The sequence below is a fragment of the Eggerthella sp. BIOML-A1 genome (assembly GCF_009875595.1).
GTDB classification, from domain to species: domain Bacteria; phylum Actinomycetota; class Coriobacteriia; order Coriobacteriales; family Eggerthellaceae; genus Eggerthella; species Eggerthella lenta.
Window position 1 is genome coordinate 1 of record NZ_WWRZ01000001.1, and the last position, 57,671, is coordinate 57,671.

The following is a 57,671-nucleotide window of genomic DNA, read 5'->3' on the forward strand; positions in this document are numbered from 1 at the left end:
GAGAGCCCCCCCCCCCCGTCAAGGGGGCGCGAGGAGCCGTACGCCCGTGCGCTGCCGCCAGTGTCTCAGCCATCGCCGCGCCTCCTTCCGCATCTCGTCAAATGATACTGTGGCGGTCAATTATGAGGGACGCACGCATAGCCGTCAACCCCCGGATCGCGGAGCGCGGGGTTTCCCCTTGGGAGGGGGGCAGGGGTGCCGTCGGGGGCTCATCACTGGCGTCGCGCAATATCCTTCGCCTCCGCGCCTGACGGCGCCGCGCTCATAGAATGACAGGGCCGCGCCCGTTCGGAAAAAAGATTTGGGGGCTCAGTACGGCTCGTCGAGGTTGGCGTGGGCTTGGGCGTCGGCTTCCAGGGTGAAGAACTTGCCCTGGTTGTGGCGGTCGAGGGCCACCAGCGCGATCATGCCGGCGTTGTCGCCGCAAGCGCTCAAGGGCGGCAGGGTGAGGCGCACGTGCAGACGCTCGCACAGCTGCTCGTACGCGTCGCGCAGCGCGGGGTTCGCAGCCACGCCGCCGCCGAGGCAGAACGTGCGCGCGCCCGTCTGTTCGAGCGCCATTTCGGCCTTCTTCACCTGTACGTCCACCACCGCCTGCTGGAAACTGGCGCAGATGTTCGGCACGTTCAGCTCGCGCCCGGCGGCGCGTTCGTTGTTGATGTAGGTGACCACCGCGGTTTTCAGACCCGACAACGAGAAGCGCAGGTCGCCCGAGTGCATCATGGCGCGCGGGAACGGGATGGCATGCGGGTCGCCCTTGGCCGCCTCGCGCGAGATGACGGGACCGCCCGGATAGCCCAGGCCCAGCGCCTTCGCCACCTTGTCGAACGCCTCGCCCACCGCGTCGTCGATGGTGGCACCCAGCGTTTCGTAGTCGCCCCAGCCCTTCATGTGTACGAGCAGCGTGTTGCCGCCCGACACGAGCGACACCACCGCGGGCGGCTGGAAATCGGGCGCGCCGATCTTGTTGGCGTACAGGTGGCCTTCCAGATGGTTCACGCCGATGAACGGCTTGCCGGCCGCCCATGCCGCACCCTTCGCGAACGCAACGCCCACCACGAGCGCACCCACGAGCCCCGGCGCGTACGTCACGGCAATGGAATCCAGATCGCGCCAGGTCAGACGTTCGATGCCCAGCGCGGAAGCAGCCACGTCGAAGCACTCGTCGCACACGCCGCAGATAGCCTCGATGTGCTTGCGGCTAGCGATCTCGGGCACCACGCCGCCGAAGCGCGCATGGAAGTCGATCTGCGAGGCCACGACGTCGGCGATAAGCGTGCCGTTGCCGTCGACGATGGCGGCCGCCGTCTCGTCGCAGGACGATTCGATGGCGAGGATGAGGGGGCGGCGTTCGGATGTTTCGCGTGAAACATCCGTTTGCACTTCGTCACGGAGGGAGCGGGCATCGTCGCTGGCAGCGCCCACCACCAGCTCCATGCCGGCCACATCGTGCCTGGCCAACGGCAGAGGGCCCTCCATGATGACGGCGTCCTCGCCGTCGGAGTAGTAACGCGGGCGCACACCCAGCGAACGGAAGCCGAGCGCGGCGTACAACTCCTGCGCACCGACATTCCCCGCCCGCACCTCGAGCGAGCAACGGGACGCGCCCAGGTCGCGCGCATCGGCCGCCACGTGCGCCAACAGCTCGCGCGCGATGCCGCGTCGCCGCATGGCCGGGTCGACGCCCACCTTGAGGATCTGCACCTGCCCGTCGACGATCCACCCGCCGGCGTAACCCGCAAGCGCTTCCCCTTCGTAAGCTGCCCACCACACGCGGTCGGCGCGGGGGAGTTCGTCGGCCACGAGCGCTTCGCTCCAAGCGTCTGATCCCATGACTAGGGACTCCAACGTCGCGACAGCGCCTGCATGGGCGGCATCGAGCGGCTTGTACGTGATGCCATGCTCGTCGGGCTGTGCGTTCAGGATGGCGGTATCGTGCATGGTCGCGCGCTGGTCGGCCCGCTTCGCCACGTCCTGCACGCCGGTCGCAAGGTTCTTCGGATCGTTCTTCGCCAGGCGGATGCGCTCGTTCTCCTCCGCATCCGATAGGCGCGTGTACACCGGCAGCGCGAACGCAGGGTCATGGCGACGCGCATCGAGCGGGTCGGCCTCGCCCGCCCGCCACGCCGCCTGCAGCGCCAGCAACAGCCCGCGACCCGTCGGCATCCACAACTCGGCAGGCAGCGCCGCCCCGCAGCCCTCAAATAACTCCCCATATTTCTTCAGCGCATCGCCGCAAAGAAGACGTGCGGAAACCTGCGGCCACGCGTCCCCCTCGGCAGGGTCGGCGTCTGCGATGGCGCCCACCAAGCGAGTCTCCCCTTCGGGGACTTGCTCCGCTTCGCTCCGCGGCGCCGCGCCCGTCGAGCCGAAACGTCCTGCGGACGTTTCGTGCGAGCCAGGACTGTCCGAGCGACTGGGCACCGTCGCAGACGCCGACCCGGACAGGTCGCCCTCAGCAGCAAGTTCCCGCGCGGCGTCTTCGGCCTTCACCACGCGGTCGGCCTCCAACCGCTCGATGCCCGTATCGTTCAGCAGATAGCGCACCGGGTACACTTCCTTGCGCATGGCGTCGGCCACCACGGACAGCGGCCCGCGCTCGCCCGCCGCCCACGCGTTCCACGCCACCGCATCAAGCGACGATACGCCAACCAGCGGCACCTCGAGTGCTGACGCGATGCCCTTCGCCGTAGCCATCGCGATGCGCACGCCCGTGAACGATCCCGGGCCGCGGCCCACCGCCACGCACGCGATGTCCTCGCGTGCCACGCCGTGTTCGGCCAACGCTGCGTCGATGCGGGGCAGCAGCTGGGTGTTCGACGCGCGTCGAGCCTCGGCTTCCACGGAAGCCGTCAACTCGATCATACGCGACGACGCATGCAGCACGCCCAACCCGATAGCGATGATTTCGTTGGCAGTATCGAAGGCGAGCACGTACCGTGCCCGCTCGGACGCCCCTTCGGGACGCAAATTCATGTCGCTCACGCAGTTCCTCCCGCGCACTTCATCAGCCGCGATTTCGAATCCTTCGCCCACACGAACAGCAACCGACGTGCACGGTCGCCGTAAGCGTGGGTCCGCACGGAGCGGTTGCCCTCGTCGTCCACCCTGATGGATATCTCCAGATAACCGTACGGAAGCGCCTCAGGGAACTTCTCACCCCACTCGACGAACGACGCGCCGTCGCCGTCGATGGTCTCGTAATAGCCGATGTCCTCGAGCTCGTCCGCCTCTTCGAGTCGGTACAGATCGAAGTGGTACAACGGCAGCGAGCCGGCAGGGTACGTCAGCAAGATGTTGAACGTGGGGCTGGTCACCTGGTCGCGCACGCCGAGCCCTGCCGCCACGCCCTGCACGAACTGCGTCTTGCCCGCACCTAGATCGCCCGACAGCACGATGACGTCGCCCGCCTGCAAGTAGGGCGCAAGCGTGGCCGCCAGCTGTTTCGTCGCCTCGGACGAGGTGGTTTTGCGCATGTATGTAAGTCCGTTTGCCATGCTTCTTATCATACGCTAAACGCGCCTGCGCGAACCAGCCCTCCCGAATATCCCCGCATTCGAGGGAAGATGCGCCGCGCGTAGCGCTCGATGAGCTATCATCGCAGCAAACAAACCCGTCCGACCTTGTCGGCGACAACGTAAGGAGCCACGCCATGTACGAACAGCGCATCAAAACCGTGAGGCGCAACCTCGCGAACCGAGGCCTCGAGCAGATGCTCGTATGCGATCCCCGTTCCATCCACTATCTCACCGGAGCGTTCATCGAGCCGGGCGAGCGCTTCCTCGGGCTGATCGTCGGATCGGACGCTCGACCCACCCTCGTGCTGAATGCGCTGTTCGCCGCGCCGGCCGACGCCGCCTGCACCGTGCGCTCGTTCACCGACACCGACGATCCGCTGGCCATCGTCGAAGGGCTGTGCGATGCCGACAAGCCGCTGGGCTGCGACAAGAACCTGCCTGCCCGCTTCCTGCTGCCGCTCATGGAGCGCGGCGCGGCGAGCGGCTTCGTGCTGGCCTCTGATGCGGTAGACGACGCGCGCGCCATCAAGGACGATACCGAGCGCGAGCTTATGCGCGCCGCCAGCGCCGCGAACGATGCCGCCATGGACCGTTTCCGCCGGCTCGTGCACGAGGGCGTCACCGAGGCCGACGTGGCCGGCCAGCTGGAGGCGATCTACCGCGAACTGGGCGCGCAGGGCCACTCGTTCACCCCCATCGTCAGCTTCGGCGCGAACGCGGCCGATCCGCACCACGAGCCCGACGACACGCCGCTGGCCAGCGGTGACGTGGTCCTGTTCGACGTGGGTTGCCGCAAGGGCGAGTACTGCTCCGACATGACGCGCACCTTCGTGTTCGGCGAGCCCAGCGAAAAACTGCGCGAGGTGCACGACACCGTGCGGCGCGCGAACGAGGCGGCGCGCAAGCTGGTAGCTCCCGGCGTGCGCTTCTGCGACATCGACGCCGCAGCTCGCTCAATCATCGAAGAGGCGGGCTACGGCTCCTACTTCACGCATCGCCTGGGACACCAGATCGGCCTCGACGTGCACGAGCCCGGCGACGTGTCGGCCGCGCACGACGCGCCGGTGCAAGCGGGCATGGTGTTCTCCATCGAGCCGGGCATCTACCTGCCCGGCGAGTTCGGCGTGCGCATCGAGGACCTCGTGCTGGTCACCGAAGACGGCTGCGAAGTGCTCAACAGCTACCCCCGCGAGCTGGTTTCGATCGGCTAGCGCAAAGAAGTCACCGGGGTGGTTTCTCCAACGCGAATGCGGGCGTTTCGCATGAAACGCCCGCGAGTTGCTTGCCGGTTGCAGGTTAATATTAGCCGAAAAGTCATGGACAAAACGGGGCACTTTTCAGTATTCTCTGCCTAGGATGAAGCCAACGAAAGCTTTCTCACCTGGCATTTCTTCGAATTGTCTTGACCAAGCACTCCGATTCGCTGCTGAAAACTACCGAAAAGCGGCATGTTTTGTCCATGATGATTTTCATCATATATATGAATGGCGAAGCTTGCAGCTCCTTTGACGCCGAGCGCCGGCTAACAGGGCTACGCTCAGATGCAGGGAATGAAGGCACCCACACCGCGTCAGAGGCTGGGTGCTTGCGTTGATTTGGGAGGTTATCCGCGCTTCATGCCGCTTCTCCTGGCGGCGGCTTTCGCATCGTGCAGGCGCTTGCAGTCGGGGCAGATGGACGTGAGCGCGCGAGCGCGAGCGGCATCGGCGTGCTCCTCCTGCTCGAGCAGCTCGTTCGCGAACGCCACCTCCTTGTTCGTTGCGTAGTAACGGCCGCACGACTCGCACTCGGCCAACGCGAACAGGCAGCGCTTGGGCGGCTCCGGGTCGTCGGCGAACTCCGCGCCCTCGATGAGGCCCATCGCGCCGGTGGGGCACACGGGCACGCAGCGACCGCACTGCGTGCAATCGTACAGGTCGAGCGTCCACACCAGCAGGCCTTCGTCCTCGTCGATGAAGATGCGGATAGCGCCCGCATCGCATGCCACCGCGCAGGCTGCGCAAGCGATGCAGCGCTCGAAGTCGTGGCGAGGCTTTCCTTTGACCGGCTCGTGGACGCGGCGCGCCGACGAAGCGGGCCGTCCCGCCGAGATGGCGTTCGGCACGCGCGGCTTGATCGTCCCCATCAGGCATCCCCTTCCCTGTCGAACAACGCATCGACCCGAACGGCCAGGTCAGCTCCCAAAGCGCCGCGCATGGCGATGTCGGTCATCTCGATGGCCTCGATGCGTCGCGTGCGACCCAAAGCCTCCAGCATGCCCTCGTCCACCAGCGCGAGCGCCTTCGTAGGGCAGGCCTCCACGCAACGCGGGCCGTTCGGCGACTTCGCGCACAGGTCGCACATCACCACCGACGTGTAGGCGCCCGTCTCCTTCTGGCGCAGCAACCCGGCCGAGCGCGCCGACGAAGCGCGGCTGTACGGCGCCGCCTTGACGTGCGCGGTCGAGGGCGCCGACGGGTACACCGCCCCGAACGGGCACACGAGCGCGCACAGCAAACACCCTGTGCAGCGGCTTTCGTCCACGTGCAGGCGATCGCGCTCCTGTACGATGGCGCCCTCGGGGCACACCGTCATGCAAGGCGCGCCTTCGCACTGATGGCACGTCACGGCGGCCGACACCGTGCGCGTCTTCACGAGCGAGATGCGCGAGGCGGGCCGCAGGGCGCGGCGGCGATGGCTTTCCGTGCAGGTGACGCGGCAGGCGCTGCAGCCGATGCACCGCGACGGGTCGGATACGACGAAGCGGTTCATACGAGCGTCTCTTCCTCGCCGTTCGCGTACAGCGCGCGGCCCGCCACCTCGGCCTCGTGCGGCGCGAACGCGCGGGGCGGCTCGGCGGCGGCAACCGATGGGACGCCTGCTGCCCCCGAAACTCCTCCTGCTAACGCCGCGCGGGATCCTTCGACTCCGGCGGCTTCGCCGCCTTCGGTCGCTCCGCCCGGAACGGCGGGAACGACATCGGCCACTTCGCTCGAAGCGGCCGAAATCTCGGTCTCGGGCTGCGGGTTTTGCCGGTCGGCCTCGGCTGCCAGCTGCGCCTTCAGCTCGGCGTAGCGCTCCACAAGGTACGTTTCGGCCCACGCCTGATCGGGAATGGCCTCCACCTGGCAGGCGCTGTACTTGTCTTCGGGCGTGCCCGATTCGCCGTCGGTGGCGTGCAGGGTCAGCTCGTTGCACTTGCCGATCCACCACTGGTAGGTCATGTACACGGCGCCGTCGTTGATGCGCTCGTCCACCGCCGCGCGCGCCAGCACCTTGCCACGGCGCGACGCGACCCACACGAGCTGCTCCTCGTCGATACCGCGCGCGTCGGCGTCGACCGGGCTGATGCTCACGTAGCCCGGCTCGTCGGCCAGCGCTGCCAGCGCTTTGCAGTTGCCGGTCATCGAACGGCACGAGTAGTGACCCACCTCGCGCACCGTGCACAGCACGAGCGGATAGCGCTCGTCGGGCTGCTCGGTGGGCGGACGCCACGCAGCCGCCTCGAGGCGACCCTTTCCGTCGGGCGTGGTGAAGATGCCGCCCGCGAACAGCTCGGCCGTGCCGTGGTTGTCGGGATCGTCCGCGGCCTCGGCGAAGATGGGCCACTGAGCGTAGCCCGTGCCGGCCATCTTCTCGTACGTCGCACCGGCGAACTGGGGGCACAGGCTGCGCACTTCGTCCCAGATTTCCTGGGTGTCGCGGTAGTGCATTGGATAGCCCATGCGCGTGGACAGGTCGGCGAAAATCTGCCAGTCGTGGCGGCACTCGCCCTTCGGCGGCAGCGCGGCGGTGGTGCGCTGGAACGAGCGGTCCGACGCGGTGTACACGGCGTCGTGCTCGGCCCACGACGTGGCGGGCAGCACCACGTCGGCCAGCGCCGTGGTCTGGGTCATGAAGATGTCCTGGCTGATCAGCAGGTCGAGGCCTTCCAGCGTGGCGCGCATCTGCGCCGTGTCGGGCTCGGTTTGCAGCGGGTCTTCACCGAAGTTGTAGAACGCGCGGATCGTGCCCTCGGCCACGCCGTGCGGCAGGTCGGTGAGTTTGAAACCCTCCTTGAGCGACAGGCGTTCCTCGTCGACACCCCAGGCCGCTGCGAACTTCGCGCGCACCGCAGGGTCGCTCACGCGCTGGTAGCCGGGATACAGGCTGGGCCACATGCCCATGTCGCAGCTGCCTTGCACGTTGTTCTGGCCGCGCACCGGCGCAAGCCCGCTCGCATGCGTGCCGATATGCCCGGTGATCATGGCCAACGCCGCGATGGCGCGCACGGTCTGCACGCCTTGCGCCTGCTGTGTCACGCCCATCCCCCAGCCGATGACAGCCGTATCGGCGTTGGCGTAGCGGCGCGCCGCCTGGCGGATGGTTTCGGACGGAAGACCCGTGACCTCTTCCACATCCTCGGGCGCGTAGTCCTGCACGACCTCCCACCAGACATCGAAGCCCGTCGTGTGCTCGTCGATGAAATCCCAGTCGGCAAGCTCCTCGTCGATGATCGCATACGCGAACGCGTTCAGCAACGCCAGGTTCGACCCGTTCTTCAGCGGCAGGTACATATCCGCGATGCGTGCCGACTCGATGACGCGCGGATCGCACACGATGAGATCGGCCCCGCGCTCCTTCGCGTTCACGATGCGGCGCGCCACTATTGGATGGCTGGCCGCCGGGTTGTAGCCGAACAGCAAGATGCAGTCCGTCTCCTCCAACGTGGGGATGCTCACGCTCATGGCACCCGATCCGACGACTTCCATGAGCCCGATGACGCTGGCCGCATGACAGGTGCGCGCGCAGTTGTCGATGTTGTTCGTGCCCAGACAGGCTCGCGTGAACTTCTGCATCACGTAGTTGGCCTCGTTACCCGCGCCGCGCGACGAACCGGTGAGCATCACGGATTCCGCACCATGCTCCTCAATTATGGCGCGGAGCCGCTCGGCCGTGAAATCGAGCGCCTCGTCCCAGGTGACGCGCTCGAGCGGCGCGCCTTTCGTGCGGCGGATCATAGGATGGTAGATGCGCGGCGTGAGGATTTTCGTGTCGTTGACGAAATCGTAGCCGTACATGCCCTTCAGGCACAGCTCGCCTTCATTCGTGATACCGGGAAGGCCTTCCGCATCGATGACCTGGCCGTTTTCCACCACGAGGTTCATCTTGCAACCGGCGCCGCAGTACGGGCACACCGCCATATGCTTTTCCATGAGCCTACTCCCCCTCGTCCAGAGCCGCGTTGAGCTTCATGCTGGCGAACGACGCGGACGCTCGCGCCGCCGCCTTGCGCTTGTTCTGCCGCGCGCGCTCCATGAACTGCGCATCGATGAGCCGCAGCGCCTTGGTGGGACACGCCGCCGCGCACGCCGGGCCGCCGGCGCGATCGAGGCACAGGTCGCACTTCACCACGGTCGATTTCGTGCGCTTGCGCTTCTTCGCGCGAGCCCGCGCGCGGGCGCCCTTGTCATCCTGAGCGGAAGCCGCCGCAGCCTCGGTGCCGGACGCGGCTTCCGGTTCGGGCGGCAGCTTTTCGGTTACGATTTCCACCGCGCCGTACGGGCAGGCCAGCACGCAGTTGCGACAGCCGATGCACTTGTCCGGATGCACGCCCACATGCTCGTCGTCGGTGAACAGGCACCCCGTGGGGCACGCGTCCACGCACGGGGCCTCGGCGCAATGGTGGCAGCCGACAGGCGCCGAGATGGTGCGCGTAGTGACCAGCGTAAGACGCGGAACGGCCACGTCGTTCGGCACATCGTGGCGATGAAAACACGCAGCCATGCACGTCTTACAGCCGATGCAGGTAGCAGGATCGGCAATGACGAACTTGCGGCCCATCGGGGAAGAGGCTCGCACCGTCTAGCGCCTCCCGGTGCGCGCGGCCAGCGCCGCTTCGGCAGCGGCCACCGTATGCGCCATCGTCACCGACGTGGTGACCGTGCCGATACCGCCCGGCACCGGCGTGATAGCCGCCACAACCGGCTCGACCTCGGCGAAGTCCACGTCGCCACACAGGTTTCCCTGCGTGTCGAAGTTGATGCCCACGTCAAGTACCGTCTGACCCGGGCCGAAGAACTGTGCGCCGAACGTCCGAGCGCGACCGGTGGCGCAGATGACCACGTCGGCCGAACGCATGATGTCGGCTAGGTTCTCGGTCTTGCTGTGACAGATGGTCACGCTAGCGTTGCGGCGCAGCAGCATCATGGACACGGGCTTGCCCACGACGAGGCTGCGTCCCACCACCACGACGTGCTTGCCCTGGAGCGGCACCTGGTAATGATCGAGCAGCTGAATGCACGCGGCCGCCGTCGCGGGCGGGTAGCCCGCGTGGCCATCGGTGAACACCGAGGCCAGCGATGCCAGCGTGATGCCGTCGATATCCTTCTTCGGATCGAGCAGCTCGCACATGTGCGACTCGTCCACGAACGACGGCAGCGGCCGGAACAACAGGCAGCCGTGCACGTTTTCGTCGCGGTTCACCTCGTGGATGGCCGCCTCGATGGCCGCTTGGGGGGCGAACTCGTCCAACTCGTACGGCCTGATGGCGATGCCGAGCGATTCGGCACGTTTACGGGCCGTGCGTTCGTAGGACAGGTCGTCGGGACGCTGGCCTACGCGCACGAGCGCGAGCGCGGGCACGACCTTCGCGCGGCCGAGCGCCTCGATGCGCGCGCGTAGATCGAGCGCCATGCTGTCGACAACGGGCTTCCCCTTCAGTAGCTCAGCCATGTCTGCCTTTCTGGTTCGCGTCGTGAAACTGGCGATGTTACCGTATCGCGTCCATGGTGTAGGCGAGAATTCCGTCGGCGCGCTCGTTCGCCTCGGCGATAAGCCGATCGGCTTCGGCGCGATAGCGATCGGCGCGCGCTTCGTCGTCCATCGAGGCCGCGTTGATGTAGACGTTCATGCTGGCCGCCACCACGGCCGCGCGTGCCAGCACCGCCGCCGCACCCGCGTCCGAAACGGCCAGCTTGCTGCCGTTACGCGCGAGGAAATCGGCATGGTCGATGACCTCGGCGCACGTGCGCATGATGATCAGCGGCACATCGCACGCGGGTCCCAGCGCCAGCTGCAGCGCCGCCTGCTTCGCCGCCGCCTCCTCGGGCGTGGCCTTCGGCATGCGGTACGACGCGGCCAAAGGCTCGAACGCCTGCGCGTCCGACTCGATGAGCGCGAGCAGCTTGTTGCGCAGGAGCGCGAGCCGTTCGAGGGTCGCGCGCACGTCGTCTTCCACCGCCGCATACGTCTTCTTGCCCACGGTCAGGTTGCCCACCATGGACGCGAGCGCGGATGCCACAGCCCCCACGTAGGATGCCGCGCCACCTCCGCCAGGCGTGGGAGCCGCGCTCGCCAATTCGTCGATAAAGGTGGTGTCCAAGAAGATCCTCCTCGTCGCCGCGCTTATTGGTACCTGCATGATACGACAAGCCGACCGAAACGCGCGGAATCCTGAGATAATCCGCACGCTTCGGTCGGCAACCACCGCTTGGACGGTCAGCCCTCTTGCTACACGCTAAACGGAACGGGATCCTGATGCTCGGGGAAATCGATTTGGGAGATCATCTCCGATGTGATTCCAACCGATTCCAGCGTTACCGTTTCAGGTGCGGGAGGAGGCTCGGGAGGTTCGCCGGGAAAGGAAGGGCCCGGGTCGAAGACTTCTACGGCTTCACTCGAATGAGGCGTCACGTACAGCGCGCCGGAAGAATCGCAAGGCTGCAAGAGCGCACAGGTGCCAGGATCGCTCAGCATGTTCTGAACAACCTCGAGCCCGACGTTCGACATGGTGGTACCACCAGTAACGGCACCGGGATCGCACTTATAGATCCCGAACAACGCCACCACCTTGCCGTTGGAGTAGACCGCGTATCCTTCGCTCTCATCGCGCACTACGTCTCCGTTTTGGCGCGCGCTATACATTGGGATTACCTGGCTGAGCGCGAGGTTGTCGAAGTCGATGTCATCTGCGAATTGCAGCGCGCCCGTATAGACCTCGCCACTTTTCACTTGGGACATGTGCATCTTCGCAATATCCAGAACTTCCTGCTGCTTGAAGAACTTCTTTACCGGATTGTCCGAAAGCGCAATGCCGACAAGGACGACCGCGAGAAAGAGGGCGAAAGCGACCGCAAAGACCGCTTTCGCACCGTTGCTAACAGGTTTCATATCCTTCGACCCCTTTCACGGATCTAGCGCGAAACAGACGCGGATCTAGCGCGAATTCTCAGGGAGGGAACCAGGGAGAAGCTGAGATAGCAAAGCCCGGGCGTGAACCCGGGCTCCCACATTAACCTGCGCCGCCCGAAGGGGATCGTGTAGCCACCTAAACTCACATCCTGGGCACAGCCGGTAGGCGTAGTATACGACAGGAGCGCCCCCGATTTCAACCGAAATCGGGGGCGCTCCAAGCTTAGAACAGGCCGGAGATCTTGCCGGTTTCGTCGACGTCGATGCGCTCGGCGGCGGGCACCTTCGGCAGGCCCGGCATGGTCATGATGTCGCCGGTCAGCGCCACCACGAAGCCGGCGCCGGCCGACACCTTCGCGTTGCGCACCGTGATGCGGAAGCCGCGCGGCGCGCCCAGCTTCTTCTGATCGTCCGAGAAGCTGTACTGCGTCTTCGCCATGCACACCGGCATGCCGCCGAAGCCCAGGTCCTCGAGCTTCTTGAGCTCGGCCATGGCCTTCGGCTCGAAGTCCACACCGTCGGCATGGTACACGCGCGTGGCGATGGCCTCGATCTTCTCGGCCAGCGACAGGTCGTCGCCGTAGGCGAACTGGAAGTCGTTCGGCTCTTCGCACAGGCGCACCACTTCGTCGGCCAGGGCCAGGCCGCCCTCGCCGCCCTTCGCCCACACCTCGGACAACGCCACGTTCACGCCCAGCTCGCGGCACTTGTCCTCCACCAGCTTGAGCTCGGCTTCCGTGTCCGTGGGGAAGCGGTTGATGGCCACGACGCACGGCAGCTGGTACACCTTCGTGATGTTCTCCACGTGCTGCAGCAGGTTCGGCAGACCCGCCTCCAACGCCTCGAGGTTCTCGTCGTTGAGATCGGCCTTCGCCACGCCGCCGTGGTTCTTCAGCGCGCGCACCGTGGCCACGACGACCACCGCGTCGGGATTGAGGCCCGCAAGGCGGCACTTGATGTCGAGGAACTTCTCCGCGCCCAGGTCGGCGCCGAAGCCGGCCTCCGTCACGCAGTAGTCGCCCAGCGCCATGGCCATGCGCGTGGCCATGATGGAGTTGCAGCCGTGCGCGATGTTGGCGAAGGGGCCGCCGTGCACGAACGCCGGCGTGCCTTCCAGCGTTTGCACGAGGTTCGGCTTGAGGGCGTCCTTCAGCAGCGCGGCCATGGCGCCCTGCGCCTTGAGGTCGCCGGCCGTGACGGGCTTGTCGTCGCGCGTGTAGCCCACGACGATGCGGGCCAGGCGCTCTTTGAGGTCGGTGATGGAGGTGGACAGGCAGAAGATGGCCATGATCTCGCTGGCAACCGTGATGTCGAAGCCGTCCTCGCGCGGCACGCCGTGGGCCTTGCCGCCCATGCCGTCCACCACGTTGCGCAGCTGGCGGTCGTTCATGTCCACCACGCGCTTCCAGGTGATCTTGCGCACGTCGATGCCCAGCTCGTTGCCCTGCTGGATGTGGTTGTCCAGCATGGCGGCCAGGAGGTTGTTGGCGGCGCCGATGGCGTGGAAGTCGCCGGTGAAGTGCAGGTTGATGTCCTCCATAGGGATGACCTGGGCGTATCCGCCGCCTGCAGCGCCGCCCTTCACGCCGAACACGGGGCCCAGGCTGGGCTCGCGCAGCGCAACGACCACGTTCTTGCCCTGGCGAGCCAGCGCGTCGGCCAAGCCCACCGTCGTGGTGGTCTTGCCCTCGCCGGCGGGCGTCGGGTTGATGGCCGTCACCAGGATGAGCTTGCCGGGCGCGTGCTCCTCGTCGGTGAGCAGGTTGTAGTCCACCTTCGCCTTGTTCGTACCGTACAGCTCGAGATACGACTCCGGCACGCCCGCCTTCTCGGCGATCGCGCTGATGTGCTGGGGTTTCGTCGCCTGGGCAATTTCAATGTCGCTCAACACGTCGGGCCCTTCCTTTCGTTCCCGCCCGCTCATTGCAGACGGCGCGGCTTTTCTGATAGAAGCATTCTACCCGCCGAACGCAACGGGAACGAGAAGCATTCCTCCAACAGCGCAAGAAAGCCAACGTTGCGGCAAATAGGCCGCGACGCATGAAGCTCCGTCGGGCCACATCGAACCCGCCGTCGCACCGAACCCTACGAGACGACCCCGCGTCAATGATGGTCTGAAGCAGCTGCGTCGGCGAAACGGCTCGGCGCGAAACAGGGTAGGGCAACGCATCGCGCGCCTTAAACGCTGGCGGCGCCTTCCTGCGCTTCGTACACGAGACGCAATCCCTCGAGGGTCAACTCGGGGTTGATGGCGGTGATGGTCTGCGACTGGGCCGCCACGCGCGAGGCCAGGCCGCCCGTCGCCACCACAGGAGTCTCGTAGCCCAGCTGCGCGAAGATGCGGCGGATGATGCCGTCCACGCGATCGGCCTCGCCGTACACGATGCCCGCCTGGATGGCCTCTTCCGTGTTGCGCCCGATGGCAGTATGAGGGTCGATCAAGTCGATGGCGCCCAGCTTCGTGGCGTGCGAGAACAGCGCAGAAGCCGACGTTTCCACGCCCGGCGCGATGACGCCGCCGATGAAGCGCCCGTCCGCGTCGACGACTTCCATGTTGGTGGCCGTGCCGAAATCCACCACGATCACGGGGGCGCCGTACAGCGCCTTCGCGGCCACGGCGTCGGCCACGCGGTCGGCCCCGATTTCATGAGGGTTGGGATAGTCGGCCTCGAACAGCGCGCCCGCCGTCTCCGCCGAGCACACGAGCGCGTCCTTCCCGATCATGCGATACGCGGCCGCGCACCATGCCATGGTGAGCGCGGGCACCACCGAGGCCAGCGCCACGCCGCGAACATCATCGAGCTTCAAGCCCTCGGACGCCAGCAACGGCACCAGTTTCACACGGAGCTCGTCGGAGGTATGGCTTTTGTTCGTGGCCACACGCCACCGATATTGCAGGCTCCCGTCCTGGTAGATCCCCACTACGGTTTGCGTATTTCCCACGTCGATGGCAAGTAACATGTTCCTGACAGTCTCCCTCGGTCGCACCCCGAATGCTTATAGTTGCTCTCGACATTATAACAACCCGCCCACGCGCATCTGTCAGGCACCGGCAACGGGAGTCCATCTGATAGAAAGGCAACACATGAACGACACCCCGCATCGCATTCTCGTTGTTGACGACGAGCCCTCCATTACCGAATTCGTCAGTTACGCCCTCAAGAAGGAGGGGTTCTTCACCGACGTGGTGGACAACGGCGAAGACGCGCTGGCGTTGGCCACGAAGAACTCGTACGATCTGTTCGTGCTCGACATCATGCTGCCCGGCATGGACGGCTACGAGCTGTGCCGCCGCCTGCGCTCGAAGACGACCGTACCCGTGTTGTTCCTGTCGGCTCGCGACACCGAGCTGGACAAGGTGGTGGGCCTGGAAATCGGCGGCGATGACTACTTGGCGAAGCCCTTCGGCGTGCGAGAGCTCATCGCACGCGTCCGCGCCCTGCTGCGCCGCGGATCGGGCGGCGACTTCCCCGGCGCTAACCACGCCGTCACCGCCAGCGGTATCACGCTTGACGAGGACGCCCACACGGCGTCGGGCGCGAACGGCGAGATCGACCTCACACCGCGCGAGTTCGAGTTGCTTGCCAGCCTCATGAAGAACGCCGGCAAGGTGGTTTCGCGCGAAGATCTGCTGCGCGACGCCTGGGGTTGGGAATACTTGACGGAAACCAAGACCGTCGACACCCACATCAAGCGTCTGCGTGATAAGATTGAGTCCGCCGGGTACGATCCCGGCTTGGTGGAAACGGTTCGCGGCTACGGATACAGGTTCAAGCAATAAAAAGACTGCAAACATACTTCTCGCTGCTGGCAACGCTGCTTTCGCTTCTCGCCGGCGCGGTTCTGGTTCTGATTTGCTTCCTCGCCTTCGACACTCCGTCGAAGGCGTTTTTGCTGCTTGCTCCCGTCGGTCTTGTGGTGTTCACGTTCAGCCTTATTATCGGACATTTCATATCTGAACCGCTACGCCTCTTGGCAAAGAAAACCGCCGCCTATCGCACGGGAACCGATGTGCCGTTCGAACCCGACGGCCGCCTGTACGAGGCCGACCAACTGTCGGCCGATTTCAAGGCGCTCGTGCAGACCACGAAGTCGCAGCAGCACGACCTGGTGCTGAAGGAGCGCCGCCAAGCAGCATTCATCAGCGATGTGGCGCACGAGCTGCGCACCCCGCTCACTGCCATCCGCGGCAACGCCGAGATGCTGGAAGATCCGGATCTACCGCCCGAGCTGCACGAGAAGTTCTGCTCGATCATCATCGCCGAAAGCGAGCGCCTGAGCCGTCTTACCCACGACTTGCTGACGCTGCAGCGCATCGACGACAACGCCATGCCCATGGAGCTATCGCGCGTGAACCTGCGCGAGCTGGCCACCGGCGTGCTCGACGCCCTGGAGCCCATTCTGCGCGACCGCCATGCGAACACCGAGATCGTCGGCGAGGCGCCCGACGTGCTGGGCGACCCCGATCGCCTCAAGCAGGCCGTGACGAACCTCGTGGAGAACGCGAGCCGCTTCATCGAACCGGACGGCCACATCACCATCGAGCTGTTCGGCCTGAAGGGCAACTCCATCCTGGCCGTGAAGGACGACGGCACCGGGTTCGGCGACATCGACCCCCAGCTGCTGTTCGACCGCTTCTACCGCACCGATGCGTCACGAAGCCGAGGCACGGGCGGCACGGGGCTGGGGCTGGCCATCGTGAAATCGGTGGTGGAATCGCACGATGGCACGGTGGAAGCCATCAACCTGCCTGATGGAGGGGCGTGCTTCATCATCGCGCTACCGTCCATCCTGCCCGGCGAACGCTAGCATCCTCAAACACGCAAATCCGGGATCGCCCGATCGCGATCCCGGATTTGATAGCGAGCGCGCATGCCGCTCGCGACTCTGAAAGCCAACGCCTAGTGCGCGGCGGTATGCGCATGACCCTTCCCGCCGCGGAACAGCACGAACGCCAGCACGGCAACCACCACGACGCTGGTGCCGATGGCGCACACCGCCTGCAGATGGATCATCGGGATACCCACCAGCATGCCGATGATGTACGGGACGAGCCACGCAAGCCACACGAACGTGCTGAACGTGTGGAATCGATGCATCCCCCGCTCGTTATGACGCACGTACGTGACCGTGGCCCAAACGGCATGCACGAGCATCAGCACGATAGCAAGCAGACCGGTGACCGCGTGGATCCCGAATCCTCCTGCGGACGATTGCTGCGCGATGTTCGACATGATCATCGTGCCGGTGGTATCGCACACGAGGCCGCCCCAAAACAGCAGCACATGGCGCAGCGACAACGTTCCCGAACGACGCTCCCCGAACACTCCGAAGGTGTACAGAACCAGCGCGCAGGTGATGGCGACACTCGCCACGATCAATTCGATGCTCATCGTTGCGCTCCTTTCTTCTTTGCTAATATGAACTAAGTTCATTAATGAACAACGTTCATATTAGAGAGGCCTGCGCTCGGAGGCAATGACGGACGAAAATCAACCACCATTTCTTCACGAGCTACGCATGAGTCTTCCTCTACAATGAGGGAAACGACCGGATCCCGAGCTTCCGCACGCGGGAGGTGCGCATGGGCAACAAACCCGTCATCAGCAAACAGCAGATCCTCGACACCGCCTTCGCGATTGCCAGCGAATCGGGTCTTTCCGGGCTGAGCATCCGCGAGGTCGCGCGCGCATGCAATGTAGCCGTGGGCACCGTGTACAACTCCTACCCCACCAAATACGACCTGGTCAACGACGTGGTAGGACGATTCTGGAACGAAGCGCTGGCCGACAGCATGCCCGGAGCCATTGCCGGCGATGACTTCATCGGCTTCTGCGAGGGGCTTGCGCTCCAGCTGTCGGGAGCGCTGGCGAGGTTCCGCGACGACTGGCTGACGGAAGTCGCCGCGCTCGACGCGAAGGGCTTGGCATCGGCGCGCAAGCGCGAGGAGGCGTGCTTCGCGCACATCCGCCGCGGCCTCGTGGTGGCGCTCGAACGCGATCCGAACGTGGCGCACGACCGCCTGCTGGGAGCGCTGGCCCCCGAACCGCTGTGCGCGTTCGTCTGGGGCAGCATGCTTTCGTCCATCAAGCGAGGCGACCCTCGATGCGAAACCCTGTTCGCCCTGTTGCGCCGCACGCTGTACGAGCCCCCATTCGCATGAGATAATGCAACAATACGAAAGGAGGCCAACATGCTCGATATAGCCACCATCTCCGAAAGCGTGAACAATGCCGCGCATGAATTTCCGATCAAAAGGGTCGACCTTTTCGGATCGTATGCGGAAGAACGTCAGACCGAAAAAAGCGACGTCGATCTATTAATCGAATTCACCTCGATAGCCGTTTCGCTCCTCCTGCTTGCATCGCTGCGCGATCGGCTGGAGAAGGATCTTGGCACATCGGTCGACATCGTGCATGCGCCCATTCCCGATGGCTCTATATTGGATGTGGGAAAAACGGTAACGCTCTATGAACAATAGAGATCGAACCGTCGTCGGCAAAGTGCTCGACGAAATAGCCATCGCCGAATCGCTCATGCAGAACGAGGATCTCGCTTCATTCCTCGAAGATGAGAAGCTCAAGCGTGCCGTATGCATGACGGTTATCAACATAGGGGAACTCGTTAAAAATCTTACCGAGAGCTTTCGCCTTATACACGCCCAGGTGCCCTGGAAAGCCATTGCCGGCTTTCGCGACATAGCTGCGCACAAGTATCAAACGTTGCGCATGGAAGACGTATACGCAACCGTCTCGGACGACTTTCCGTCGCTTCGCACGATGCTAGAAGCCATACTGGAAAACGAATAGCGATCACATTCAGTCCCCTGCCATCCCGGGAAAAGGACGACAGGGGACCACTTTCGCTACAATGGGAGGCTAACGGGTCGTTTAGAGAGCTGCGAGCACGGGGAGCACTTTTTCCAGGTCGGCTACGAGGCCGAGGTCGCAGTGCTTCATGATCGGAGCGTTCTTGTCCTTGTTGACGGCCACCACGAACTGCGATTCCGCCATGCCCACGGTGTGCTGCACCTGGCCCGACACGCCGAGGCCGATGTACACGTCGGGCTTCACGACGGCACCCGAAACGCCCAGGTAGCGACCGTGCGCCATCCAACCCTCGCCCTCGGCGATGGGGCGCGTGCAAGCCGTCTCGCCGCCGATGCGCGCCGCGTACTCCTGCGCCTTGCCTAGGTTCTGCTTGTTCTGGATGCCGCGGCCCACGCACACCACGACCTTCGCGGAGCCGAGGTCGACCACCTCCTCCTGCTTCTCCTGGCGCCCGACCAGCTTGATGGGACCGGGCTCGATCGACGCCGCCGCGCGCTCCACCGTGCCGGCAGCCGGCGCTTCGTCGATCTCGAACACGCCGGAGCCCACGAGCACGATCGCCATCCCCCGCGCATGCTCGACGCGCTCGGCCGCACCGCCGTACGCCATGTGCGCCGCCTCGACGCCCTCGTCGTCAAGCTTCACGCGCGACGCGTCGGTGACCACCGGCACGCCCAGACGCACGGCAAGGCGGCCCGCCACGCACTGCGTGCGCTTCGACATGCGCGCCAGGATCAACGTCGGCTGCTCGGCTTGGACGACCTCCTGGAACGCGGGAACGCAGTCCTCGTACAGCGCACCCTCGGGAACGGCGCCGACGTGCATCACGCGCGCACCCCACGCCGCGATGCGCTGCGCGTCGGCCTCGTCGCCGGCCCACAGCGCAACCGGCCTCCCTCCCAGCGCCCGCGCCCCGCTGCACAGCTCCTCGTACGCTTCCGCCGTGTCGGCGAACACCGCAATCGTCTTATCGCTCATGGATGCCTCCTTACAGCCGCTCGCGCACGCGTGCCGCGAACGCCTGGATCGTCTCGTCGTCATCGCCTTCGAGGATCTCGCACGCGCGATCGCGCTGCTCGGGCGCAAGCGTGCTCACCACGTCGATGGCCTCGTCAAAGCCGTCGAAGCCCACATCTTCGAAGGAAAGAACGCGCGAGGGCTTCTTGCCCGCGCCCAGGATGTCCTTCATCGAGGGGATGCGCGGGGTGTTCATGTCGGCGACCACCGACAGCACGGCCGGAAGCGGCACGTCGAGGCGCTCGACCACCGCGCCCACCGTGCGCTCGACATGCGCGACGCCGTCGTCGAGCTCGATGGAGCTGACGGCGTTGACGGTAGGAAGCCCCAGCAGCTCGCCCAGCTGCACGCCTACCTGCTGCGCATAGCGGTCGGCCGACCCCTCGCCGCACAGCACCAAGCTCACGTCGTCCAGCTGCTTGACGGCCGCTGCGAGCACCCGCGCCGTCACCGCCGATCCGGCCTCGGGCAGCGACGCGTCTTTCACCGCCACGTTCTCGTGCGGCCCGCGCGCGAGGATGGCTTTCTTCAACTTCGAGTCCTCCACCGGATCGCCCCCGGCGGTCAGGCTGACAAGCGACGCGCCGGAAGCCGACGCCAGCTGCGCGCCGGCTTCCACGGCGTTGAGGTCGTAATCGCCGATTTTGAGCGCAGCGCGCTCGAACGACAGCGTGCGATCGGCCTGCACGACCGCGTCCTGCTCGTCGGGCACGATCTTGTAGCACACAACGATGTTCATGAATCACTCCTTTTGCTTCTCGGGAATGCGGTTCCGCACCTTCGAAAAGCAAAAAGCGTGCCAGCCTGCCCAAGCGCTCTAGAACGCGTCGTCCATGCTTTCGAGCACCACGCGAACGCGCAGGTGAAGGCGGTTGAGCAGCTCGGAGAGCTCTTCGTGCGTCAATCCGAGCTGCCGCCCCACCGCCGCGAGGTCGCCTTCGTGCTGCGCGAGCAGCGCCTGCACAAGATGGCGCTCCTCCGACACCGCATCGTCCTCGACGCCCTCCCGCATCGCCCCCGCATCCTGCTGCACGGCCACGGCGGCGTGGGCTACCGGGCCGTCCGGCATGGCGTTCGCCGCATTCGCGATATGGGGCGGCAGCGAATCCACGGTGACGTTGGCGCCCTGGCCCTGCATGATCAGGCAGCGCTCCACGATGTTGCGCAGTTCGCGCACGTTGCCCGGCCAGCTGTAAGCCTGCAGCGCCTCGATGGTCTCGGCGGGGAAGGGCGTGCACGGCACCTCGAGCACCGAGGAAAGCTGCCCGTTGAAATAATCCACCAGCGGCGGGATGTCGGCGGAGCGCCGCCGCAGCTGAGGCAGGCGGATCTCCACAAGGCTCAAACGGTAGTACAGGTCGCTGCGGAACTTCTTCTCGGAGATCAGACGCTCGATGTTCTGGTTCGTCGCGGCGATCACGCGCACGTCGAGCGTCTTCGCGGTGTTCGATCCCAGCTTCGTGACGCTCTGCTCCTGCAGCACGCGCAGCAGGCTCACCTGCATGTCCACCGGCATCTCGCCGATCTCGTCGAGGAACAGCGTGCCGCCGTCCGCGAACTCGAACTTCCCCACCGCGCCCGTCTCGCGCGCCCCGGTGAACGCCCCGCCCTCGTAGCCGAACAGCTCGGTGGCCAGCAAGTCGCGCGGCAGGGCGCCGCAGTTGATGGCCACGAACTCGCCGGTGCGTCCGCTGCGACGATGCAGCGCGCGGGCCACCACTTCCTTGCCGGTGCCCGTCTCGCCCAACAGCAGCACGTTCGTCTTGATGGGCGCGACCTTCTGCACCATGCGGTCGATCTTCTTCCACTCCTCGGTTTCCCCGATGTAGTCCACCTTGTCGCCGGTCGGCATGACTGCGGCGTCGCTGCGCCGGCCGGTTGCGCTGCGGGCGTTGCGCTCGGCTTCGTTGCCGTCTTCGAACACGAGCATGACGAACGGCTCCTGTCCTTCGACCTCCACCTTGCCGTGCCGCACGAGGTTGAGCTCGTGCACCGCGCGCGAGCGCCCCTTCTTGAATCGGATGGGCAGCGGTGCCTCCAGCTTGTCCGGCAGATCGAGCACGTCCTGCACGGAGAAGTCCTTTCCCAGATAGGCGCCGAGCGATTGCGAGCCGTACGAATACTGCTCCCAGCCCGGGCAATATGCGCGCATGCCCGCGTTGCCGCCCAGGATGCGGCCGTTGGGGTCGATCAGAAGCACCGGGTGCTCGTAGGCCAGCATAAGCGGTTTGAAGAAGTCGACCGTGGACAGCAAAGCGCCCGCCTTCGCACCGGCGCGATGCAAGTCGTTCGTCAACGAGACGCCGATGCGGCACAGCTCGAGCGCGCTTTGCGGCAAGACGGCGAACGGGCTGTTGATGTTCATCGCGCCGTAGTACTTTCCCGCGGCATCGAGGTAGGGAACCGACACGCCCGAATATGTTTGCACGATGGCGCGATAATGCTCGAACCCGTCGACGCGCACCGGCTTCTTCTCGTAGGCCACCAGGGTGGCGTTGCCGGTGCCCACCTCCTCTTCGCGCGTGAACGTGCCGAACGTGCGCGGATACACCGCCAAGGGCGACATCAGCTCGAACACGAAGTTCTCGCCGTCCATCAACGACACGTTGCAGCCCAGCATCTCCTTCAGAAACTTCATCACCGGAGCGGTCGATTTGAGCGATGCCGCGAAACGCTGCCGCTTCTCTTCCAGCAGCGCGACGTTCTGCTCGGTGAAATCGCTCGACCATGGGTTCACGCCGGCGGCGCGGCATCGAAGCCATGAGCGAGCTATTTCGGGGCGCACCTTGTCTTCGAGGATGGTGCCCGTGCTGACGAACGTCTTCCAGGCCTCTATCGCGTGTTCTTTTCGATATACCACGTACGCTCCCCTCCCTTTCGATCGAGTACCTTACCGTCTTCGCTGCGACTGCCGGCCGATGCCCAGCGCCTCGCGGTACTTCGCCACGGTTCGCCGTTTGATGTCCACGCCCTCGCCGTTCAGGATGGCGGTGATCGTCGCGTCGCTCAAAGGCGTGCGACGGTCCTCTTGGGCCACCAGGTCTTTGATGCGGTCTTTGATGGCAAGCGACGACAGCGCATGGCGGCGCTCCTCGGCCGTGCAGGCGACCGAACTTGAGAAGAAGTGCTTGAGCGGGAACACGCCCCACGGGGTGAGGGCGTACTTGTCCTGCACCGTGCGGCTGATGGTGGACACATGCACGCCCAGCGCATCGGCGGCCTGCTGCATGGTGAGCGGGCGCATCCGCGCCTCGCCGCCCATGAAGAAATCGTATTGGACCTCGGCCAGATACACGCCGAACCGATGGAGCGTCTGGCGCCGTTGGTCGATGTTCGCCAGCGCTGCATCCGCCTCGGCGCGCTTCTCGTGCAGCCACTCCCGCGCCTCGTCGTCCATGCCCCCGCGCTGCTCCATGCGGTCGTAGGATCCGTTGAGCACCAGCGTTTCCGACAGCTCGCCGGTAACCTGCACCGAGAAGGCCGTGCCATCGCGCCTGATGGTGATGTCGGGGATGACGTACACGGTGCCCTTGCGCTGCGAGAAAGACGAGCCCGGGCGAGGGTCGAGCGTGCAGATGACCTCGCGGATGGCGGCAAGGTCGTCGATGGTCAAATGGTAGACGCGCATGAGCTTCGTCGTGCGGTTTTCGGCGAGGTCGTCCAGCCCGGTGCGCAGCATGTCGCGAATCACGTCCGCATAGGGAAGGCCGTCGTCGATTTGCAGCGCAAGGCATTCGGCCAGATCGCGCGCGCCCACGCCGCGAGGCGACAGCTGCTGCACGAGCTCGAGCAGCCGCTGGCCGTCCTCTATCGAGCGCCCCGCTTCGGCGCAGAGCGCATGCATGCTGCCGGAGAAGTACCCGTCGTCGTCGATGTTCTCGATAAGGGCGTCGAGCAGAGCGCGGTCCTCTTCGCCGACGCGCACGCCCGTCAGCTGCATGCGCACATGGCTGTGCAGCGTTTCCGTTTGAGAGCACTCGTCGCGCAGACGGGCCAGGTCGAACCCGCGGGCATCCCAGGCGATCGCCGACGGCGGGCGCGCATCGAACCCCTCGGCAGCCGTTTCGGCATCGGCCGCAGCGTCGCCGTCCTCCTCGTCGGGCAGCTCCTCGAACGAGAGGGAACCGTGATCGTAGTCGAAATCGAGCAAGGGGTTGCGCTCCACCAGGTCGCGCACGTACGCGTCCAGGCGCGCGACCGGCAGCGACAGCACCTCGAGGCCCTGGATGGCCGTGGGAGCGAAATGCTGCTTGGTCCGCACCGAGACGTTGGAGCGCGCCTCCATGCGTACGGCTTGGCTCGGACAATCCGACATGCAACCCCCTTGCTGCGACGCGCTTCGGCCGCTTCCCCTCGACAGCCGCGCGATTTCACCGACGAGCGGTGCTCATGCTCTCATTTTAAGATGATTCCGTGAAATTTTCAACCAATTATGCGATATTATAAACTCTAGCACGATTTTTGCTAATTGTTTTACTAATCTATGGAGAAAGCTCAGGAAGGACCCCTTCATGACGTGCGATCCATCAACCCCCACCATCCGCGAAGCTACCCAGCAGGACGCCGCCGCCATCGCGCGCCTGGCCGAAGACGCCGGCATGGGCACGCTCACCCCGCGCGGAACGTCGTACGTCGCGCTGGACGGGGACCGCATCGTCGGGTTCATCCGCATCGTCGAAGCCGAAGGCGATCGGTACGTCAGCCCCATCGTGGTGGACCCGCAGGCGCGCAGGCTGGGCGTGGGACGCGCGCTCATGCAGGACGCTCGGACACGCTACGGCGCGCTGCTGTTCGTCGCACGCGGCCCGGCGGTTCCGTTCTACACGGCGCTGGGATGCGAGCAGGTAGAGCGCGAGCGCATTTCGCCCGACCTCGGCGAAGACTGCGACACCTGCCCCGATTTCGCCGCCTGCCGCCCCGTCCCCATGATCTACCGGTAACGTCCTGAAGGGGGTCGCCCCCCCCCTCAGGACGGTTTTGCGAACGACCTAGCGCGGGTTCTTCGCTTGCGGCGCGGGATCGGCGGGGCCGGCGTAGGTCTGCACGATGCCCGCGTAGGTGCGCGCCTCGTCGCCGACCACTTCGAGGCCGGTGTCCATCCAGTTGCGGCGGCGGATGGCCACGAGCGCCCAATCCTTCGCCGAGCCCTTGATGTAGTTCTTATCGTTCGGCTCGCCCTTCGTCCACAGCTCGCCCGACGGAAGCGTCAGCTCCAGGTACATCGGGATCTCGGAATCGAACGCGAGCCCGTTCACGTTGTACATGTTAGGACGGCCCTGCCACGAAAGGAACAGCGTGGACGTGATGCGTTCCTTCACCACAGGGTCGATGCCGAGCGCATCGTAGAGGTCCACGCTGTGCGCCCACAGCTCCATGAGGCGCGCCGACGCGAGCGACCGCACGGACATGTGCGGGATGCCTGCCGCCCACGGCACGCGGCCCTTCGGGCCCAGCTCCAGGAAGGATGCCGTCATGAGCGTGCGCTGCTCGCGCCACCAGTTCAGGATGTCGGCGCCGCTTCGGTCGCGAAACGCCATGACGTGGTAGTGCTCGTCCTGCTCGGATGCCGCATCGGCCACGGCGTTCACGCTCTCGCCGCGCCCGGCCAGCAGCTCCACCGCGCAGTAGTCGAAGAACGCGATATGGCAGATGACGTCCTTGAACGTCCAGGTGGTGCAGTACGACGCCATGCGGTTCCAGTCGTCCTCGGTGAAGTCCGCCACGAGGGCGTCGACCAGCGCCTGCTCGGCGATAAGGTCGTCCACGGGATTGAAGATTTCAGGCATGATGAAGTCCTTTCTATTCCTGGAATTGCTTCTGGATCGCTCGGCCGGCGATGTGGATCATGATCTCGTCGGTGCCGGCTCCGATGCGGTAGACGCGCTGGTCGCGCCACAGGCGCGAGATGCGGCAGTCCTTCGTGTAGCCGATGCCGCCCATCACCTGCAGCGCGGTGTCGCACACCTCGAAGGCGGCGCGGCCGCAGTACAGCTTCGCCACGGCGGAATCGATCTGCACCGACTCGCCGTTGTCGATCTTCCAGGCCGTCTTGTACACCCAGTTGCGCATGTTCTCGATCTTCAGGTACATGTCGGTGATGTGCTCTTGGATGAGCTGGTTCTTGCCGATGGGCTTGCCGAACTGGATGCGCTGGGTGGCGTAGCGCACCGCGTCCTCGAAGGCGCACTGGGCCGCGCCGAGCGATTGGGCGCATGCGATGAGGCGCTCCACCTCGAAGTTCACCATGGCCTGCATGAAGCCGTTGCCCTCGACGCCCACGAGGTCCTTCTCCTCCAGCTCCACGTCCTGCATGTGCAGCTCGCAGGTGTTGCCCATGTTCCAGCCGATCTTCTCCAACGGCTCGATGGAGATGCCCTGAGCCAGGTTGCCCTCGTCGTCGTGCAGCGGCACCCACCACATGGAGAAGCGGGAGCGGTTGGCGCGATCCTCGGGATCGTCGTCGGCATCGCGCGCCACGCATAGCATGTACTTGGAGTTCACGGCGTTCGTCATGAACGATTTGCTGCCGTTCAGGTACACCTTGCCGTCGCGGCGCTGGTACGTGCTGGCCAGCGACGAGCTGTCGGAGCCCGCGCCCGGCTCGGTGAAGCCCAGCACGAAACCGGGCTTGCCTACCATGACCTCGGCGAAGCACTGCTCCTGCTGTTCGGGCGTGCCGTACTCCGTCATGTCCTTGAGCGCGCACAGGTTGCCGTACACGTAGATGGGCGCGCCGTTCTTGCAGATGCGCTCGGACACCAGCATGAGCGTGGTCACGTCCACCGGGGTGCCGCCGAACTTCTCGTCGACGCCCAGCATCTGGAAGCCGTTCTCCAGCAGCGCGTCGGTGAACTCCTGGGGCCACACGTGCTTCTCGTCGCACTCCTTGAAATACTGCTCGGTGCCGTAGCGCTCCATGAGCTCGTCGACGCTGTCGAGCAGCAGCTGCTGCTCATCGGTCAAGCTGAAATCCATCCCGTCGTTCCTTTCCTTCGGTTCTCCCTAGCGTTGCTCCATGAAATACCGGTAGGCATCCCCGGCGCGCTCCCTGCGCACCCTGCCTTCGCCCATCAGATGGTCGAGGTGGGCCAGCGTTTCGCACACGACGATCCACCGCTGGATGATGGGTATCTCCTCCCAAGCGGCATGCGGAATGTTCCACGTGATGGACTTAGCAAGTTCCGTGCCAGTCATGCCGGGGCGCTCCTCGAGCTGCGCGGCGATCTCGTCGAGCCGCTGCCGATGATGCCGCTGCAGCCAGGCGATGCGCTCGGGCATGGCCTCGGCCTGGCGCCGCGGGTCGACGAACCCGTGCCCCATGCAGGCGAACTCCACGGGCAGCTGCGCCACCTTGTCCAAGCTGCGCAGGTAGTCGCCCAGGGAATCCGCCTCGCCGGGGAACGGCGCCATGTTGGGCGAGCTGTTCATCAGCAGGTGGTCGCCGTAGAACATGACCTTCTGATCGGGCAGGTACAGGCATTGGTGGCCCGGCGTGTGCCCCGGCGTGTCGACGGCGCGCATCCGGTAGCCGCCGTAGCGCAGCTCGTCCCCGTCGGCCAGGTTCGCGAAACGCTCCGGCATGGGCCACTCCACGCGCGGGATGAGGCTGGCGTCGGTGCGTTCCAGCTCGTCCAGCTCGTCCGGCGGAAACCCCTCGCACGAAAGCCGCGCCTTCACCGTGCCGCGATACGAGCTGGCACCGCGGCCGCGGAACAGCTCTTCGTCGCGCGCGCTCAGGTATACACGCGTGTCTTCGTGCGCGATGGCCGCGATCAGGCCCAGATGGTCGATGTGGAAGTGTGTGGCGAACACGTCGGTGCGCGCCATGTCAACGCGCAGATCCTGCAGCGCCGAGCGCAGCACCTCGTACGACGCCTCATGGCTGACGCCGGTATCGACCAGCAGGTTGCGCTCGTCGGTGGCGATGAGGTAGGCGTTCGTGTAGCCGATGGGCGTGCCGCCCGAGTAGGGCACCTGGATGAGGTAGATGTCGGGATCGCTGCGAAGCTTCTCGTGGTGGCGCGGCGCGGCCTGCTCCTTGCGCTCGTCGAAGTACGCCACGATATCCTGCTTGCGCACCTTGCCCGCGCTGTCGCGCTTCATGTCGTCCATGAACACCACGTAGCGGGGCTTCTTGTAACTGGAAATATGGTTCTTGCAGTGCGTTTGCACCTCGGCGGCCGTGAGGTTCGAGCCCTCGCGCGGCTGGATGACGGCGGCCACGGCCTCCCCCATCACCGGGTCGCTCGTGCCGAACACGAGGCAGTCGTCGATGGCGGGGTGCGTGCGCAGCACGTTCTCCACCTCGGCGACGAACACGTTCTCGCCGCCCGATTTGATCATATCCTTCTTGCGCGACCGCACGTAGTAGTACCCATCCGCATCGCGCATCATGAGGTCGCCCGTGCGCAGCCAGCCGTCGGGCGTGAACGCCTCGTCGGTCAGGTCGGGCTGGCCGTAGTAGCCCTGCATCACCGACCGCGACCGGAACAGAGCCTCCCCCACTTCGCCGTCGGGCACCTCGTTGCCGTCCTCGTCCACCACCTTCATCTCCACGTGCTTCATCGGCCGCCCCACGCTCTCCAGCAGGGGCGAATCGGCCTCTAACATGGCCCGTGTGATCTTCAGGCTGCTGCCGGCGCCGCTTTCCGACTGTCCCCAGCCGTAGTTGAGCACCGCGTTGGGGAACTTGTCGTAGATGGCTTGGATGATGGGCTTCGTGGTGGCTCCGGCCGCGCTTTGCACGAGCCGCACCGAGCTGAGATCGCACTGGTCGATGGTGGGGCACCGCAGAAGGCGCAGGTACGTGGTAGGCGGCAGCAAGATCATGTACGTCACGCGGTAGAACTCGATGAAATGGAGGATCTGCTCGGCGTTGAACGCCTCGCAGATGACCAGCGTCGCCCCGGCCGCGAACGCGATGGTGAACCAGCTGTGGCCGCCGTGGTGCTCCAGCGGGCACTGGATGAGCACCACGTTGTCGGGATCGTCGCCGATGCCGTTGGAATCCATGATGGCGTCGAGCTCCACGAGGTCGGCTCCGTGGGTGCGTGCGGCTCCTTTCGGCAGGCCCGTGGAGCCGCCCGTGTACTGGATGCGCGACAATGCGTCGGGGTAGCGGAACAGCGGGGGCTCGGCGGTGCTGCGGCCGGCGCGCGCCCGCTCCAGATCGAGCGCGCCGGACACCTCCCCGCCTGCGCTGACCAGCGCCACGTCGGACGTGAACGATTGCGCCGCCTCGGCAACCGACGCGGCGAACTGGCTGGCGAACACGAGCACCTCGGCCCCGCTGGCATTCACCAGATAGGCGACCTCGCGCGGGATGAGCTTGTAGTTCAGCGGCACGGCCACCGCCCCGATCTTCTGGACAGCGTAGTACAGCTCAAGGAGCTCGGGGCAGTTCGGCAGCAGGTAGGCCACGCGATCGCCCGGCCGCACGCCCAAATCGCAGGTGAGCACGCCGGCCATCTGGTTGATGCGATCGTTCATGGCGCGGTAGGTGATCTCGCGTCCGTCGAACACGACGGCCGTTTTATCGGGATGCGCCCGAACGCTCGCCAAGAACGGTTCCGCTACGTTGTACTGGGCCATATCGTCTCACCTTCGCAGGGTTCAGCGGGCAAATTTCTCCATGGTGGCGGCGTACGCCTTCGTGGTCGTGCAGAACGGCGACGCCGTCGATTCGGCTTCCAGGCACGCTTCCAGGTTGCCGTCGGCCAGCGCGTTCATGATGTTCTTCGTAAGGTGGATGGACGCGTCGGGCATCCCCGCCAGCTGGCGCGCGAACCACAGCGTGTCGGCTTCGAGCGTTTCCGTCGGGAACACGCGGTTCACCACGCCCCAGTCGTACAGCTGGAGCGCGGGGATCTTGCCGCCGAAGAACAGCAGCTCCTTAGCGCGCTGCGGCCCCACCAGGTCGGGCAGCAGCTTCATCATGCCCATCTCGGGCACGATGCCGATCTGGCAGAACGCCGGCACGAACAGCGCGCGCTCGGACGCGCATACGAGGTCGGAGGCGCACACGAGCGCGAACGCCCCGCCCACGGCGTAGCCGTCCACCATCGCGACCACCGGCTTCGACATCGTGCGGATGGTGCGAACCACGGCCAAGTACCGGCGCAGCGTCTTGCGCGCGCCCTCGGGGCCCGGTTCGAGGGCGGGCCCCTGGTCGAGATCGCCGCCGCTCGAGAAATCGTCGCCCGCGCCGCGCAGCACCACCACGCGCACGCCGTCGTCGACGTCCGCCGCGCGCAGCAGCGCGTCCAGCTTGGTCATCATCTCGCCGGACAGGGCGTTCTTCTTGCGCGGCTGGTTCAGATAGACGACCTCGATGCCGCCTTCGAGACGCTCGGCGTACACGACGTCGCGCTCGGGAGCGCAGGCGAAGGACGCGTCGGATCCGACGGCTTCGGCTGCTTCGCTTGGGATGACGGGTCGATTGACGGGTCGTTCGGTTATGACACTCACTCGCGTTTCCTCTCCTACAGCGCGCATGCCGCGCGATAGCCCATCTTCGTCGCGTCGGCGATGCGCCCCGGCGTCTCGCAATCGCCCACGAGGTACACCTCGTCCACAAGCGGCTTGCACGCCTCGCCCAAATCGTGGTTCTCGGCAAGCCCCAGCGTGATGGCCACGGTCTTGGCGGGGATGAACAGCTCCATGTCGCCCTCCGGCGTGGTCTGCACGGCCCCCACGCCCTCCTCGGTGATGGCCGTGACGCGCGTGAGCGGGTACATCTCCACGTTCTCCGCCTGCTTGAAGCTGCTGATCAGCCCGAAACGATCGGACCCGCCCACGTCGAAGCCCACCTTCTTGCGCTCCTCGATGATGGCGGTGGTGCGGCCCGTCTCCATGCACAGGTGGCCGAACTCGCAGCCCGGCAGGCCGCCGCCGATGATGGCGACGTTGCGGCTGATGGGCCACGGCGACTTCTCGGTCATCGTGCGCGCGAACGACGGCGTGTAGTACATGCTGAGGAACAGCGACCCCGCGCCCCACATGAAGCTGTTGAACGCGCCCCTCTTCCCTGCGGGCTTATGGCCGTTGATCATCTCGAGGAAGTCGTGCGACGAGACGACGTTCTTGCCGTCGGCGCCCGGCACGTCCAACCCCAGGGGCTTGCCGCCCACGGCAACGATGGCCGCGTCGGGCTTGGCCTGCCGCACCGTTTCGGGCGTGACCTTCGTCTTGAGATGCACGGTGATCTGGGGATGCTGCTTCACCTGCGTGAGGAGGTAGTCCAGGTAGCGCTCGTGGTAGGGGCTGAAGATGCTGCTCATCTTCACGCACCCGCCGAGGCGCGGCCCTTCCTCGTAGAGGTCGACGGCGTGCCCGCGCTGCGCCGCGGTCAGCGCGGCGTTGATGCCCGCCGGGCCCGAGCCCACCACCATGACCTTCTTGCGCTTCGACGCCTGCGGGAACGCTTCATGGTCGAGCTCCTCGCCCAAACGCGGGTTGACGCCGCAGTAGTTGAGCGGCTTGCCCTGGCTCACCACGTCGTCCAGACAGCGGCAGCACACGATGCACAGGCGCATGTCGCAGGTGCGGTCTTCCATCACCTTGCGGGGCAGCGCCGGGTCGGCGATGCTGTAGCGCAGCCCGGCGACCACGTCCATCTTGCCGTCTTGGAGGTTCTGCTCCATCACGCGCGGATCGGTGTTGCGATACCCCTGCGCCACCGGTTTCTTCGCCACGGTCTTGATCTGCTGCGAGACGAACGTCCAGTGGCCGTCCTCGATGGCCTTCGTGGTGAGCGGCTCGCTGGTCTCGTGCCAGCCCACGGAAAGGTCGTGCAGGTCGCAGCCCGCTTCCTCCAGCATGGGGGCGATGCGCAGCGCATCCTCCATGGACAGGCCCGGACCCGCGGGGCTCTTGATGAAGTCGATGGGCGACCAGCGCACGACGATGGGGAACTTAGGTCCCACGACCTCGCGCACGCCGCGGATCACCTCGAGCGTCAGCTTCACGCGGTTCTCCAGGCTGCCGCCGTACTCGTCGGTGCGGTTGTTGGTGGCCAGCGCCATGAAGCGCGACAGGATGCCGCCCACGCCCGCCATGACCTCGATGGCGTCGAAGCCGGCTTCCTTGCACACGCGCGCCGCGTTGAAGTACTGCTGCTTGAACGCCTCGATCTGCTCGAGCGTCATGGCGCGAAAGCCGCCCATGAACTTGAGGATGGCGATGTCGGACGGGCCGTAGGGGCCTTCCGGCGTTTCGGCGTCGGGCTTCCAGTCGTGCACGTAGTACGGCTGCGCGCAGATGAGGCCGCCGTGCTTGTGCACCGGCTCGATCATGTAGCGCTGCAGGTCGGGGATGCAGCTTTCGTCGTAGCAGCTGGGAAGCTCGTGGATGCGATCGGGATCGATGTCGTTGCGCTTCCACGGGCAGATGGTCTGGATGATGAGGGCCGTCTGCCCTTCGGCGCGCTCCTCCAGGTAGTTCGCCAAACGCTGCGTGGGACGGTTGTCCTTGGTCACGTATCCCGCGCCCGGCGACATGGACGTGGTGATCATGCGGTTCTTCAAGGTGATGCCGTTCACCTGCAACGGCGATCCCAGGACGGGGTACTGCGTGCTCATGCGTTCGAATCCTCTCTTCGTTCGTGTAGATGCCGATGCAGCGTGCGGGCGCCGACAGGGGTGGCGGCGCCCACGTCGCGATCGTGGGTGACAGGTGCGATGCCTACTTTCCGCGGCGCTTCCAAGCTTTCTGCGACACCGCCAGCGTGACGGGAACCAGCACGACGGCCAGCACGTACATGCCGATGACCAGGATGAAGCACAGGTCGAACGAGCCCGTGGTGTCGTAGATCATGCCGTACACCAAGAACGATACGGCCGTTGCGATGAAGATGCCCGTGGATACCCAGCTGTAGATTTGCGAGTAGTTGAGCGATCCGAAGGCCGCGCGCGCCAGCATGGGCGCGATGACCGTGAGGCCCGCGTACCCGCCGCCGAACACCACCATGCCCGCGTAGAACAGGGCCACGTTCTCGCCCGCGATGTAGGCCAGCAGGATGCCGATGGCGCCGCACGATGCGGCGATGATGCCCGTGTACTTCACGCCGATCTTGTCGTTGAGCGCGCCCAGCACCAGCTTGAACACCACGCCGCCCACCATGATGATGGACACGGCCATGGCGCCTGCGCTCGCGCCCAGCGCACCGTGCGCGGCGAACGCGGGGATCTGCTGGAAGAAGGCGGCGCACATGACGAAGATGCAGGCCACGAGGATGAGCAGGTAGAGGCCGGGCGACTTGATGGCCTGCGCCACCGTGGCGCCCTCGTCGGGCTCGGGGGCTGCGGACTGGTTGGCCGCATCGTCTTGCTCTCCCGCGCCGAACGGAAGCAGGCCCATGACCGTGGGGCTCTTGCGCACGAACGCCACCGTCAGCACCACCGACAGCACGGTGGTCACGATGGACAGCGCCGCGCGCGCCGTCTGCCAGCCGAACTGGTTGATCAGCTCCTGGCCGATGGGGCTGGCAACGGCCGCCAAGATGGACAGCGTCGCCGCCGTGATGCTGATGGCCAAACCTGCGCTCTTCTTGAACCAGGCGTTGATCAGCACCGGAGCCGCCAGGTACATGTAGAACGCCGACGTCACGCCGTACACCACGCCGTAGAGGTTCCACTGCCACAGCTCGGTGGCGTAGGCGCTCGCCCACGATGCCAGGCCGAAGGCCGCCGAAACCGCCGCGAGGATCCAGCGCGGGTTGTACTTCTCCATCAGCTTGCCGGCTATCGGCGCGCACACGGCGGCCACCAGCGGCTGGATGGTGCGGTACATGGTGGTGTCGGTTTGCGTCCAGCCGAACTGGTCCATCACCGGAGCCACGAAAATGCCCGAGGTGTTGCCGATAATGCCGGTTGGGATGGAATAGAACCCGATGCACCCGATAACGACGAGCCAAGCCCACACGGCTCCTTTGGTACGCGCAGTGCCCATGTCCTCATCTCCTTGTCTCAAATCCCCTGAAACTTCCGATGAAAGACGTGGAGCAAATACCGTGCCAAGCTGACGCGATCATGGGATGGAACGAGACCGGGAAGGTGCCGCCTCGCTCGATGGGGCAAGGGGCGGGACTACCGTCTTATTCGATCGGCCGCTCGGAAAAGCGAAGGGACGGGGGACAAGACATCGATCCCCGTCCCTTTGTCCCGTTCCTCGTTTAGCCGAAGGGGCCGTTCTCCTTCTTGAGGAGCTGCTCGTCGTAGAGGCTGGCGACATCGTCGGGCGTGGCGCCCAGCTCTTCGAGGATGTCCTCGTTGTCGGCGCCGACCAGCGGCATGCCGCGCCAAATCTGCCCCGGGTTGTTCTTCATGCGCGGCACCACGTTCACGCCGCGGATCGACTCGTCGTCGTAGGAGTTCTTCCACTCGGTGAAGCTTTCGCGCGCCTGGTAGTGCGGGTCGCGCTCCGCCATCTCGTAGGTGTAGATGCGGCTGCACGGCACGCCGGCTTCCAGCATGAGCCGCTCGGCCTCCTCGGCGGTGTGCGATCCGAAGAACGCCTCCATCGCCTCCTCCAGCACGTTGCCCGCCTCGCTTCCGAACGAGATGACCGGCGTGCCCTCGGGGAACAGTTCGCTGCCGTACTCGAGGCCGAACAGCGGCAGCGCCGCGCGCACCACGCCGGGACCCAGGATGAGCGTGTAGATGGGCACGCCGTCCTGGCAGATGTACGTGCCGTAGCCGGCGCTCGACGTGCTGTGCGAACCCTCGCGCACAGGCAGCGCGCCCGTGTTCAGGTAGTTCAGCGCGTAGAAGCCCTCGCAGCGCAGCATGGCCTCGTACTGAGCCACGTCCACGCTGTCGCCCTTGCCCGTGCGCTGCGCGTTGATGTAGCCGGCCAACGCGCCGATGCTGGCCATGAAGCCCGCGTAGTAGTCCGACACCTGGGGAAACGCGAGCACCGGCAAGCGGTCGGGATACCCGTTCATTTCCATGAAGCACCCGTAGGCCTGGCCGATGCCGTCGAACGAGGCGCGCGACACGTACGCCGGGTCGCCCGTCTGGCCGAAGCCCGAGATGTGCGCGATGGTCAGCTTCGGGTTGACCTCCCACAGCGCCTCGTCGGTCATGCCCCACTTCGCCATCTGGCCGCCGCGGAAGCCGTCCACGAGGATGTCCGCCTGCTTCAGCAGCTCGAAGAACCAGGCGCGGCCCGCGCCGTCCTTCACGTTCATGCACAGCGAGCGCGTGTTGCGGCGCTCCATCTGCGTGCCCCAGCCCTGCAACGCTTGGTTCGTGGGGCGCGAGGTGTCGCGGCCGCGCGGGCTTTCCACGCCGATGACCTCGGCGCCCAGGTCGGCTAGCAGGCTGCAGGCGAACGGCCCGGCGATGGCCATGGTGAGGTTGACCACCTTCACCCCTTGCAGCGGACCGAACTTCGGGCAATCTTGAGCTTTCATACGGTTCCTCCTTCTCGACAGCGCCGCCTCCGGGCGACTGCAAGGTTCACCTGCAAATTTGATGCCAACATGGCATGATATTTGCGAGTGGTTGATCGAGACGTACCCGACCGATGCAGAAGGAGCCGTCATGGCGAACAAGGATTCCGACGTCTACAAGAACTTGGTGCGCATCGAAGAGCCGGAGGCGCGCATCCACGTCGATGCGCCCGACGGCGTCCTGCCTTTGGCGCTCAACGTGGAGCTGCCCGGCGGATACGTGTCCGAAGCGGTTCCCAGCGGCGTGCGCCTGCCTCATACCGCAACCGCTATGTTCTCCACGGCCGACTCGTTCCAGCTGGCCGCCGAGTTCCACATCCTCATGGGAAACCGTCCGCTCGCCTGCGACAACATCCCGCTGTGCCGCATCCGCGTGCGCAACATCAAGTGGAGCGGCGCAGGCGTGCCCCAAATCGAGCTTCGCTTCGATATCGACGAAGCGGGCATGCTGACCGTATCGGCCGCGAACCTCGACCGCAGCAACGCCGAGATCGTCGTGTTCACGGCCGGAGACGAAGTGGCCCATGACGACGTCCGGCGGGCGCTGGCCGACGCGGACGAGCATAAGGCCGACGACCAGGCCACGCGCGACCTCATCCAGAAGATGCTCGATTGCTACGCGCTCATCGGCGCGACGAACGACTATTACAGCGCGGCGAAGAAGAAGATGGGGCACGGCGCGAAAAGCGCGTACAAGCAGGCGCGCAAGCGCCTGGAACAGGCCCTGAGCGTGGACGTGGCCGATGCGACCGACGACACGACGACCGAGTTGCACGCCGCCGAAGCCGCCTTCCGCGACCAGCGCCAGCAGATCCTCCCCCTCTACAAGCAGGTCATGGACTGGTACCGGTAAGGCGTCCGGCGCCTCATAAATCGGGCATGCGAGAACGTCCTGGAAGGGAATCCCATTCCAGGACGTTTTTCCAATTGTGAGACTTGAGGGTTTTTCGTTGTGAGACTTGAGGACTTTTCATTGTGAGACTTGAGGGTTTCGCATCATCCTAAGCAAGCCCAGCGGAAGCATTGTCGCCCCAAAAACACAGAATTGTCGACGAAACCGTGTTTTTGGGGCGACAATGTTCGCTACACGCCCCCGCAACGCAAGCGGGCCGCCCGAGGGCGGCCCGCTGTGCGATTCGCGTTTGCGGTCGAGCTTACTTCTTCGCCCAGGAGCGACGGCCCATGGGGACGATCACGAGCGAGCAGATGAGCGTCACCACGTAGAAGCCGATGATGAGGTAGAAGCAGCCGGCGAACGATCCGGTGATGTCGAAGATCTGCGCGTAGATGAGCGCCGAGAAGCCGGAGAACACGTTGAGGCCGGTGGCCACCATCGAGAAGATGTTGGCGTAGTCCTTCTGGCCGAACGCCTGGCGGCACGCCATGGGCGGCACGATGTTGAGCGCGGCGAAGCCGATGCCGAACAGGAACACGCCCACGTAGAACATCATGGCGTTATCGACGCTGAACAGCACGATGGCGATGCCGGCGGCGCCGAAGATGCTGGCGACCACGCCGGAGACGCGGGCGCCCGTATGGTCGCACAGCCACCCCAGACCGAACTTGCCGAACAGCTGGCCGATCATGCACACGGTCACGCCCATGGCGCCCACGGCCGCGCCCAGCGCGCCGGTGGAAGCGTAGGACGAGAACTGCTGCATCATGCCGGCGGCGATGACGAAGAAGCCCGCCATGACGATGAGCAGCCACAGCGCCGGGTTCTTGCGAGCCTGCGCGGCCGTAGCGCCTTCGTCAGCAGCGACGTCGATGACGGACTTGGCCTCGGACTTCGCGGACGCAACCTCGGCGGCGCCGTAGCCCCAGGGCAGCACGCCCATCTTCTCGGGAGACTCGCGCAGCAGCGCGGCGGTCAGCACGACGGACGCGATGAGCGCGATCAAGCTGATGATGATACGGGCGGTATGCCAGCCATAGCCGCTGATCCAGCCCTGGATGACCGGGCTCATGAACGCGCCCAGCAGCGACGCGCACACGCCGATGACGCCGATGACGGTGCCGTTGCTCTTAGCGAACCAACGGTTGATGAACGTCGGCGTGGCGATGTACATCCAGAACGCGGCGGACGCGCCGTACAGCACGCCGTACACGTTCCACTGCCACGGCTCGGTGAACCAAGCACAGGCCAGCGAAGCCAAGCCGAAGACGGCGGCCGCGGCGGTCATCACCCAGCGAGGGTTGAACCTGGAGATGAGCTTGCCGGCGAACGGCGTGCAGATAGCCGCCACCCACGGCTGGATGGACATGTACAGCGTCGCGTCGGTGCGCGACCAGCCGAACTCTTCCATGACGGGCGATGCGAACAAACCGGCCTGGTTCGCCACGACGCCCAAGGGGATGGCGTAGAAGGCTACGCAGGCGACGGCGATCGCCCATGCGTAGTTGCTGCCCTTCATTGTTTCAGTTCCCATAGTGCCTCCTTTGTTTTACCTGAGAATCCCCAACGCCATAGCGATATGCAAAATCCGTGCCATCGTTAGGGCGCCAGAGGGTTCCCCTCTCTTTTCTCGCGGCGACGCGGCCCCGGTTCGAACGCGCCGGGGCCGCGCCGTCCGCCGTCGAGCTACTCGCCCTTGCGCAGCACCCCCTTCTCGTACAGCAACTCGATCTCCTTTTCCGAATAGCCGAATTCCTCGAGCACGTCCTGCGTGTCGGCGTCGTACTTCGCCCCTCCGCGCACGATCTTGCCGGGATGCTTCTTGAAGCGCGGGATCATGTTCACCTGCTTGACCGTCTTCTGCGTGATCTCGTCGTAGCAGTCGACGAACACCTCGCGCGCCTGGTAATGCGGGTCGTTCAGCATCATCTCGTAGGTCATATGGGGGCTCACCGCCACGCCCATCTGGCCGAAGATGCGGTTGACCTCCTCAACCGTGTGCTTCTCGCACCAGCTGTCCAGCGCGGCGCGGAACTTCGCAGCGCGGTCGGGCAGCGGCTCGTCCAGGCTCTTGCAGCCGGGCTTGCGCGTGACGGAGGGGTAGGTACCCAGCGGCTGGAAGTCGGGATCGTCGGCGAACCCGAAGAACTCGACGAGCTTCTTCACCGGGCCGGCGCCGCCCACGGCCACCTGGCAGTAGCCGTCCTTGCACTTCTGCGCGCCGGCGCACGCGCCCACGAGGTCTTCGTTGCCGATGCGCATGGGCTGGATGCCGTGGTTGATGCCGTCGGACAGCGTGGCGCCCTGCAGACGCACGAGCGCCTCGAACTGGCAGCAGTCGATGGACTCGCCTTCGCCCGTCTCGCGCGCGCGGATGACAGCGGCAAGCGTGGCCCAAGCGCCCATGAGACCGGTCATGAAGTCGCCGGTGAAAGGCTTCGTCACGCTGGGCGGGCTGTCGGGAAAGCCGTTGAGGTTCGAGTAGCCCGAGAACGCCTGGCCGATGGGGTCGAACGACGCCTTGCGCACGTAGTCCGGGTCGCCCCAGTTGCCGAAACCGGAAATATGCAGGATGACCAGCGCGGGGTTCGCCTCCCACAGCACCTCGTCGGTAAGGCCCCACTTCTCCCAGGTGCCGCCCTTCGACGACTCCACCAGCACGTCGGCCCACTTCACCATCTGCAGCAGGATCTCCTTGCCCTCGGGCGAGGGGATGTTCAGCGTGATCATGCGCTGGTTGCGACGGTCGACCGACCATGCGTCGCCGTACATGCGGTACATGTCGGGCGCCACCGTGCTTTCCAGCTCGATGACGTCGGCGCCTTGCTCGGCGAACAGCTCGCAGACGAACGGCGCCGCGATGACCGCGCCGGCGTTGAGCACCTTCAAGTTCTGCAAGTTGCCGAACTTGGGGCGATCCGATGACTTCATATGCGTTCCTCCTTGTGTCCTGATCCCGTATCGTGCGTCGTCCGCGCGGGGCGGGGCGACAACCGTCTCTGGCCTTCGACTTAGCAACTAGCGTGCCAATCTTTCGCTGCCGCTGTTCTCTTCTTACGCCGCCGGCATCCCGCTATCCTCGCCCCCTACCCTTTGCTTTTACTTTTGTGGATTCCTCGCGCGTCGACTCTCGACGGGACGCTTTTTCGTATGCTGCTGGCAGGAAGACGACGACCGGAGGCGAGCGACATGATCATCGGCATCACCACCACGTACGTTGAAGAGGAGCAGAAGGACGAGATCGTCCCCGTCGAGCGCGTGACGGTGGAATACGTGCGACGAGTGGCCGCCGCCGGCGCCGTGCCCGTGCTGCTGCCGCCCGTGGAGGGCGGCGCGGATGCGAACCGTCGAGCGGCGCGAGAACTGGTAGAGCGCCTGGACGGCCTGGTGCTGGCCGGCGGCGGGGATCTCAACCCGGCGACGTACGGCGACGAAGCGCGCCTGGCTGAAACCGTGAACGTATTCGATGGGCGCGATGCTCTGGAGCTGGAGCTGGCGCGCCTTGCCCACGAGCGCGATCTGCCCACGCTGGGCATCTGCCGCGGCATGCAGGTGCTCAACGTGGCGCTGGGCGGCACGTTGTACCAGGACGTGCACGCCTGCGGGCTCACCGACGCGGCGCATCAGCAGAAGCCTCCCTACGACGTCGTGCGCCAGCGCGTCGACATCGCGCCGGGCAGCGTGCTGGACCGGGTGCTGTGCGACGGCGCGGGCGAGGGCATGGTACCAGGCTGCAAGGCGGGATGGCCCGCATCGCTCGAGACGAGTTGGGAGGGCCTCGCGCCTGCGCCGCATTCGCTGCTGGTGAACACGATGCACCACCAGGCGATCGCCTGCGTGGCCGACCCGCTGCAGGTGAGCGCGGTCAGCGGCGACGGTCTGGTCGAGGGTTTGGAGGACCCATCGCGGCGCTTCTACCTCGGCGTGCAGTGGCATCCTGAGTACCTCGACAACAACGTTCCGCTGTTCGAAGCCCTGGTTGCCGCCGCGAAGTAGCACGCCCACGTCGGCGCACCGCCCATCCATGCTTGGCACGCATCGCCCGCCCTTTGTGAAGGTCGCTTGGGTTTCGCACACGGGATGGCGGGCGCTTGCTATAATCCATTTAGTTTGATTATCAAAGCATTGAAGGCGCGCCTCGAAAGCGCGGCCAAGGACGGAGCAGCATGGGCAGCACGATCATCGGATGCGGAAAGTCCCTCCCGAAGCTGGAAGTGGCCAACGACGAGCTGAAAGCGCTCGTCGACACGAACGACGAATGGATCAGCACGCGCACGGGCATCAGATCGCGCCACGTTGCCGTCGAGGAAACCGCTACCGATCTGGCCGAAGCCGCTGCCCGCCAAGCGCTGGGTCTTGCCGACGGCGGCTGGCGCGAGGGCGACGAGGCCATCGACCCCGCTTCCATCGACCTCGTCATCTACGCCACCATCACGCCCGACGTGCTGGTGCCTTCGGCCGCCGGGCTGCTGCGCCGCCGCCTTGGTCTCGAGAACGCCATTGCGTTCGACCTGAACGCCGCCTGCACGGGCTTCGTGTACGGCCTGACCGTGGCCGAGTGCATGATGGCCGGTTCGACCGCCGGAGCGCCCGGTGCCGCGGGCCGCAACCCCGTTCGCCGCGCGCTCGTGGTGGGAGCCGAGCGCCTGACGCGCGTGACGGGCTGGAGCGACCGCAACACCTGCGTGCTGTTCGGCGACGGCGCTGGCGCGGCGGTGCTGGAGTGGAACGAGAACCGACCTGGCATCATGAGCAGCTTCATCACGAACGCCGACGACGACACGAACGCGCTCACCTGCTCGTTTGCCTACGACGCCCCGTTGCCGTTCGACATCGACGGCGCGTCGCCCGAAGCCCCCGAAGACGCATCGCTCTCCCGTATCGATGCCGAGCTGGGCATTACCGAATTCGTCGACGCGGGCGAACCGCGCCAGGTATTGCGCATGGACGGCCCCAAGGTGTTCAAGTTCGCCGCCGAGGCCATGACCACGGCCGTGCACGAGGCGCTCGACCGCGCAAACCTCACGCTGGATGACGTCGCCTGCATCGTGCCCCACCAGGCGAACGAGCGCATCATCAAGTACGCCGCCAAGAAGCTGGGGCGCCCGATGGATTTCTTCCAGCTGTCCATCGACCACACTGGCAACACGTCGGCCGCCAGCCTGCCTATGGCTCTATGCGACGCGTACAACGCCGGCCGCATCAGGCGCGGCGACAAGGTGGTGCTCGTCGCATTCGGCGGCGGCTTCACCTCCGGCGCGGTGCTGCTGGAAGCGTAAATCAGCAAGCGAGCATGGCAGAGGGATGAGATATCGACCACGTCCCTCTGCCATCGATCACCAAACGAAACGGGCGCCCGAAGGCGCCCGTTTCGTTTGGTGATCGATGTTTCCTACCGCTTGGGCAGAGCTCGAAGCACAGCGCGAGCGCATAGCACAGCGGCCACCGCCTTCAGCAAGTCGGGCACGGCGAAGGGCGCGATGGTCACCATGAAAGCTGCCGCCAAATCGACGCCTACCACAGCAGCGTACTGGAAGCATCCGCACACGTACGTCACGATGATGAACGCCAAGCAGGCCACCATGTCGACCACGATCGCCATCGGACCCGAAACCCCCTTCTCGCCTATCGCACGCCTCAGACCCTCGCGAACGAGCAGCGCAACCGCCGCAGCCAGCAGAAATCCCCACAGGTATCCGCCCGTCGGTCCCATCAACATGCCGATACCGCCGCGCATGCCTGAGAACATCGGCAAACCGATAGCTCCTAGCGCCAGGTAGCCGGCGATAGAAGCCATGCACTGCTTCGGCGTGAGCACCATAATTGCGAACATGACCGCGAACATCTGCAGCGTCAGCATCACCGGCCCGATCGGGATGGACACCCATGCGGACACGCCCAAGAGGGCGATAGTCAACGCGACGAACGCGATCGAGCGCGTGCGCGATGTCCCCATAGAACCCTGTTTCACCTTGTTTGCTTCCATGCTCCGCTCCTCTTCCAGGACGATCCTTCGTTTTCAGCAGCCTCGCACTATAAGCAAACCCCGCAGTTTTGTGAACCGCGGGGTTTAAGCAAGGGTGACAATCTGGATGCGCGATACGAGCGGCTTAGAACTTCGCTTTCAGTTCTCCGCTCTCGAGCTTCTTCAAGCGTCCCATCTCTAAGACGATGAACACCACCGTGGTGAAGATGGCCAGGAAGTCGGCCGCGGGGGTGGCGAAGTACAGCGCGTCGAGGCTGACGAACTGCGGGAACCAGCTGGGCAGCACCATCGGCAGCACGATGAGCAGCGGCACCAGGAACAGTATCTGGCGCGTCAGCGACAAGAAGATGGACTTGAGCGGCTGCCCGGTTGCCTGGAAGTAATTCGAGCCCACGATCTGGAAGCCGATGAAGGGCAGCATGAGCAGTTGCACCTTGAGGGCGAACACCGTGAAGTCGCGCAGCGATTCGTTCGTGATGCCGAAGAACCCGACGATTTGCTCGGGGAATAGATGCACGAGCGCCCACAGCGCCAAACCGATGCCCGTCGCCCCGAAGATGCCGTACCATAGCGTCTTCTTCACGCGCTCGAACAGGTGCGCGCCGTAGTTGAAGCCCAGCAGCGGTTGGATGGCGATGGACACGCCGATCAGCGGCAGCACCGCGAACATGGCCACGCGCTGCACCACGCCGATAGACGCGAGCGCCCCCTCGGCCCCCAGCGGGCTCATGGCGCCGTACATGTTCAGCAGATTGTTCAGCACGAAGTTCACCACGGCCATGCCCGCCTGTACGGCGAAGCTGGCCAGACCCAGCGACAGAATCAGCCGCACCGTGCGCAGATGCAGCGGCAGGTAGTGCAGATGCAGCTTCATGGGCACGTTCTTCGTAACGATGAAGTACCACAGCACCGTGGCGCACGAGATGGCCTGGCCGCACACCGTGGCCAGCGCGCTGCCCTGCACGCCCCAGCCCAGCACCATGACGAACAGGAAGTTGAACACCGTGCACGATACCGCGCCGATGATCATGGTGCCCAGCGCGCGGTTCGGTGCGCCGGCCGTACGGATGAAGTTGTTCACGCCCATGCCGATGCACTGGAACACGAAGCCCAGCGAGATGATCTGGATGAACGAGCGAGCGTACTCCCAATCCTCCGCCGTGGCGCCCGACACGCCGAGCAGCGCATTGACGCAGGCGGGAATATGCATGAGCACGGCCACGATCACCGCGAACACGAGAGACAAGCACACCGTGTTGCCCAGGCTGCGCTCGGCCTCCACCCGGTTGCCCTCGCCCATGCGCAGCGCCGCCAGCGCGTTGCCGCCGTTGCCCACGAGCATGGCGATAGCCATGAACACCGTCATGATGGGCATGGCCACCGTGGCGGTGGCAAGGCCGATCTCTCCCATGGCCTGCCCCAGGAAGACGGAGTCGATGACGTTGTACGCACCGTTGACCAGCATGCCCAGGATAGAAGGGATGGCGAATTCCACGATAAGCCGCGGAATGGACGCCGTACCCATGCGGCTGACTTTATCGTCGCGGCCCGTGCGCTTCGGATCTTTGCCGATCGGCGCTCCGGCACGTTCTTCACTGAGGTCGAGAGAGGGGTTCGTTGCTTCTGATTCCATGAGTTCGCCGCTGCCTTTCGAGCTTCTCCAATTTCGAGGAACGGCACATTGTAACCCATCTTTTCGCCGCCGCACAGCCTGGAAATCGGATACACCGTAAAGCCGCACCGCGTATGCTATATTTGAGCAACATCGCCACGTTACATGGAGAACAGGGGAAGCATGTACCGGATGAAGGAATTCTCGGCCATGACAGGCCTGCCGCAATCGAAGATCCGTTTCTACGAGAAGCACGGCTTGATTCTCTCGGATCGTCAGGAAAACGGTTACCGAGTATTCACCCCCGAAGATGCCTTCAAATCAAACGCATTTCGTGTGCTGCTGCAATACGGGTTCAGCATCGATGAAGCGGTCGCTATGCTCGACGCGAAACAAGGCACAGAAGAGTTCGAGCGGTCACTGCTGCATCAACAAGAAAAGCTCATGCACGAAGCCGACCTGATCGCGTACCGACTAAGACGGCTTGAAAGCACCCTTGGCGCGATACAGTCTGAACCTGGTTTAGAGTTCGAACTGGTGGATGCCGCCGATCAGGTGTACATCAACTCTTCATACGGACGAGACTTCCATGTCTCGCTCGAGCACGAGAAAACGATCTCGCAGTATTACAACCTTCTGAGCATCACCAGCTGTGCACGCATCATCAAGCGAGACGACCTGCTGGACAACCGCCCAACGATCAACCCCGACTATGTCATGACCATGCCCGAACACGAGAGCTACCGCCTTGACGAAGGGGCGCGAAAGCAGGTAAAGCGCCTCTGCTTGGGAAAATGCATTCGCTTTAGAAGACAAGCGACCCGAACGGAAAGCGTGCAGAAGGAAACGTTCACGAGCCTGTTCGAACACCTCGACAGCCACGGTTATCGAGTGAGGAACGACATCATCCTCTTCCCCTCCTTCCTCAATCTCGACGGATTCGGAAGCGACATCGAAACTCTGTACGTGCCCGTCAGCTGAAGTGCATAAGGAAAGGGCTTCGGCGCAGCGAACGCGACGAAGCCCTTCAAGGGAGGGAAAGAACCGCGTTGCTAGTACAGCACCTCTTCGTCAGGCGCGTACACATGGCAGTTCTCGCAGTAGTTGAACGTGATCTCTTTGTCCTTCTCGTGGCAGTTCACGCATGCATTGTAGCCGCCGTGCAGGGAATCATGCGGATTCCAATCACCCAGGTCAGCAGTGCGCTCGGCAAGCGCTTCGTAGCTACCGCCATGGCAGCTGAGACACTGCTCGTCGGAAACGTAGGCGCCCGCCTCGCTCGACACCGTTTGGGTCTTCGTACCCTCGCTCGACCCGGAATCGGCCTGTTGCGGCGCACAACCCGCTATCGCGAACACCGCCACCAACGCAACCGCCACGAGGGCAATCATAATGTCCAGACGCAAGGTAGACCGACTCATGCCTGGCCTCCTTTCAACATATGCTCTACCGCCACGTAGCCGAACGTCGCCGCACGACCCACCGACGTGCCGGGAATATGGCGCGGGTAGTTGCCTGCGTAGAAGTTGCCCGACACGTTGCCCGTGGCATAGAGTCCTTCAATAACCTTGCCGTCCTTGTCCAGCACCTGGGTGTCGCCGTTGATGGTGAGGCCGCCCACCGTGGCAAGGATGACGCTGTTCGTGACCAAGGCATAGTACGTCTCACCCGTGAAAGGCTTGTTGTTGCCCGTGTAACGGTAGTAGTCGGGGTCGCGCTCCAAGCCGTCCTCGAAGAAGCTGTTGTAGCGCGCCACCGTTTCCTCAAGGGCGGCGGCGTCGATGCCCGCCTTAGACGCTAGCTCGCCCAAGGACGAAGCGCGGAACAGATGGCCCTTGGCCTCGTCGCGCTCAAGCTGTTTCTCGGCGCTCGGCTCCTTCTCCAACGCAGAGGCGATCATAGCCTGGTCGAAGATATGGAAACACTGATGGCCGCGGCGCTTCTGCACGTTGATGGCGTTCGACATGTACTGGCGCGCTTGGTTCTCGTTCACAAAGCGCTTGCCCTCTTCGGTGACGATGATCGAGTAGTTCATAGCGCCGGGGAAGTACACGCGCTTCTCGACGAACGTGGACGGGGTGGCGTTGCTGAAGTTCATGACCGGATGCGGCAATGAGTCCATGTCCGCGCCGATACTGAGGCCCATCATGTGGCCGTCGCCTGTGGTTCCCCAGCTGGGATTCCACCACACAGAGGACTCGTAGTCTTCAGGGCGCACCCACGCTTGCATCATCTCAGGGTTCGCGTCGTAGCCGCCCGTGGCCAGCAACACGCCCTTGGATGCGTTGATGCGCACGTATCCGTCGCCGTTCTTAGCGATGCAGCCGATCACACGACCGCCGTCTTCGCGGATGAGCTGCACGGCGGGCATCTCATAGCGAATCTCCAGGTTGTCGTAGGTTTCGGCAACCGCGCGCAGCTCCTTGCACACGTACAGGCCGAACAGCCACGTAGTGCTGATACCCTCGGGCATCTTGAAGTTGACGTAGCTGTCGATGACGGGGAAACCGTTGTAGTTCGGCGCCTGGTCGAACTTGTACAGCTGCCAACCCGAACCACCCTTGTCGAGCATATCCTGCCAGAAATCGGCTACTTCGCCCGACCGGTTCACGTACGTTTCGATGGAGCAGGGGTCGACGCGCCAATCCGCAGCACGGTAGATCTCATCGCGCAGCTGAGCAGGATCGATATCAATCCCCTGCTCCTTTTGGAACTTCGCGCCCACCGCGCCGAAACTCTCCCACGCCGAGCGTCCCTCGGTCATCTTCTCCAACGTGATGACCTTCGCGCCCTCCTCGGCCGCCTTCAAACTGCCCATCAGCCCGCCGATGCCGGCGCCGATGATGAGAACCTCGCACTCCTCGGTAGAGCTGATCTCAGATTCGGCGATATCACGATCCTCGAACGCGATCGGCCCGCGCGGACCGGGAAAATCAGCCTTGCGCAGAGGGCACAGCGACGCATCGTCACCCAGAGCCTTGGAATACTCGTTGCCTGAATCCGTCGCCTCCGTTGATTGCGCATCGGCAGCCCCGTCGTCCGCAAACGCCTTGCCTGCTCCGGGAAACGCGAGCATGCCCGCTGCCGCAGCTCCGGTTAACCCCGCTCCTCTGAGAAAGTCTCGCCGTGACAATCTGGCTTGTTCCATCTCTCCTCCTTTACGTACGTTCCCTCTTGACGCCGCTCAGGGCGCAGGGACAACGGTAGACCCTGAACCATGTCGAGGGTCAAGCAGGAGATTCAAAGAGAACGACGGGCTTTTCGACAGAACGAGCGTGCTACACGAGGTGCGCTTCGCCGGAGGAGATTGCGGTTTCGATGCCGGATTCGCTACGCAGCACGAGACGGCCTTGAGCGTCGACGCCCACAACCGCCCCTTCCGCCAGCAGATTGTCCGCACGATCGACCATGCGAACGTTTTGTCCGTTCAAGCTGGAGTAGGCGTTGAACTCGTCCACAAGCGGTGCGAAGCCGTTGCGCCGCCATACACCGTACAGCGGCGCGAAGGCGGCGAGGAGCGCTTCGAGCACTGCTTCGACAGCGACGGCCGGCGCGGCAACGGAATCCGCGAGGTCGGCCACGTACGCAGGACGATTCTTGCCTCCCACGTCGGGGCGCTTGTCGGGCGGCAGTACGTTCACGCCCACGCCCACGCACACGCCGCCGCCGTGCGCCTCGAGCGAGATGCCGCAAAGCTTCGCGAAATCAGGCGCTCGGCCGTCTCGCGCACTGCAAGCATCGCCTTCGTTGGCACAAAATAACCGCTGTGCACGATTTTTCTGCCCTAATTCCTTCCCAGATTCGGAAAACCCCAGGTCGCGAATTTCGGTTGCTTCAGGAAATCGTGCATAGCGCGCCTTTTGTGCCAGCACCACATCGTTGGGCCATTTGATGCGCACGGCCTCCTCAGCCCGCGCGCCCGCCAGCGCAACGAGTGCGCGGCGCACCGCCATGCCCACAACCAGGCTCAACGTGGGAAGTTCGCGCGGCGCCACCTGGGGGCGCAACAACAGCGAGCAATACAGTCCGCCTTCCGGGCTGGTCCACGAACGACCCTGCCGGCCGTAACCGGAAACCTGGCGAAGCGCGCGGACGACGAGGCCTTCCGGCTCTCCCGCCTCCAACGCGCGCTTGACTTCGTCGTTCGTCGATGCAACTTCCTCGTGCAGAGCGATGCGAAACGGGAAGCCGCTCGGCGAACCGCCTTCCCCCTCGTTGCCGAATCCAAATTCCGAAACACGCGCATCGCCTTTCCGGAGCGACGAAGAGCCGTCGACGCAAAACGAGGGCACAGAGCGCCCCTTGCTCACAGCCGCACGCTCTTCCCCACCGTAACCCCATCGACGCTAACCGGCACGTCATTGGCAAGCACGTGGCCAGGGAGCAGCTCCAACAGGGGCTGCACTACGAAATCGCGTTCCAGCAGGCGCGGATGCGGCAACGTGAGCACATCGGCATCCACGACGTACAGCTGGTAGTCGAGGATATCGAGGTCGCACGTGCGCGGCCCGTTCCGAACCTCGCGCACACGACCCAGGCTGTTCTCCACCGCATGCAGGTAGCCCAGAAGCTCTTTCGGCGGAATACCTGTGCGCAAAAGCACCACGGCGTTCACGAACGAATCTTGGTCGAGGTAGTAGGCCGGCTCGCTCTCGTAAAAGCTGGAGATGTCGACGATCTGCGAGTCGGGCAGCGAACACAGCTCGGTGATGGCCTGGTTGAGCATGGCGATCTTGCCCTCGCGCTCCTCGCCGGGCGAGGCCACAAGCGGGACGTTGCAGCCCATGCCGATGAGCGCGTAGGGCCGCAGCCCTTCGAGCGCGGCAACCGTGGCCGCCACGTTGTGCGCGCGCACCACGCTGGCTCCCAGCTCGCAGGCCATGAGCGCCTCGGCAGCCGAAACCTCGTCGCGCGCAGAAGGTTCGTCGATGCCGTACGCCCAGCCCAAGAAGCTCTTGCGCGACACCGCCACCATCACTGGGTAGCCCAGACGCACGAACTCTTGGAAGTTGCGCACCAGCTCCAGCGTCTGCGACGGCGTCTTGCCGAAGCCGGGACCGGGGTCAATGCAGATGCGGTCGTGCGCGACGCCCGCAGCCTCCAAAGCGGCAGCCCGGTCGCGCAGCCACTCGCGCACGTCGGCCACCACGTCGTCATACGAAGGCGCGTTCTGCATGGTCGAGGGGTCGCCCTGCATGTGCATGACCACCAGCCCGCAATCGCTGTCGCGCACCGCATCCACCATGGCGGGGTCGCGGAAGCCGGACACGTCGTTCACGATGGCCGCGCCCGCTTCCAAGCACGCGCGCGCAACTTCGGCGTGGCGCGTATCGATGCTCACGCACACATCGCGCTGCGCCAATGCGCGCACCACCGGCAGCACGCGCGCCAGCTCCTCGTCCACGGACACCGGCGCGGCGCCGGGCCGCGTGGACTCGCCGCCCACATCGATTATGCGGGCTCCCTCCTCCGCCATGCGCTCGGCATGAGCCAGCGCGGCATCGAAGCCGTCGTGCTGGCCTCCGTCGGAGAAGGAGTCGGGGGTAACGTTGAGAATGCCCATGACGATGGGCATTCTCGTATCGAACTCATAGGTTGCGCAGCGCCAGATCATCGTTCGGTGCCGTCGCCTTTCTGCTCAGGGGCTTGCGGAGCCGGAGCGTCGACAGGCGCCTCGTCCGACGTCGACGAAGCAGATGCGGGCGCATCGTCGCCGTCGCCCTCCGCAGGCTCGCGGTACGGCGGATTCGGATCCTGGTCGCCCGGCTCGACCGGCTCTTCCTTCCAGTTCGGGTCGGCCAGATGCTCGTCGCGGGCGCGCGCGGCGGCCTCCTCGGCCTCCTTGGCCGCGATGATCTCGTCCTCGTGCTTGAGGTACTCGTCCCACGTGTTGTCCAGCAGGGCAAGGCACGCCTCGCCTTCCACCGTTTCGCGCTCAAGCAGCACGTTGGCCATGAGATCCATCTGCTCGCGATGGCTTGCCAGAATCTCATAGGCGCGATCATGCGCGTCCTTCATGATGCGGGCGACCTCGTCATCGATGCGCTTCGCCGTCTCCTCCGAGTAGTCCTGCGTGTTGCCGTAGTCGCGGCCCAGGAACACTTCGTGGTTCGGCTGGCCAAACACCTGCGTGCCCAGCTCGGCGCTCATGCCGTACTGCGTGACGATGGCGCGGGCCATCTTCGTGGCGCGCTCGAGGTCGTTCGATGCGCCCGTGGTGATGTCGTCGCAGAAGATCTCCTCCGCCACGCGACCGCCCATGAACACGGCCAACTCGTCGCGCATCTCGCCGAGCGAGTTGAGCACCTTGTCCTCCTTGGGGATGGACAGCGTGTAGCCCAGCGCTCGGCCGCGCGAGATGATCGAGATCTTGTGCACGGGATCGGCGTGCGGAAGCAGGTGACCGACCAGGGCGTGACCGCTCTCGTGGTACGCGATGGTGTGCTTCGTCTGTTCGTCCAGCACGCGACCCTTGCGCTCGGGCCCGGCGATGACGCGCTCCATGGACTCGGACACTTCCTGCTGCGTGATGATCTTCTTGCCGCGACGCGCGGTGAGCAGCGCCGACTCGTTCATGAGGTTGGCCAGGTCGGCACCCGTGAAGCCCGGCGTGAGCTTGGCCACCTTCGACAGGTCGACGTCGCTGCCGATGGGCTTGTCCTTCGAGTGCACCTGCAGGATCTTCTCGCGGCCCTTCACGTCGGGCGCGTCCACCACGATCTGGCGATCGAAGCGGCCGGGGCGCAGCAGCGCCGGGTCCAGAACGTCGGCGCGGTTCGTAGCGGCGATCAGCACCACCGAGTCGTTGCTCTCGAAGCCGTCCATCTCCACCAGGAGCTGGTTCAGCGTCTGTTCGCGCTCGTCGTGGCCGCCGCCGAGGCCCGTGCCGCGCTGGCGGCCGACAGCGTCGATCTCGTCGATGAAGATAATGGCCGGGCTGGCATCCTTCGCCTGCTGGAACAAGTCGCGCACGCGAGACGCGCCCACGCCGACGAACATCTCGACGAAGTCGGAGCCGGAAATGCTGAAGAACGGCACGCCCGCCTCGCCGGCGACGGCGCGCGCGAGCAGGGTTTTACCAGTGCCCGGAGGGCCCACCAAGAGGCAGCCGCGCGGGATCTTCGCGCCCATGGACTGGTACTTCGCCGGGTTCGCCAAGAAGTCCTTGATCTCCTGCATCTCCTCGACGGCCTCGTCGACGCCGGCCACGTCGGAGAACTTCACGTCGGGGCGCTCCTCGATGGACTTCTTCGTCTTGGCCTTGCCGAAGCTCATCTGCGAGTTGTTCGCCTTCTGCATCTGGTTGAAGAAGAAGAACAGGATGAGGCCGATGATGATGAAGGGCAGCAGCGTGCCGAGCAGCTCCACGAACGGGCTGGGCAGCGCCACCTCGTACGGCACGTTGGGATGCGCCGCCATGAGGTCGCCGAGCGAGCCGCCGTAATAGGTGGACGTGAAGTTGCGCTCCACGCCCAGCGTGGCCCCGTTGATGTCGGTGGTGCCCACGCCGCCGAGCGCCTTGCCCGTCTCGGGGTTCTTCAGCGTGGCCATGCGCGCGTTGAGCGCCTGGAAGGCTTCGTTGAACGCATCGGCGCCGGTGGAGCCCGCCGTGATGGCGGGATAGTACGAGCCCGACACCGTGTAGTCGCCGGCGTTGTACACCACCTTCGTCGCGCGATCCTGCTCGACGGCCTGCACGAACTCGGACGTGATCAGGCGGTCGGTGGGCTTGGCGCCCGCGGACGACATATTCAGGAACTGCTGGCCCACGAAGAAGGCCACCAGCATGAACAGAACCACCGAGATGATGGTCGTCCTCGGGCTGGGCTGCTGGAACTGCGATTGTTTGTTTTGCTGTGCCATAGCGTCTAACTTTCCTTTTCTCACCGACTCGCGCTGCGAGACGGACAGACCCGCGTGCCCGCCCGTCATCGCATGCGGCCGATGCCGCATACCCTTAGCACGACGCGACTCGGCAACGCCGAACCGGTCGACCGCCAAGGTAGCTTCGCTAGTAAATCTCCGGCTTCAAGATGCCGATGTAGGGCAGGTTGCGATACCGCTCCGCATAGTCCAACCCGTAACCCACGATGAACTCATCGGGGCACTCGAAACCGATATATTTGCAATCGATCTTCGCCTGCGCAAGCGTCTTCTTCCGAAGAAGCGTGGCTACCTCGATGGAAGCCGGTTGACGCGACGACAGGTTTTTCAGCAAGTACGTCAGGGTAAGACCGGAGTCGAGGATATCCTCGGCCACGATGACGTGACGCCCTTCGATTTGAGACGAGAGGTCTTTCAGGATACGCACCACGCCGGAGCTCTTGGCGCCGTTTCCGTACGACGAGATGGCCATGTAGTCCATTTCGAGCGGAAGCTCGATCTTGCGCGCCAGATCCGCCATGAAGATAGCGGCACCGCGCAGAACCGAGATCAGGATGATGCCCTCGTCGGCAACGTCGGCGTAATCGCTCGTAATGGCTGCGCCTATCTCGCCTACGCGATCGGCGAGCTGCTTTTCGGTGAACAGGATCTCCGAAATGTCGTTGTGCACGTTCCTAACCTCTATCGTCGCATTTCGCTTCTGCTATCGCCCCTGATCAATCTGCGAGATCAATGGGCGAGAGCGTCACGCTTACCTTGAATTCAGCTAGTGTACCATTGCCTCTCCGGGAAAAGGAGACGATACGGTAACGCCAGCCTGCCTGTCACGATTTTTACATTTCGCAATGGGAACTGGGACGATAGGTTGAAAATGCCATAGGCTGGCGCAGCAAGTCAGCAAGGGCGGTTGCGGCGCGCGGGATCGTGGGGAGAGCGCAGGCGAAGCGCATCTCAATGTGCGAGCCCTCGACTCGACTGAGAGATCGGGCGGCGCAGCCGCCCAGCGTCGAGTCGTTCGCCGTCCGTCAGGACGCCGAACCCGCGAAGTCCGGGAACTCCTCCAGCAAACGACCTACGGGCAGGCCGATGACGGTGTCCATCGCGCCGTCGACGCGCGCCACCAGATCGGCTCCGGCCCCCTGCACGGCATAGGCGCCGGCCTTGTCGAACGACTCGCCCTTGCGCAGATAGTCGACGATCTCTTCGTCGGTCAGCTCGCGGAACGTCACAGCCGAGCGATCGACGAACGTGCGGAAGCCCAGCGAGATGTTCTCGGGCTCGGGCGCGGCCACCATCCATACGGATACAGCCGTCAGCACTTCATGCGTGCGACCCGACAGGCAGCGCAGCATACGCTTCGCGTCGGACAGGCTGACGGGCTTGCCGAATATCTCCCCTTCGCACACCACCATGGTGTCGGCGCCGATGACGGCGGCCATGCCTGTGTAGTCTTCGGCCAGCACCTCCTGCACCACGGCGCCGGCTTTGCGCTCGGCCAGCTTCTTGCACGCCTCGGGCGGATCGGCCAGGAGGTCGGGCTCCAAGGTCTCGTCCACCTCAGACGCGTGCACGACGAAGCGCACGCCGGCGTCTTCGAGCAGCTGCTTGCGGCGCGGCGACGCGCTGGCCAGCACGATGTCGAGGGCGGGCGTTACGGGGTCGGCAGACGAAGCGGCCGATGAAGTGTTCTGTTCGTTTTCCATGCGCGGTATTGTAGCGCAGCGGGCGCAAGCGTTGCACCAAGAGCACGCAGGTTCCACGCGAAGCGCCCAGACGCAAGCGCGGGCAACTCTGACCCCGACCGCAAACTCCTCCCCGATTCTCCCTGCTACACATCTCACCGAATTGTTTCACGTGAAACAATCGTCGCGATGCGCTGCGATAAGAGAACGCGCGTACGCGATATCGTTGAGAACGCATAAGCCGTCCCTCATCGATTTCAATAATCATTGCGATATCGCAATGATTATTCTATACTCGGATCATATGCCGCTCGCGCAGAACCAAGGAGGTTGCATGCTGTCGGTCGTCGAAAGCGCCGAAATCCTACAGGTCACGCCAACGCGGGTGCGGGCGCTCATCGCACAAGGAGCATTGCCGGCGCAGAAAGTCGGACGCACGTGGACGCTCCGGGAGGAGGACGTGATGCAGCGTGCCGCAACCCGGCCGTCCGCAGGCCGTCCGCGCAAGGCGGACGTTCCGTCCCCTGCAGACGACAGCAAGCCGCACGCAGCAGCAAGCGAGCTCTATCGCGCATGCAAAGACCATCTGGCAGCGTGCCCGAGCGCTGCCGAGATAGCGGCGATCGACGACCCCGAGCAGGCCGCGTTCCGCATCGCCGTCGCCGACTTCTTCCTCCAACGCAAACAGTCGGAGCTCGTTCGCCAAGGGGTCTTCTGATGAGCGAGCAACCGTTCTACGTGGTGTTCGCCGGCGTGAACGGAGCAGGCAAATCCACCCTGTTCCGCAGCGATTTCTGGCGCACGGGAGGGATGCCCGCCACCATGGCGCGCGTGAACCCCGACGAAATCCTCCGAGAGCAAGGCGGGGACTGGTCGAACGGCCAGGATCAAGTGGCCGCAGGCAGGATCGCGCTGCGCAGCGTGGACGAGCATCTGGCGGCACGACGCTCGTTCAATCAGGAAACAACGCTGGCCGGCCATCGAGCCCTGCGCACCATGGCCGAAGCACGCGAGAAGGGATACCGCGTGTTCCTGTTCTACATCGGCCTTGCAAACGAAGGCATAGCCCTGCAACGCATCGAACGCCGCGTGCAGGCGGGAGGTCACGATATAGATGAGGCGCTCGTTCGAAAACGGTACCGGGCGTCGCTTGCGAGTCTGAGCAAAGCGCTACCCTACTGCGAGGAGGCGCACGTATTGGACAACACCGTCGCGTTCAAGCGCATCGCCCTGTGGCACCGCAACACGCTCGCTTGGTGGGGCGCGTCGAAGTCAGTGGGAGCATGGCTTCCCGAAGCCATCGCCGACGAATCGCTTTGGAGACGATCGTAGCGCGACCTACCCGCGCTTTCGGCGGGCGCGGTAGGCGGCCATGGGCTCTATGCGGACGCCGCGCTTGTTCGCGCTGACGGCGAGATCGCCTTGGATGTTGGCCACGTAGCCGCTGCGAGGCTTGCCGCCCGTCTCGTCGTCGAACGCGGCCAGCACGGCCTCCACCGAGGCCGTCTCCACGCGGGCGTCGCGACCCAGCATCAGCTGCAGCGCGCGCATCACGGCGCGCCGGCGCAGGGGCAACGGCTCGGCGCCGAATGCGGGCGCCAGCACGCAACCTGCGTCGTACTCGTCGCCGAGCGCTTCGACGTGGCCCGCCATCAGCCCATCCACCATGCGCTCCAGCATATCGTCCTCGTCGGCAATGAGGTTCATGGTGCGGCCGAGCACCTCCAGAAGCTGCGGGTTGCGCTCTTTCGCACGCGGGACGATCTCATGGCGCACGTAGGCCCGGAACCGGTCGGTGTGCGCGTTCGTCGCGTCCTCGCGCCACAAGTTGCCTTCGTCGTCGCAGGCCGCCGGCGCACCATCCTGCTCGCGGCGCACGATGTAGGCGCGCAGCTCCTCGCGGCTCGCATCCAGCAGGGGGCGCACCACCGGCCCGTTGCGGTGCTTCATGGCGCGGAACCCACCCGGCCCCGTGCCCACGATGGAGCGCATGTAGAAGCTCTCCACGCGATCGTCGGCCGTGTGCGCCGTCAGGATGCGTCCATCGGCAAGCGGTGTCGCCGCATGCAAGCAGAGGCTTTCGAGCGCTTCGTTGGCCGCCAGGTAACGCTCACGCCTGGCCACCGCCTCCACGTTCTCGCCCGTGCGCTGCGCCTCTCCCGCTATGTCTATGTCGCACGAGAACAGCGGAACGTCCAGCAGCTCGGCCAACTGAGCGACGAAGCGAGCGTCCTCGTCGGCATCCTCGCCCCGAAGCCGGTGGTTGACGTGCAGCATGGCAAGCTGCCCCAGCGCCCCGCGTTCCCGCAACTCGCAGGCGATATACGCGAGCGCCGTCGAATCCGACCCGCCCGACACCATCAGCAGCGCCGGCGTATCGGCATCGGCCAAGCGGCGTGCCGAGAGCACCGCCGCCGCCCGATCGACCAGCGTTTCCGTTTGCACAGCAGCCATCATGCCCTCCCCTCCAAGAACCTCCGCTCGAACTCTTCTTCTGGCAGAGGACGACCGAACAGGAAGCCTTGGATATAATCGAGACCCATGCCGCCCACTACTTCGTATTCTTCGTTGGTCTCCACGCCTTCGAGGCACACGCTGATGCCCACGGCGTGGCACAATTCCACCACGAACTTGATGAACGTGGCATCGAACGTGCTCGTCTGGATATCGCGGATGAACGCGCGGTCGATTTTCACGATGTCGGCAGGCGACGTCTTCAACACGCCCAACGACGAGTAGCCCGTACCGAAATCGTCCATAGCCACGCGCACGCCTTGCATGCGCAGCTGATCGAACAGCTCATGAGTGACCTGGGCGTCGTCGGCGAAACGGCTTTCGGTCATCTCCACGACGAGGCTCTCAGGAGGCAGCTCCGCCTCTCGCAACGTGTCCACGATAAGAGGAACCAGACCGTCCTCGTCAAGTTGGCGATACGACAGGTTCACGCTCATGGTAAACGAGGGGATCGCCTTCCTCCATCGTTTACAGGTGTCCACAGCATGTTGCAGAACCCACGTGCCCACAGGAACGATAAGACCGCTCTCTTCGAGCAGCGGGATAAACTCGAGCGGCGACAAGTCGCCATACTCGTCGCAACGCCAACGCGCAAGCGCCTCGGCTCCCACGACGCAACCCGTTGCAGCTTCCACCTGAGGCTGGTAGCACAGGCTGAATCCCTTGAAGCCGTTCTCCACGCTGTCCCGTAGCAGCTCCATCAGCTCGAGCTCGCGCACGCGCTCGGCCAGAATAGGCTGCGAGAAGTTTACGCAGCGCTTCTTCCCATGCCCTTTCGCGTGTTCCAACGCGTAATTGGCGTACTTCACGAGGCTCTCGTACGTTTCGGCATCGCCGGGATATTGCGCGATGCCGCCGGACAGCGTGCAATAGAACTTGCGGCCCTCATGATCGTGCTGTCGCTGAAACATACCGCCTAGCTGCGCGTATGCGCTGCGCAGCACGTCGACATCGTCATCGACGATCACGGCGAATTCGTCGCCGTCCAGACGGTACACGCGCGCGTCCTCGGGCAGCGAGCTTTGGATGCGCTGCGCCACGAACCGAATGACCTCATCGCCGAATGCACGGTCGTAGCGGTCGTTGATGTGCCGCAAGTCGTCGATGCCCAGCACCATGAGGCTGATCCGCGCGCTCTGCATCGTCTCCATACGACGACGCACATCGTCCTCGAACTCGAACTTGTTGAAAAGACCGGTCAGCGGGTCGACCTTGCTCTTCTTTCCCAGGTTCGTGATGAACCCGGCGAACAGCAGCGGCTTTCCCTTCGCATCGAGGATGAGCCGGCCGCGGCATCGCAGACGCACCCATTCGCCTTTGCGGTTGATGGCGCGATACTCCACCCAATGGCGCGTCGTGCGCGCATCGGCGACTTCCTGGTTCGATTCGAGGAACGCCTGCTTGTCGTCAGGATGCACCTTCGAACCCCACACGGCTGCCGCGTTTTCCACCACCTCGGAGGGAAGGTCGAACTCTTCCACCATAGCGCGCGGGTAGCGGAACACGCCGGTTCTCATGTTGCATACGTACAGATAATCGTCGGTGCTCTCGACCAGCGCGTCGTACAGCTTGCTTTCATCGTACGAGAACGAGCACGGATCGACCGACACCCCCCTGCCCGATCGCTCAGCGCTGATCAGGGCGTTGATGTTGCGATCTATATGAAAACGTCGCTTCTCCTCGTACATACGCCGGTCCGCCAAGGCCAGCACCTCGTACAACTCCAGCGGCGCTTCGGGGTCCGCCTCTGCGATGCCGAAGCAGAAACCCATCTCGTAGGGAGGATCAGTGCGGCGCGGAATCGCCGAGAGCGCAGCGCGTGCGCGCTCGATCTTGACGCGCGTGGAAGCCGCGTCGCCTAGGAATACGCACACGAACTCGTCGCCACTCAAGCGGAACCCGTAATCGTTGGGACCGAATTCGCATCGTACGGCGTTCGCGGCCGAGCGGATCAGGTAATCTCCCTCGGCATGGCCATGAAGATCGTTCACATCCTTCAGCCGGTTGATGTCGTATAGAACGACGGACACCTGCTCGCCCTCGACCGCAGCCCGCGCAAGCGAGATGCCCAGCCGCTCCTTACCGGCTCGGCGCGACAGCATCCCGGTGAGCTCGTCGGTGTTCGCAGAAA

General features: G+C 64.6%; 49 protein-coding genes (1 of these 49 running past the window's edge). 13 read left to right on the forward strand and 36 right to left on the reverse strand.

Annotation, left to right across the window (positions count from 1 at the left end):
- Window positions 1-309: 309 nt before the first annotated feature.
- On the reverse strand, window positions 310-2,985 hold the full coding sequence (tsaD, locus tag GT590_RS00005) for a tRNA (adenosine(37)-N6)-threonylcarbamoyltransferase complex transferase subunit TsaD (protein WP_161170772.1): 2,676 nt from the start codon (window positions 2,983-2,985) through the stop codon (window positions 310-312).
- Window positions 2,982-3,476, reverse strand: coding sequence for a tRNA (adenosine(37)-N6)-threonylcarbamoyltransferase complex ATPase subunit type 1 TsaE (gene tsaE, locus GT590_RS00010; RefSeq protein WP_009305213.1), 495 nt, complete (start codon window positions 3,474-3,476; stop codon window positions 2,982-2,984). The genes tsaD and tsaE overlap by 4 nt, the downstream gene beginning before the upstream one ends.
- 176 nt (window positions 3,477-3,652) lie before the next feature.
- On the opposite strand from tsaE, the gene GT590_RS00015 reads away from it, so the two are divergent.
- On the forward strand, window positions 3,653-4,729 hold the full coding sequence (locus GT590_RS00015) for a Xaa-Pro peptidase family protein (protein ID WP_009305214.1): 1,077 nt from the start codon (window positions 3,653-3,655) through the stop codon (window positions 4,727-4,729).
- 392 nt (window positions 4,730-5,121) lie between these two features.
- Here the strand turns inward: GT590_RS00015 and GT590_RS00020 are convergent, their stop codons facing one another.
- The 9 genes from GT590_RS00020 to GT590_RS00060 all read right to left on the reverse strand — a co-directional run bounded on the left by GT590_RS00020 (window position 5,122) and on the right by GT590_RS00060 (window position 14,630).
- A complete protein-coding gene (locus tag GT590_RS00020; RefSeq protein WP_009305215.1) occupies window positions 5,122-5,643 on the reverse strand; it encodes a 4Fe-4S dicluster domain-containing protein in 522 nt (173 codons plus the stop codon).
- Window positions 5,643-6,269: a 4Fe-4S dicluster domain-containing protein gene (locus GT590_RS00025; protein WP_009305216.1), complete on the reverse strand. Its 627-nt coding sequence runs from the start codon at window positions 6,267-6,269 to the stop codon at window positions 5,643-5,645. Before GT590_RS00025 ends, GT590_RS00020 begins: the two co-directional genes overlap by 1 nt.
- On the reverse strand, window positions 6,266-8,692 hold the full coding sequence (gene fdhF / locus GT590_RS00030) for a formate dehydrogenase subunit alpha (RefSeq protein WP_009305217.1): 2,427 nt from the start codon (window positions 8,690-8,692) through the stop codon (window positions 6,266-6,268). The genes GT590_RS00025 and fdhF overlap by 4 nt, the downstream gene beginning before the upstream one ends.
- 4 nt (window positions 8,693-8,696) lie before the next feature.
- Complete coding sequence (locus tag GT590_RS00035) at window positions 8,697-9,263, reverse strand: 4Fe-4S dicluster domain-containing protein (RefSeq protein ID WP_227111352.1); 567 nt, start codon at window positions 9,261-9,263, stop codon at window positions 8,697-8,699.
- A gap of 78 nt (window positions 9,264-9,341) precedes the next feature.
- A complete protein-coding gene (locus GT590_RS00040; protein WP_009609033.1) occupies window positions 9,342-10,211 on the reverse strand; it encodes a bifunctional 5,10-methylenetetrahydrofolate dehydrogenase/5,10-methenyltetrahydrofolate cyclohydrolase in 870 nt (289 codons plus the stop codon).
- Window positions 10,212-10,248: 37 nt separating this feature from the next.
- Window positions 10,249-10,860, reverse strand: coding sequence for a cyclodeaminase/cyclohydrolase family protein (locus tag GT590_RS00045; RefSeq protein WP_009609036.1), 612 nt, complete (start codon window positions 10,858-10,860; stop codon window positions 10,249-10,251).
- Between the two features lie 128 nt (window positions 10,861-10,988).
- Window positions 10,989-11,648: a hypothetical protein gene (locus tag GT590_RS00050; RefSeq protein ID WP_015761435.1), complete on the reverse strand. Its 660-nt coding sequence runs from the start codon at window positions 11,646-11,648 to the stop codon at window positions 10,989-10,991.
- A gap of 244 nt (window positions 11,649-11,892) precedes the next feature.
- Complete coding sequence (locus GT590_RS00055) at window positions 11,893-13,560, reverse strand: formate--tetrahydrofolate ligase (RefSeq protein ID WP_015761436.1); 1,668 nt, start codon at window positions 13,558-13,560, stop codon at window positions 11,893-11,895.
- A gap of 287 nt (window positions 13,561-13,847) precedes the next feature.
- Window positions 13,848-14,630: a type III pantothenate kinase gene (locus GT590_RS00060; RefSeq protein WP_114516494.1), complete on the reverse strand. Its 783-nt coding sequence runs from the start codon at window positions 14,628-14,630 to the stop codon at window positions 13,848-13,850.
- A gap of 124 nt (window positions 14,631-14,754) precedes the next feature.
- Here GT590_RS00060 and GT590_RS00065 point away from each other — a divergent pair, with 124 nt between their 5' ends.
- Together GT590_RS00065 and GT590_RS00070 are read left to right on the forward strand one after the other, a co-directional pair.
- A complete protein-coding gene (locus tag GT590_RS00065; protein WP_009305225.1) occupies window positions 14,755-15,450 on the forward strand; it encodes a response regulator transcription factor in 696 nt (231 codons plus the stop codon).
- A gap of 230 nt (window positions 15,451-15,680) precedes the next feature.
- Window positions 15,681-16,478, forward strand: coding sequence for a cell wall metabolism sensor histidine kinase WalK (locus tag GT590_RS00070; protein WP_226844391.1), 798 nt, complete (start codon window positions 15,681-15,683; stop codon window positions 16,476-16,478).
- 92 nt (window positions 16,479-16,570) lie between these two features.
- On the opposite strand, the gene GT590_RS00075 is transcribed toward GT590_RS00070, so the two are convergent.
- Window positions 16,571-17,062, reverse strand: coding sequence for an HsmA family protein (locus GT590_RS00075; protein WP_009305227.1), 492 nt, complete (start codon window positions 17,060-17,062; stop codon window positions 16,571-16,573).
- Window positions 17,063-17,253: 191 nt separating this feature from the next.
- On the opposite strand from GT590_RS00075, the gene GT590_RS00080 reads away from it, so the two are divergent.
- From GT590_RS00080 to GT590_RS00090, 3 genes are read left to right on the forward strand one after another with little or no spacing between them, the layout of a single operon-like run.
- Entirely contained in the window at window positions 17,254-17,832 is a 579-nt protein-coding gene (locus GT590_RS00080; RefSeq protein WP_114516493.1) for a TetR/AcrR family transcriptional regulator, read from the forward strand.
- Between the two features lie 30 nt (window positions 17,833-17,862).
- The gene (locus tag GT590_RS00085) at window positions 17,863-18,150 is read left to right on the forward strand and encodes a nucleotidyltransferase family protein (protein ID WP_009305229.1); all 288 of its coding nucleotides are present in this window, start codon (window positions 17,863-17,865) and stop codon (window positions 18,148-18,150) included.
- Window positions 18,140-18,478: a DUF86 domain-containing protein gene (locus GT590_RS00090; protein WP_009305231.1), complete on the forward strand. Its 339-nt coding sequence runs from the start codon at window positions 18,140-18,142 to the stop codon at window positions 18,476-18,478. Before GT590_RS00085 ends, GT590_RS00090 begins: the two co-directional genes overlap by 11 nt.
- An 81-nt stretch (window positions 18,479-18,559) precedes the next feature.
- On the opposite strand, the gene GT590_RS00095 is transcribed toward GT590_RS00090, so the two are convergent.
- From GT590_RS00095 to rpoN, 4 genes are all read right to left on the reverse strand, one after another.
- A complete protein-coding gene (locus GT590_RS00095) occupies window positions 18,560-19,477 on the reverse strand; it encodes an electron transfer flavoprotein subunit alpha/FixB family protein (protein WP_114516492.1) in 918 nt (305 codons plus the stop codon).
- 10 nt (window positions 19,478-19,487) lie between these two features.
- Window positions 19,488-20,255 (reverse strand): putative electron transfer flavoprotein FixA, encoded by a 768-nt coding sequence (fixA, locus tag GT590_RS00100; RefSeq protein ID WP_009305235.1) that lies wholly within the window; start codon window positions 20,253-20,255, stop codon window positions 19,488-19,490.
- A 78-nt stretch (window positions 20,256-20,333) separates the two neighbouring features.
- Window positions 20,334-22,376 carry a sigma-54-dependent Fis family transcriptional regulator gene (locus GT590_RS14730; RefSeq protein WP_015761437.1) on the reverse strand — a complete coding sequence of 681 codons (2,043 nt, stop codon included), beginning with the start codon at window positions 22,374-22,376 and terminating at the stop codon, window positions 20,334-20,336.
- Between the two features lie 30 nt (window positions 22,377-22,406).
- Window positions 22,407-23,831, reverse strand: a complete 1,425-nt coding sequence (rpoN, locus tag GT590_RS00110; RefSeq protein ID WP_009609088.1) for an RNA polymerase factor sigma-54 — start codon at window positions 23,829-23,831, stop codon at window positions 22,407-22,409.
- 196 nt (window positions 23,832-24,027) lie between these two features.
- On the opposite strand from rpoN, the gene GT590_RS00115 reads away from it, so the two are divergent.
- Window positions 24,028-24,456: a GNAT family N-acetyltransferase gene (locus tag GT590_RS00115; protein ID WP_009609080.1), complete on the forward strand. Its 429-nt coding sequence runs from the start codon at window positions 24,028-24,030 to the stop codon at window positions 24,454-24,456.
- A 48-nt stretch (window positions 24,457-24,504) separates the two neighbouring features.
- Here the strand turns inward: GT590_RS00115 and GT590_RS00120 are convergent, their stop codons facing one another.
- From GT590_RS00120 to GT590_RS00150, 7 genes are all read right to left on the reverse strand, one after another.
- Entirely contained in the window at window positions 24,505-25,302 is a 798-nt protein-coding gene (locus GT590_RS00120; RefSeq protein ID WP_009609094.1) for a TIGR03084 family metal-binding protein, read from the reverse strand.
- A gap of 13 nt (window positions 25,303-25,315) precedes the next feature.
- Window positions 25,316-26,491, reverse strand: a complete 1,176-nt coding sequence (locus tag GT590_RS00125) for an acyl-CoA dehydrogenase (RefSeq protein ID WP_009609067.1) — start codon at window positions 26,489-26,491, stop codon at window positions 25,316-25,318.
- A gap of 27 nt (window positions 26,492-26,518) precedes the next feature.
- On the reverse strand, window positions 26,519-29,107 hold the full coding sequence (locus GT590_RS00130; RefSeq protein WP_009305241.1) for an AMP-binding protein: 2,589 nt from the start codon (window positions 29,105-29,107) through the stop codon (window positions 26,519-26,521).
- A gap of 21 nt (window positions 29,108-29,128) precedes the next feature.
- On the reverse strand, window positions 29,129-29,983 hold the full coding sequence (locus GT590_RS00135) for an enoyl-CoA hydratase/isomerase family protein (RefSeq protein ID WP_009305242.1): 855 nt from the start codon (window positions 29,981-29,983) through the stop codon (window positions 29,129-29,131).
- Between the two features lie 14 nt (window positions 29,984-29,997).
- Window positions 29,998-32,094 (reverse strand): FAD-dependent oxidoreductase, encoded by a 2,097-nt coding sequence (locus GT590_RS00140; protein ID WP_161170773.1) that lies wholly within the window; start codon window positions 32,092-32,094, stop codon window positions 29,998-30,000.
- Between the two features lie 103 nt (window positions 32,095-32,197).
- Window positions 32,198-33,463, reverse strand: a complete 1,266-nt coding sequence (locus GT590_RS00145; RefSeq protein ID WP_009305244.1) for an MFS transporter — start codon at window positions 33,461-33,463, stop codon at window positions 32,198-32,200.
- 223 nt (window positions 33,464-33,686) lie between these two features.
- The gene (locus GT590_RS00150) at window positions 33,687-34,928 is read right to left on the reverse strand and encodes a CaiB/BaiF CoA-transferase family protein (RefSeq protein ID WP_035584703.1); all 1,242 of its coding nucleotides are present in this window, start codon (window positions 34,926-34,928) and stop codon (window positions 33,687-33,689) included.
- Window positions 34,929-35,058: 130 nt separating this feature from the next.
- Here GT590_RS00150 and GT590_RS00155 point away from each other — a divergent pair, with 130 nt between their 5' ends.
- Window positions 35,059-35,820, forward strand: coding sequence for an Hsp70 family protein (locus GT590_RS00155; protein ID WP_009305246.1), 762 nt, complete (start codon window positions 35,059-35,061; stop codon window positions 35,818-35,820).
- 301 nt (window positions 35,821-36,121) lie between these two features.
- Here the strand turns inward: GT590_RS00155 and GT590_RS00160 are convergent, their stop codons facing one another.
- Window positions 36,122-37,396, reverse strand: a complete 1,275-nt coding sequence (locus GT590_RS00160; RefSeq protein ID WP_161170774.1) for an MFS transporter — start codon at window positions 37,394-37,396, stop codon at window positions 36,122-36,124.
- A gap of 152 nt (window positions 37,397-37,548) precedes the next feature.
- Window positions 37,549-38,793: a CoA transferase gene (locus tag GT590_RS00165; protein WP_009609038.1), complete on the reverse strand. Its 1,245-nt coding sequence runs from the start codon at window positions 38,791-38,793 to the stop codon at window positions 37,549-37,551.
- A gap of 258 nt (window positions 38,794-39,051) precedes the next feature.
- On the opposite strand from GT590_RS00165, the gene GT590_RS00170 reads away from it, so the two are divergent.
- A complete protein-coding gene (locus GT590_RS00170) occupies window positions 39,052-39,858 on the forward strand; it encodes a gamma-glutamyl-gamma-aminobutyrate hydrolase family protein (protein ID WP_021409991.1) in 807 nt (268 codons plus the stop codon).
- A 170-nt stretch (window positions 39,859-40,028) separates the two neighbouring features.
- Complete coding sequence (locus GT590_RS00175; protein ID WP_009305250.1) at window positions 40,029-41,141, forward strand: 3-oxoacyl-ACP synthase III family protein; 1,113 nt, start codon at window positions 40,029-40,031, stop codon at window positions 41,139-41,141.
- 113 nt (window positions 41,142-41,254) lie between these two features.
- Here the strand turns inward: GT590_RS00175 and GT590_RS00180 are convergent, their stop codons facing one another.
- Together GT590_RS00180 and GT590_RS00185 are read right to left on the reverse strand one after the other, a co-directional pair.
- A complete protein-coding gene (locus tag GT590_RS00180) occupies window positions 41,255-41,848 on the reverse strand; it encodes a biotin transporter BioY (RefSeq protein WP_009305251.1) in 594 nt (197 codons plus the stop codon).
- Between the two features lie 124 nt (window positions 41,849-41,972).
- Window positions 41,973-43,481: an MATE family efflux transporter gene (locus tag GT590_RS00185; RefSeq protein WP_009305252.1), complete on the reverse strand. Its 1,509-nt coding sequence runs from the start codon at window positions 43,479-43,481 to the stop codon at window positions 41,973-41,975.
- 162 nt (window positions 43,482-43,643) lie between these two features.
- On the opposite strand from GT590_RS00185, the gene GT590_RS00190 reads away from it, so the two are divergent.
- A complete protein-coding gene (locus GT590_RS00190) occupies window positions 43,644-44,441 on the forward strand; it encodes a MerR family transcriptional regulator (protein WP_086414262.1) in 798 nt (265 codons plus the stop codon).
- Between the two features lie 71 nt (window positions 44,442-44,512).
- Here GT590_RS00190 and GT590_RS00195 read toward each other — a convergent pair whose 3' ends face one another.
- From GT590_RS00195 to GT590_RS00225, 7 genes are all read right to left on the reverse strand, one after another.
- Window positions 44,513-44,881 (reverse strand): cytochrome c3 family protein, encoded by a 369-nt coding sequence (locus GT590_RS00195; protein ID WP_009609084.1) that lies wholly within the window; start codon window positions 44,879-44,881, stop codon window positions 44,513-44,515.
- Window positions 44,878-46,608: an FAD-binding protein gene (locus tag GT590_RS00200; RefSeq protein ID WP_015761441.1), complete on the reverse strand. Its 1,731-nt coding sequence runs from the start codon at window positions 46,606-46,608 to the stop codon at window positions 44,878-44,880. Before GT590_RS00200 ends, GT590_RS00195 begins: the two co-directional genes overlap by 4 nt.
- Before the next feature lie 130 nt (window positions 46,609-46,738).
- A complete protein-coding gene (locus tag GT590_RS00205; RefSeq protein WP_226844398.1) occupies window positions 46,739-47,770 on the reverse strand; it encodes a biotin--[acetyl-CoA-carboxylase] ligase in 1,032 nt (343 codons plus the stop codon).
- On the reverse strand, window positions 47,767-49,074 hold the full coding sequence (gene folP, locus GT590_RS00210) for a dihydropteroate synthase (RefSeq protein ID WP_015761443.1): 1,308 nt from the start codon (window positions 49,072-49,074) through the stop codon (window positions 47,767-47,769). The genes GT590_RS00205 and folP overlap by 4 nt, the downstream gene beginning before the upstream one ends.
- A complete protein-coding gene (gene ftsH, locus GT590_RS00215; RefSeq protein ID WP_015761444.1) occupies window positions 49,071-51,323 on the reverse strand; it encodes an ATP-dependent zinc metalloprotease FtsH in 2,253 nt (750 codons plus the stop codon). The genes folP and ftsH overlap by 4 nt, the downstream gene beginning before the upstream one ends.
- A gap of 148 nt (window positions 51,324-51,471) precedes the next feature.
- Window positions 51,472-52,029, reverse strand: coding sequence for a hypoxanthine phosphoribosyltransferase (gene hpt / locus GT590_RS00220; protein ID WP_343085201.1), 558 nt, complete (start codon window positions 52,027-52,029; stop codon window positions 51,472-51,474).
- Between the two features lie 340 nt (window positions 52,030-52,369).
- Window positions 52,370-53,047, reverse strand: a complete 678-nt coding sequence (locus tag GT590_RS00225) for a nucleoside triphosphate pyrophosphatase (protein ID WP_086414261.1) — start codon at window positions 53,045-53,047, stop codon at window positions 52,370-52,372.
- 313 nt (window positions 53,048-53,360) lie between these two features.
- Here GT590_RS00225 and GT590_RS00230 point away from each other — a divergent pair, with 313 nt between their 5' ends.
- Both GT590_RS00230 and GT590_RS00235 read left to right on the forward strand, forming a co-directional pair.
- Window positions 53,361-53,744 carry a helix-turn-helix domain-containing protein gene (locus GT590_RS00230; protein WP_009305261.1) on the forward strand — a complete coding sequence of 128 codons (384 nt, stop codon included), beginning with the start codon at window positions 53,361-53,363 and terminating at the stop codon, window positions 53,742-53,744.
- Window positions 53,744-54,358 (forward strand): zeta toxin family protein, encoded by a 615-nt coding sequence (locus GT590_RS00235; protein WP_114551700.1) that lies wholly within the window; start codon window positions 53,744-53,746, stop codon window positions 54,356-54,358. The genes GT590_RS00230 and GT590_RS00235 overlap by 1 nt, the downstream gene beginning before the upstream one ends.
- Before the next feature lie 6 nt (window positions 54,359-54,364).
- Here the strand turns inward: GT590_RS00235 and tilS are convergent, their stop codons facing one another.
- Both tilS and GT590_RS00245 read right to left on the reverse strand, forming a co-directional pair.
- Window positions 54,365-55,483, reverse strand: coding sequence for a tRNA lysidine(34) synthetase TilS (tilS, locus tag GT590_RS00240; RefSeq protein WP_205289522.1), 1,119 nt, complete (start codon window positions 55,481-55,483; stop codon window positions 54,365-54,367).
- Window positions 55,480-57,671, reverse strand: the 3' portion of a protein-coding gene (locus tag GT590_RS00245; RefSeq protein ID WP_114551701.1) for an EAL domain-containing protein. Its footprint extends 466 nt past the window's final position; only the last 2,192 of its 2,658 coding nucleotides appear in the window; its start codon lies beyond the right edge, outside the window; the stop codon is at window positions 55,480-55,482. Before GT590_RS00245 ends, tilS begins: the two co-directional genes overlap by 4 nt.

Coding starts and splice junctions, on each gene's coding strand:
- folP (WP_015761443.1), bottom strand. CDS start 49,074: ATGATCTGGCGCTGCGCAACCTATGAGTTCGATACGAGAATGCCCATC.
- GT590_RS00035 (WP_227111352.1), bottom strand. CDS start 9,263: ATGGCTGCGTGTTTTCATCGCCACGATGTGCCGAACGACGTGGCCGTT.
- GT590_RS00020 (WP_009305215.1), bottom strand. CDS start 5,643: ATGGGGACGATCAAGCCGCGCGTGCCGAACGCCATCTCGGCGGGACGG.
- rpoN (WP_009609088.1), bottom strand. CDS start 23,831: ATGTCGGATTGTCCGAGCCAAGCCGTACGCATGGAGGCGCGCTCCAAC.
- GT590_RS00180 (WP_009305251.1), bottom strand. CDS start 41,848: ATGGAAGCAAACAAGGTGAAACAGGGTTCTATGGGGACATCGCGCACG.
- GT590_RS00145 (WP_009305244.1), bottom strand. CDS start 33,463: ATGGGCACTGCGCGTACCAAAGGAGCCGTGTGGGCTTGGCTCGTCGTT.
- ftsH (WP_015761444.1), bottom strand. CDS start 51,323: ATGGCACAGCAAAACAAACAATCGCAGTTCCAGCAGCCCAGCCCGAGG.
- GT590_RS00185 (WP_009305252.1), bottom strand. CDS start 43,481: ATGGAATCAGAAGCAACGAACCCCTCTCTCGACCTCAGTGAAGAACGT.
- fdhF (WP_009305217.1), bottom strand. CDS start 8,692: ATGGAAAAGCATATGGCGGTGTGCCCGTACTGCGGCGCCGGTTGCAAG.
- GT590_RS00115 (WP_009609080.1), top strand. CDS start 24,028: ATGACGTGCGATCCATCAACCCCCACCATCCGCGAAGCTACCCAGCAG.
- GT590_RS00090 (WP_009305231.1), top strand. CDS start 18,140: ATGAACAATAGAGATCGAACCGTCGTCGGCAAAGTGCTCGACGAAATA.
- GT590_RS00175 (WP_009305250.1), top strand. CDS start 40,029: ATGGGCAGCACGATCATCGGATGCGGAAAGTCCCTCCCGAAGCTGGAA.
- GT590_RS00165 (WP_009609038.1), bottom strand. CDS start 38,793: ATGAAGTCATCGGATCGCCCCAAGTTCGGCAACTTGCAGAACTTGAAG.
- GT590_RS00170 (WP_021409991.1), top strand. CDS start 39,052: ATGATCATCGGCATCACCACCACGTACGTTGAAGAGGAGCAGAAGGAC.
- GT590_RS00095 (WP_114516492.1), bottom strand. CDS start 19,477: ATGAGCGATAAGACGATTGCGGTGTTCGCCGACACGGCGGAAGCGTAC.
- GT590_RS00235 (WP_114551700.1), top strand. CDS start 53,744: ATGAGCGAGCAACCGTTCTACGTGGTGTTCGCCGGCGTGAACGGAGCA.
- GT590_RS00130 (WP_009305241.1), bottom strand. CDS start 29,107: ATGGCCCAGTACAACGTAGCGGAACCGTTCTTGGCGAGCGTTCGGGCG.
- GT590_RS00150 (WP_035584703.1), bottom strand. CDS start 34,928: ATGAAAGCTCAAGATTGCCCGAAGTTCGGTCCGCTGCAAGGGGTGAAG.
- GT590_RS00125 (WP_009609067.1), bottom strand. CDS start 26,491: ATGGATTTCAGCTTGACCGATGAGCAGCAGCTGCTGCTCGACAGCGTC.
- GT590_RS00200 (WP_015761441.1), bottom strand. CDS start 46,608: ATGGAACAAGCCAGATTGTCACGGCGAGACTTTCTCAGAGGAGCGGGG.
- GT590_RS00190 (WP_086414262.1), top strand. CDS start 43,644: ATGTACCGGATGAAGGAATTCTCGGCCATGACAGGCCTGCCGCAATCG.
- GT590_RS00060 (WP_114516494.1), bottom strand. CDS start 14,630: ATGTTACTTGCCATCGACGTGGGAAATACGCAAACCGTAGTGGGGATC.
- GT590_RS00195 (WP_009609084.1), bottom strand. CDS start 44,881: ATGAGTCGGTCTACCTTGCGTCTGGACATTATGATTGCCCTCGTGGCG.
- tilS (WP_205289522.1), bottom strand. CDS start 55,483: ATGATGGCTGCTGTGCAAACGGAAACGCTGGTCGATCGGGCGGCGGCG.
- GT590_RS00225 (WP_086414261.1), bottom strand. CDS start 53,047: ATGGAAAACGAACAGAACACTTCATCGGCCGCTTCGTCTGCCGACCCC.
- GT590_RS00015 (WP_009305214.1), top strand. CDS start 3,653: ATGTACGAACAGCGCATCAAAACCGTGAGGCGCAACCTCGCGAACCGA.
- GT590_RS00075 (WP_009305227.1), bottom strand. CDS start 17,062: ATGAGCATCGAATTGATCGTGGCGAGTGTCGCCATCACCTGCGCGCTG.
- GT590_RS00065 (WP_009305225.1), top strand. CDS start 14,755: ATGAACGACACCCCGCATCGCATTCTCGTTGTTGACGACGAGCCCTCC.
- GT590_RS00050 (WP_015761435.1), bottom strand. CDS start 11,648: ATGAAACCTGTTAGCAACGGTGCGAAAGCGGTCTTTGCGGTCGCTTTC.
- GT590_RS00120 (WP_009609094.1), bottom strand. CDS start 25,302: ATGCCTGAAATCTTCAATCCCGTGGACGACCTTATCGCCGAGCAGGCG.
- GT590_RS00080 (WP_114516493.1), top strand. CDS start 17,254: ATGGGCAACAAACCCGTCATCAGCAAACAGCAGATCCTCGACACCGCC.
- GT590_RS00040 (WP_009609033.1), bottom strand. CDS start 10,211: ATGGCTGAGCTACTGAAGGGGAAGCCCGTTGTCGACAGCATGGCGCTC.
- GT590_RS00140 (WP_161170773.1), bottom strand. CDS start 32,094: ATGAGCACGCAGTACCCCGTCCTGGGATCGCCGTTGCAGGTGAACGGC.
- GT590_RS00160 (WP_161170774.1), bottom strand. CDS start 37,396: ATGGGAACTGAAACAATGAAGGGCAGCAACTACGCATGGGCGATCGCC.
- GT590_RS00230 (WP_009305261.1), top strand. CDS start 53,361: ATGCTGTCGGTCGTCGAAAGCGCCGAAATCCTACAGGTCACGCCAACG.
- GT590_RS00085 (WP_009305229.1), top strand. CDS start 17,863: ATGCTCGATATAGCCACCATCTCCGAAAGCGTGAACAATGCCGCGCAT.
- GT590_RS00155 (WP_009305246.1), top strand. CDS start 35,059: ATGGCGAACAAGGATTCCGACGTCTACAAGAACTTGGTGCGCATCGAA.
- tsaE (WP_009305213.1), bottom strand. CDS start 3,476: ATGCGCAAAACCACCTCGTCCGAGGCGACGAAACAGCTGGCGGCCACG.
- fixA (WP_009305235.1), bottom strand. CDS start 20,255: ATGAACATCGTTGTGTGCTACAAGATCGTGCCCGACGAGCAGGACGCG.
- GT590_RS00025 (WP_009305216.1), bottom strand. CDS start 6,269: ATGAACCGCTTCGTCGTATCCGACCCGTCGCGGTGCATCGGCTGCAGC.